We start from the raw sequence: 56,251 nt of genomic DNA, 5'->3' as shown, positions 1-56,251 counted from the left end.
GGTCCTCATGGCTCTGCAGCCATTCCTTCTGCGGCTCCGGTGAAACCGTCTTGAGCCAAGGCTCAATGGAACGGTGTTGGGCGTAGAAGTTGTTGAGGTCCGGCACAAGGTCCTTCACCACCGGCATGTGCGGCAGCGGGTAGACCTTGATGGCGCCCTTGATGTCGTCCATACCCTTGGTGCATGCCAGCGTATTCGCGCCGTCGATATTCATAGCGCAGGAACCGCAAATGCCTTCACGGCATGAACGGCGCAGCGTCAGCGTCGGATCGATCTTGTTCTTGATATAGAGCAAGCCGTCCAGAACCATCGGGCCGCAATCATCGCGGTCGACATAATAGGTGTCGATGCTCGGATTGGCGTCGTCGTCAGGAGACCAGCGATAGATACGGAATTCGGTGACCCGCTTCGCACCATCGGGACGCGGCCAGGTCTTGCCCTCTTGCGGGCGCGAATTCTTGGGAAGTGCGAGTTCAACCATTGCTCTTTCCCTTGATTAGTAAACGCGCTTCTTCGGCGCAATCTTGGCGAGGCTGATGCCGCCTTCCTCTTCCGTCGTCAACGGATCAAGGTGGACGGGGCGATAGTCAAGCTTGACCTTCCCATCCGGCGACAGCCAGGACAGGGTATGCTTGCGCCACTCGGCATCGTTGCGATCCGGGAAGTCCTCATGCGCGTGGGCGCCACGGCTTTCCTGACGCGCTTCGGCGGAAACAACCGTCGTCAGCGCGTTGGCCATGAGGTTTTCCAGCTCGAGTGTTTCGACAAGATCAGAGTTCCAAACCATCGAACGGTCGGTAACCTTGATGTCCGGCAGCTCTTTCCAGAGCTTTTCCATGCGCTCGACGCCCTGCTTGAGCGATTCCGACGTACGGAACACAGCGGCATCTTCCTGCATCGTGCGCTGCATCTTTTCGCGCAGTTCTGCGGTCGGCTGTGAGCCATTGGCAAAACGCAGACGATCGAAGCGTTCCATGATCTTGTCGCAAGCATCGAGATTGAGGTCAGGGATCTTCGACTTGCGGTCAATGACCTGACCGGCGCGGATTGCAGCCGCGCGACCGAACACCACGAGATCGATCAGCGAGTTGGAACCAAGACGGTTTGCACCGTGCACAGAAGCACAGCCTGCTTCGCCAACGGCCATCAGGCCCGGCTGTACGCGGTCGGGATCGGCTTCGGTAGGGTTCAGCACTTCGCCCCAGTAATTGGTCGGAATACCGCCCATATTGTAGTGAACGGTCGGCAGAACCGGAATCGGTTCCTTGGTCACGTCGACGCCTGCGAAAATCTTGGCCGACTCGGAAATACCCGGCAGGCGTTCATGCAGAACAGCCGGATCGAGATGGTCGAGATGCAGGAAGATGTGGTCCTTGTTCTTGCCGACGCCACGGCCCGCACGGATTTCCATCGTCATGCAGCGCGAAACAACGTCACGCGAGGCAAGGTCCTTGGCCGAAGGGGCATAACGCTCCATGAAACGCTCACCTTCGGAATTGACCAGATAACCACCTTCGCCGCGAGCACCCTCGGTGATCAGGCAGCCCGCACCATAGATGCCGGTCGGATGGAACTGTACGAATTCCATGTCCTGTAGCGGCAGACCGGCACGAGCAACCATGCCGCCGCCGTCGCCGGTGCAGGTATGGGCAGAAGTTGCCGAGAAATAGGCGCGGCCATAGCCGCCCGTCGCCAGAACCACCATCTTGGCGGAGAAACGATGGATCGTGCCATCATCGAGGTTCCACGCCACGACGCCGGTGCACACGCCATCCGTCATGATGAGATCAAGCGCGAAATATTCGATAAAGAACTGCGCGTTGTTTTTCAGCGACTGGCCATAGAGCGTATGCAGGATCGCGTGACCGGTACGGTCAGCGGCAGCGCATGTGCGCTGAACCGGAGGACCGTCGCCGAAATTCTGCATGTGGCCCCCGAACGGGCGCTGATAAATCTTGCCTTCTTCCGTACGCGAGAAAGGCACACCATAGTGTTCCAGTTCGTAGACGGCGGCAGGCGCTTCACGCGCCAGATATTCCATCGCATCGGTGTCGCCAAGCCAGTCCGATCCCTTGACGGTATCGTACATATGCCACTGCCAGCTATCCGGGCCCATGTTCTTGAGCGAGGCGGCGATACCGCCCTGTGCGGCAACCGTGTGCGAACGGGTTGGGAAAACCTTGGTGATGCAGGCCGTCTTCAGACCCTGCTCAGCCATGCCGAGTGTTGCACGTAAGCCCGCGCCACCGGCGCCGACCACCACCACATCGAACTTATGATCAACATAAGTGTATTTGCTTGCCACAGCGGCATTGGCCGCATTGTTTACTGCACTAGCCATCGGGCTATCAACCTCCGAAGCTCAGCTTGAGGATCGCAAAGATGCAGGCAAAGCCGACCACCGCCGTAAAGAAGGTGTTCAGCATCACCAGCACGACCTTCATGCCTTCGCTATGCGCATAATCTTCAATAATGACCTGCATACCAAGACGCATGTGATAAACGCCGGTCAGAATGAACAGCGCCATCACGATTGCTGTAAAGGGATGCGACAGGGCAGCCCGGACTTCCGCATAGCTTGCGCCATTGAGCGAAATGACAAGGCCGATGAAAAACATAACCAGCGGCACAAGAGCGACGGCGCTCAGGCGCTGATACCAGAAATGACCGGTACCTTCCTTGGCCGATCCCAGACCGCGAACCTTGCCGAGTGGGGTACGCATATCATTGTTCATACTGTTCATGAAACCAGCTCCCTTAGCGCACCGAATAGGCAACAACCCAGACGAGGATCGTGGCGATAACGGAGAAAACGACAGTCGCCCAGGCAATCTTGGAAGCCGTGTGCTTCTCAAGTCCAGCGCCCGTATCCCAGATCAGGTGGCGAACACCACCGGCCAGATGGTGCAGGAGTGCCCAAGTATAGCCGAACAGGATCAGGCGACCGATCCAGGACGAGAAAAATGTGTTGACGAAATTGAAGCACTCTTCGCTGACCGCAGCCGAGATCAGCCAGGCCGCCAGCAAAAGGGTACCGAAATAAAGGGCGCCGCCCGTAATTCGATGGACGATGGACATCGTCATCGTAATGACCGGCTTGTAGATGGACAGGTGCGGCGACAAAGGACGCTGGCGCGTTACAGTCGGTTGTGTCATGGCTCTGTAGGCTTCCCTGACGTTTCTCTCCGGCCACACCCCGCAGACGAAGATCAGCGAAGCAGCCAGATGACGGATTCTCTCGAACCCCAGTTCGACGTCGACCAAAGCACAGAGAACCGGACTTTACGATTCCGCGCCGGTGCGACCCAACAAATATGGCTGGGCCGTGGCGTACGGCCCTATGTGGCGCTTTCTACTGCGCTTTTACCATCACGTCAAAGAAGCTTTTTCACGAAAAGACTAACAATTGGTCGCACCTGCACGACACATTCGCGTGATTGCGGCATTCAAACGATTGAAGACCGCAATCGGCAAAAACATGTGTAATTTCATCTACTTTTGAGAAATCGATTAATTGCCGAATCGAATCACATAGCTCGACCAGTCGGCAGCCGTGGCAATCTGTTCGTAGAGCTTGCGCCCGTCTTCCGGCACGCGCGGTGCGTTGAGCACCAGCTTGGACCAGCTGCGCTCTTCAGCCTTATCGGCCAGCACGTCGATCAGCGCCTTGGCTATGCCCTTTCCGCGATGATCGTGATGTACATAGATATGGTCCACTTGTCCTGCACGCAGGCCCGTCACAGGTTCGGGCAGATCGTAGAAGATCACGAAGCCGACCAGATTTCCATCGACCCTGGCCCCCAAAGTTTCCGCGGCACGATCCTGAAGCAGGTGCTCGGCATAAAAATCATCAGGGCGGCGTGGAGCACCACGCTTCAGCGCCTGCGCATAGCTTGCCAGCAGCGGCGCGAATTCGTGGGCATCGCGCAGATGGAGGAGCGCAATATCGACGGCATGATCTTTGGTCATTGGACGTTCCTTGGCGTTTCCAGCTCCTCCGCACGCGCCCTGCGAAGCAGTAGTGCACGGGAAGACCGGTTCGATTTTAGCCAGCACCGGTGACAAAGGTAAAGAAAGAGTTAAACTCATCCTCATTCTCTTTGGAATCATGCACGACGGAGTTCGATCAACGATGGCAAAACGCGAACGAAAGATGCTTGGCCTGATTGTCGTCAGTGCTCTTGCGCTGACCGGTCCCGCGCTTGCCGAAGGAGCGATGCGCTCTATCGATGCATCAGGAAATCTCGTTATCCAGATGCCGGATAACGGCGCCAAGATCATCCTTGTCGGCCAGGCGCAGAAGACCGTTTCGTCCCTGCCGCAGCGCATCAGGGTCATTTCTGCTCCACGCGCTAATGCCGTCGCCTATATCGTCGCCAAGCCCAACAGCACCTGCGAAAGCGCAGTCGTGCTGCGAGGACGCTCTTTCGTGTATGGGATCGACCGAGGACAAACGCCGGTTCTCGACCACGCAGGATGCAGCTATCGATAAGATCGGTTCAACGCCCGGCCTTTGAACGGAATTCAACCACGTTTTCGTCCATCAGTATCGGCAGAGCGCTGCGGACACAGTTGCGTCCACCTTTCTTCGCTTCATAAAGCGCCCCGTCGGCCCGCTTGTATAGATCGGAAAACACATCGTCGAATTCCATTTCCGCGATACCGAAGCTCGCAGTGAATTCAATCGCGCCATTCATGCCGGGAATATGGATGTCGCGGCAGACAAGGCGGGTCTTGTCCGCAAATCGCCATGCGGACTGGATCGTGTTGCCCGGCAGGATGATCGCGAATTCCTCGCCGCCTATACGCGCGGCAATGCCCCCCTTTGCAGTCGCCGCCTTGTGCAACTCAGCAGAGAAAGCAGCGATGACACGATCTCCCAGCGCATGTCCATGCGTGTCATTAATTGCCTTGAAGTGATCAATGTCGCACAGAACAAGCGACAGCGCTTGCCGCATGCGTTTCGATTTTTCGATAGCAGCTTCGGCGCGAAACTCGAACCCGCGACGGTTGAGCAGCGCCGATAGCTGGTCAGTTTCGGAGCGGATCAACATATTGGCGATCAGTTCGCGCATGAGGCTCAAGAGCAAAAGCAGCCCACCCGCAACGGAAAGAGCGGCACCAATAGACTGCGAGAACATTGCATAGGTCGTATCGATATAGTCTCCGGGTTCAGCCCCTGTCCCTCCCGACAGAACGGCGATGGCGGGTTTGAACAGAAAATGGACCGCACTAAAGCCGAAAAGCACCGCCATTAGCGTGTCGATGCCGTTGCGATCCACCCGCAGGATCAGCCGCACCGCGAGCAGCAGCACAAGAAAATAGGGTGCCTGATAAAGCACCATGCCGATCATCCGGCTGCGGGCAATGTCATATATGCCGTAGACGACTGGAAGCGACATAATCGTCAGTAGACCGAGCGCGATCCATGGTACCGGCTGAACATACATTCGCGCGAGACCGACGACCAGACAGGACAATGTCAGGTAATACGCCGAAAAGGCGAGCATGTAGCCGAGACGGGGGTGGGGAATGGTGGGCATGGCAAGCTCTGTCAGGAAATAGAGCATTGCGAAAATGAAGCCGATGGCGAAGACAGGCGCTGCCGCATTATCCCGCGCATAAACGGCAATACCGAGAAATGCGAAAGCAAACAGACCGGAAACGGTCATGTTGATCAGGAGTATAAAATCCGCTCCATTCATCGACGCTCTTCCCCACGCTGGCTGTCAAAGGCTTCCGGACACTAGAGCCCCGCGCGCCCTAAGGACGCACAAAGGACGTTCTAAACCCTTGAATCTACGCATCGTGCTTTCTGAAAATCCGTTCCGATTGTCAGGCCGATGCTGTGGCCACCCATTCCTCCTTACAATCAAAGCGTGAAGAAGCCGCTAATGTACATCCAAAGAAAAACCGCCGGGATGAACCGGCGGTTTAATCTTTTGAAAGCACTTCAATAGCGCTTTATCTGGCATGAAGCCTTAGTTCCATTCGCGAATGTCGACGAAATGTCCGGCAATAGCAGCGGCGGCAGCCATGGCTGGCGACACAAGATGCGTGCGGCCCTTGAAACCCTGACGACCCTCGAAATTGCGGTTCGAGGTGGAAGCGCAACGTTCACCCGGCTTCAGGCGGTCATCATTCATGGCGAGGCACATGGAGCAGCCCGGCTCGCGCCAGTCGAAACCGGCTTCGATGAAAATCTTGTCAAGACCTTCGGCTTCCGCCTGCTCCTTCACCAGACCGGATCCCGGCACGATCATGGCGTTTACACCAGCAGAAACTTTCTTGCCTTCCGCCATGCGCGCGGCATCGCGCAGATCTTCGATACGGCCGTTGGTACAGGAGCCGATGAAGACGCGGTCGATCTTGATGTCAGTCATTTTGGTGCCAGGCTTCAGGCCCATATAATCGAGCGCACGCCACTTGGATGCACGTTTGGTCTCGTCTTTGATCTCATCCGGGTTCGGAACAACATCGGTAACGAAAACCACGTCTTCCGGCGATGAGCCCCAGGAAACGACCGGCGAAATCTTGGCAGCGTCGAGCTCAACGATTTTGTCGAAATGCGCGCCTTCATCCGAATGCAAGGTCTTCCAGTAGGAAATCGCCTGTTCCAGCGCTTCGCCCTTCGGTGCCCGCGGCTTTCCCTGCACATAGGCGAAAGTCGTTTCGTCCGGTGCGATCAGGCCTGCGCGAGCGCCGCCTTCAATCGACATGTTGCAGACCGTCATGCGGCCTTCCATCGACAGGGAGCGAATGGCATCGCCCGCATATTCGATCACATAGCCGGTGCCGCCGGCCGTACCGATTTCGCCGATGATAGCGAGCGTGATGTCCTTGGCGGTGACGCCGGGAGCCAGCTTGCCATTCACACGCACCAGCATGTTCTTGGCCTTTTTCTGGATCAGCGTCTGCGTTGCCAGAACATGTTCCACCTCGGAGGTTCCGATACCATGCGCCAGCGAACCGAATGCGCCGTGCGTGGAGGTGTGGCTGTCGCCGCATACGATAGTCATGCCCGGTAGGGTGAAGCCCTGTTCCGGCCCGACGATGTGCACGACGCCCTGACGCTTATCGCGCTCGGAATAATACTCAACGCCGAAATCAGCGGCATTCTTGGCCAGAGCCTCAACCTGAATGCGGCTTTCCTCGTTCTTGATTCCGTTGATGCGATCCGGCGAGGTCGGTACATTATGATCGACAACAGCCAGCGTACGCTCTGGATGGCGCACCTTGCGGCCAGCCATGCGCAGGCCTTCAAAAGCCTGCGGGCTTGTCACTTCGTGCACAAGATGGCGATCAATATAAAGGAGGCAGGTTCCGTCTTCCTGCTGATCCACTACATGGTCGTCCCAGATCTTGTCGTAAAGTGTACGCGGCGCGCTCATTGCGAGAGGTCCTTTGAATAGTTCTTAACTTTGGCTGTCATATGCACCCGCCGTCACATTTCGTCAAGAAACTGAAACCGCAACAGGGTGTCGCAGTAACAATCTTACAAAATATCGGCAGAATTATGCCACATGTTACGCAGCCAGTAGCGTTTGGCAAATAAAAAAGGCGACCCAAGGCCGCCTTTTTCAAACAAAACACTGTGAAACTTATTCCGCAGCAGCCTTGGCAGCTTCAGCCTTGGCAGCGGCAGCCTTGTCGGCTTCGCGCTCGGCCTTGGTACGGTTGTCTTTCTTTTCAGCGATACGTGCAGCCTTACCGGTAAGCCCACGAAGGTAGTAAAGCTTCGCACGACGAACCTTACCGCGACGGACGAGTTCAACGCCTTCAACGATCGGCGAGTAGACCGGGAATACGCGCTCTACGCCTTCGCCGTAAGAAATCTTGCGAACGGTGAAGTTTTCGTTGAGGCCAGCGCCGGAACGGGCAATGCAGACGCCTTCGTATGCCTGCACGCGGGTGCGCGTGCCTTCGGTAACGCGAACCTGAACGCGAACCGTGTCACCCGGCTGGAAATCTGGAAGCTTGCGCTTTTCTTCGATCTTTGCTGCCTGTTCGGCTTCAAGCTGACGAATGATATCGGTCATCGTCTGACTCCTTCTGTATTCTTCTCAAACGGTCAGAGCGCTCTGCACTTGCCGCCAAGCAATCCTTGGCCCTGCGGCTATGCCTTCAATTTCAGGCAGGAGCGGTACACCATTTATTGGTTTACGGACGTCTCGGGCTTTGCCCGAACGAGTTGTTGCACGCCGAGTTTTCTCGAGCTGGCAGGCAAATACAGCATCGAAGAGGATTTGTCACGCCCTGTCAGAAATTTTCGTAGCCAGAGACAAAGGACTGTGCCACAGTAATCATCAACAATAAAATCTAAAATCGTAAACAACTTTTAAAGTTGTCACTAAAATGGGGACGCTATGACAATAAAAAATCCATCACCCTCATTGTATAATGAGGATTTGGCACCCGCTGAAGAGCGCAAATGGGGCGCCTTCAGTATTTTCAATGTATGGACATCGGATGTTCATAGCCTCTGGGGCTATTATCTTGCCGCAAGCCTGTTTCTTCTATGCGGAAGCTTCCTGAACTTTATTATAGCGATCGGTGCGGGATCACTGGTCATCTTTTTTCTGATGAGTTTGGTGGGAAATGCTGGCGTACGAACAGGAGTGCCGTTCCCGGTACTGGCGCGAGCATCGTTCGGCACGTTCGGCGCCAATTTTCCGGCGCTCGTGCGCGGTGTCGTCGCCTGCTTCTGGTATGGCGCGCAGACGGCAGCGGCCTCCGGTGCACTGGTCGCGCTGCTTATCCGCAATGAAGACATACTGTCCTTCCATCAGAACAGCCATCTTCTCGGCCACTCTACCCTGGAAGTCATCTGCTATGTTCTGGTCTGGGCGGCGCAGCTTCTCATCATCCAGCGCGGCATGGAAACCGTGCGCAAGTTTCAGGATTGGGCAGGTCCGGCCGTGTGGATCATGATGCTTATCCTCGCTGTTTATCTGGTCATCAAAGCCGGCACCTTCTCCTTTGGTAGCGAAATCCCGCGCGACGTGCTTCTTGAGAAAACCAAAGATGCCGGCGTCATGGGAGAGCCGGGTTCTTTTGCAGCACTTGCTGCCGTCGCGGCCACCTGGATCACCTATTTCGCAGCGCTTTATCTGAATTTCTGCGACTTCTCGCGCTATGCCAAGGATGAAGCATCCTTGCGGCGTGGTAACCTTTGGGGCCTGCCAGTCAACCTTCTCGCCTTCTGCCTTGTCGCGGGCGTCACAACCACCGCCGCCTTCACCGTCTATGGCGAAGTCCTGCTTCATCCAGACCAGATTTCGGCAAAGTTCGATAGCTGGTTCCTTGCGCTCCTTGCCGCACTGACGTTCACCGTCGCAACGCTCGGCATCAACGTGGTTGCAAATTTCGTTTCCGCGGCCTTCGACTTCTCCAACACATTCCCGCAGAAAGTCTCGTTCAAGCGGGGTGGTTTCATTGCAGCGCTGATCGCATTGATCCTCTATCCGTTCGCGCCATGGGAAACCGGGGCAGCGCATTTCGTCAACTTCCTCGGCTCAACCATGGGGCCAATCTTCGGAATCATGATGGTCGACTATTATCTGCTGCGTCGCGGGCAGTTGAATGTGGCTGATCTTTATCAGGAGAACGGTGAGTTCCGGTTCCAGAACGGTTGGCACATCAAGGCCTTCATCGCTTTTGCTATCGGTGCCTTGTTCTCATCCGTCCTGCCGATGGCCACCAATATTCTGCCCGCATGGTGGGCAACCTATGGCTGGTTCTTCGGCGTAGGTATCGGCGGCAGCGTCTATTATGTACTGCGCAGATCGCAGACAGAGCTTCGCGAACCCGCACATCAGCACTCTGCCTGATATACGAAACGAAAATGCCCGGCATAGACCGGGCATTTTTTCATCTACCGGCCAATCCGGCCAAGATGCGTGTCCTGAAAACCTGATCCATATTTAAGACCAAAGCCCAGAGCGCGATCAACGCCGATATGCACGGCCCAGATCAGCGCCATAGGGATACAGACCTGCCAGTTCATCGCCCAGCCCAGCACTGCCAGAAGTACAACGCCAATCCAGCTATGAGCAATATTATAGACGACTGCACCAGTGCGCGGTCCTTTTAAATAGCCGAAGAACGACAGATCGGGCGCCAGTATAAGTATTGCGAAAAGCCACCAACTGGCGCCACTGATCCAATACGCACCAAGCGCCAGAAGCGCCAGGGAAAGACTTTCGATCCGCTGGATCAGGTTCATTTTCGTTTACCCTTGCTATAAGCTTCCCAAAGATCGGAGCGCCGTTCCTTCGTGATTCTTTCTGCCTGCTCATGCCGCCATTTGTCGATGGCCCCATGATTGCCGGAAGTCAGAATTTCGGGAATAGGTCGATCTTCCCACACCTGTGGACGGGTATAATGCGGATGCTCAAGCAAACCGGTTTCGAAACTTTCGGTCTCGCCGGATTCGCGATTGCCCATCACGCCAGGCAAAAGCCGCACGATTGCATCGAGCAGAACGATTGCAGCCGTTTCACCACCTGACAGGATGTAGTCGCCGATCGAGACTTCTTCGAGATTGCGTGCCTCGATGACGCGCTCGTCCACACCTTCAAAACGGCCGCAGAGAATGATCGCGCCCGGCCCGTCAGCCAGTTCGCGCACGCGCTTCTGCGTCAGCGGCTTTCCCCGCGGGCTCATCAGCAGCATGGGACGGCGATCATCAGCAACCGAATCGAGCGCACGCGCCACCACATCGGGCTTCATCACCATGCCAGCACCACCGCCGGAGGGCGTATCGTCAACCATGCGATGCTTGCCTTCAGCGAAGTCACGAATCTGGATTGTATCAAGCGACCAGATGTTTTCGGCAAGCGCCTTGCCGGCAAGTGAAATGCCAAGGGGGCCAGGAAACATTTCGGGATAAAGCGTCAGCACCGATGCATGAAAGCAACCGGCCTCATCATCAACCTTCGCAACTTCGGTCATGACTTCTTCGGCTTTTTCTTTTCATTCTGTGGACGTTCGTCATCATCGTCGGCGATCAATCCGGCAGCATAGGGCTCGACCAGCAACGTACCCTTGTCCAGATCGATTTCCGGTACGGCTGCTTCCGTGAAAGGAATAAGCATCGGACGCTTGCCCTTTTCACTAAGCTCGATGAGATCACCGCCACCGAAGTCGAACAGGGCGCTCACCACGCCATAGGTATTGCCTTCGGCATCCACCGCCAGCAACCCGATCAGGTCTGCCTGGAAGAACTCGTCTTCATCAAGTTCATCGTCAGGCAGTTGCGAACGATCGATGAAAAGTTCGATGCCATTCAGCGCCTCTGCGGCATTGCGGTCATTGATGCCCTTGAAACGCACGACCACGACAGTCTTTGCAGGACGAGCTTCCAGAACCTCGTAGCTCTTGCCCTGTTCGTCATAGAGCAGGCCGTATTCCGTGATCGCCAGCGGATCGCCGGTAAAAGTCTTCACGCGCACTTCGCCGCGCGTGCCATGGGCGGCACCGATGACGGCGAGCTGGATCGGGTTTTCTGGACGCGGCATTGCCAACCTTGTTTCTTCTGTTGGGATAGAACTATTTTTCGTTCAATAGCCCTTTCGTCAGCTCAATTCACCTCAATTCTTGAGAATAGTACTTTTCACCTCGCGAACAACCAGCCAGTAACCTATCGCTGGCAGACTGTGTTTCCATCCAGAGTGTACAACCGGCTAGATTATGACGACGAACAGTGAATTTCTGATCCCTGCCCGCGCCGACCTTGCAGCCGCACGTGAAGAATGGCTAAAGACGCTGAAAGATGCGCGTCGTCTGTCAGAAAATACGCTTGAAGCCTATGAGCGCGATACGCGCCAGTTCCTCAATTTTCTGACTGGCCACCTGGGAGAGCCACCGTCGCTCAAAGATGTCGGCAATCTGCGGATTGCCGATCTGCGCTCTTTTCTGGCCAGCCGTCGCAATGAAGGCGTTGGTGCTCGCACGCTGGGGCGCGGCCTTGCCGGTGTGCGTTCGTTGTTGCGCCACCTGGAAAAGCGCGGTCTTGCCAATGCTGCGGGCGCAAGCGCCATGCGTGCGCCGCGCCAGCCGAAGTCATTGCCGAAGCCGTTGACAGCAGAAGACGCCCGGCGCGTGGTTGCGGCCGACGGCCAGATGGCAGAGGAACCGTGGATCGCGGCGCGCAATGCAGCCGTACTGACCTTGCTCTATGGTTGCGGCCTGCGCATATCGGAAGCGCTCGGGCTGATGGGTAATGCACTGTCCGACGGGACGGCTCTTTCAATTACCATCACGGGCAAAGGCAACAAGGCGCGTCTTGTGCCGTTGCTGCCCATCGTGCACCGCGCCGTTTCGCAATATAGAGCGCTTTGTCCGTTTGATCTTTCTGCCGACAAGCCACTTTTCCGCGGCGCCAAGGGTGGCGTGCTGCATGCTGCGATCATCCAGCGCGAAATGCAAAAACTGCGTGCCGGTCTCGGCCTGCCCAACAGCGCGACCCCGCATGCGCTGCGCCATTCCTTTGCCACTCACCTTCTGGGGCGAGGTGGCGATCTTCGGACTATCCAAGAGCTGCTTGGCCATGCAAGCCTCTCGACCACGCAAGTCTATACCGGCGTGGACACGGAGCGGCTGCTTGAGGTCTATGATAAAGCTCATCCACGGGCCTGAAGAGGCTGGCCCCGACAAAAACCGACCTTATAATTACCCTTATGAAAAAGCTGCTTCTCGTTCTTCTCTTTGCCTGCTTGGCAGGCACCGGCTCCGTGCGCGCCGATGATGCGCCTGCTACTTGTGCCGTGCATGGCGTCAATCTCATCGACGGGCTGGAAACTAGGGATCCGGCAAGCTGGCAAGAATTGCAGCGCGAAGCTGATGCTGTTCCCAATCGCAGAGGACTTCTCTGGAAAGTCGACAAAGACGGCGTCGCGCCTTCCTATCTCTTCGGCACGATCCATCTTTCCGATCCGCGTGTTTTGACACTATCGAGGGCGGCCATTGATGCCTATCGGTCGGCGAGCACAGTCGTCATCGAAACGACAGATGTTCTAGACCCAAAGACCTTCCTGCGCCTCAAACTCGAACAGCCCGACCTGCTGCTTTTCACTGATGGCAGCACCCTGAAATCCCATATTCCGCCCGAGCGACGTGCGGAGATCGAACAGAAACTTGCCGAGCGCGGTATCGTTCTCGATGCGGTTGCAAAGATGAAGCCGTGGGTACTGACCAGCCTGCTGGCACTTCCAGAATGCGAGAGGGAGCGCAAAAGCGAGGGCGAGAAATCGCTTGACGAACGGCTGGCGCTCGACGCGCAGACGGAGGGCCGTAGCGTTTTGGGGCTGGAAAGTGCGGCGGAACAACTGGAAGCGATGAATCGCATGCCGCTCGACTTCCATCTCCGCAATCTCGTGGCCACCGTCGACTATGGCGACAAGATTGAGGACGCCCTGGAAACCACGACTGCACTCTACCTCAAGGGCGAGATTGGCATGATCATGCCGTCACTCCGAAAAATTGTTCCCGACAGCCTCTCCGAAGAAGACTACGAGCTATTTCTAAAGTATCTCATTTCAGACCGTAATCACGTCATGGCGGATCGTGCCGTTCCGATCATCGACAAAGGCAATGCCTTTATCGCTGTCGGTGCACTGCATCTACCGGGCAAGGAAGGTATAATAGAATTGCTGCGTGCAAAAGGCTATCGGGTGACCCCGCTATAGAAATCTATATGCTTGAATAGTTCTAACCGGCTTTCAGATCGGTAATGCTGTTCTCTATAGCCGTAATATTGAGTTCAAGTTCAGCAATCTGTCTCAATATGGATTTTCCCGGAAGCGCTTCTTCGCTGGCCGCTTCATCCAGAAGCTTGAACTGTTCATCCCGCAACAGTGATGAAAGCTTTTCAAAACGTTCAATGGTTTTCAGGTTCTCTTTCGACGGCATTATGTCGTTCCTTAAATTTCGGCGTCGTATCTGATCGCTTGCAACGATCCGCTCTACCCGTGCTTTACAGTGATAAGGCCCGAATAGCCAGTTGATCGACCATATATTCGATTACAAGACCGCTTACACGATTGAATATACATAGCGATTCCCAGTTTCGACCGGGTTAACGACGTCTTCTCCCGTCACCTTCGCACAGCGATTAGCGCTTATTCCTTCTGATATTATCGATCTGGGAACTACACGCCTTTTTTTGCATTAGTATACACTGGGTTTGTTATCGCAATGCAGGGCAACACACATGGAGGTGGTCTGAGCACAGGTTAGCTCAGGAATGACTGTAGAAGCCCGGCAATTATCGCTACCCAACTATCATCTTGATGATGGAAAGAGACACTGGAGGAACCCGTTATGGTTGATCCCCTTGATCCGCGAAACAATGATCCCCGCACGACGAACGATCCGCGCCAGCCCGACTCATCCGGCCAATCCGGCCAATCTGGGATGCCGCCACCTCCGCCCCCACGTGGGGGAAGCGGCTATCTGCTCGGGGCCGTGCTTCTGGCGGCGATAATCATCCTAGCTTACTTTTTCTACCGAAATGGCAGTGAAACGAATACAGCGGCTCCACCCCCACCGGCAACACAGAGCGAGCCTGCGACGCCGACTCCTACCCAACCGGCGCAAAACTGAACGGCAAAAAGGCCCGAACAAGCGGGCCTTTTTCAATCAAACCGTAAAAACCGATTACATATGGATCGGCTTTGTGAAGGTCGCCAAGGCGGATTCCCGCACGGCTTCCGACATGGTCGGATGGGCGTGGCAGGTGCGGGCCAGATCTTCGGACGAGCCGCCGAACTCCATCAGAACTGCCAATTCGTGGATCATTTCACCGGCATTGTAGCCGAGGATATGAGCGCCAAGAACGCGGTCCGTCGCCTTGTCGGCGAGGATCTTTACGAAACCATCGGTGTGCAGCATGGCGCGTGCACGGCCATTGGCAGTGAACGGGAACTTACCGATCTTGTATTCGATACCGGCGGCCTTCAGCTCTTCTTCGGTCTTGCCTACCGAAGCGACTTCCGGCTGCGTATAGACGACACTCGGAATAACATCGAAATTCACGTGACCGGCCTGACCGGCAATGATTTCGGCAACCGCAATGCCTTCATCTTCGGCCTTGTGCGCCAGCATCGGTCCCTGCACTACGTCGCCGATGGCATAAATGCCTTCGACATTGGTGCGCCAGTGACCATCAATAGCGACGCGGCCGCGGTCATCGAGATTCACACCGGCTTCCTGCAGGCCGAGACCGTCCGTGTATGGACGGCGACCGGTCGCGATCAGAACTGCATCAGCTTCAAGCGTTTCAGCTGCGCCGCCCTTCACCGGTTCAAAGGTCACTTTCGCACCCTTGCCTGCCTTCTCCACGCCGGTCACCTTGGCGCCGAGCTTGAACGCGATGCCCTGCTTTTCGAGCAGGCGCTGGAACTGCTTCGACACTTCGCCATCCATCGGGCCAAGCACCTTGTCAAGATACTCGACAACCGTGACCTTCGCACCGAGACGCGCCCAGACGGAACCAAGTTCCAGACCGATCACGCCGCCGCCGACAACGATCAGGCTGCCGGGGACCTTGTCGAAAGAAAGCGCGCCGGTTGAGGAAACGATGACCTTCTCATCGAGATCAACCTTTACGCCCGGAATGCCTGCAACATCGGAACCAGTGGCAATGATGATGTTCTTTGCTTCGATTTCCTCAACCTTGCCGTCTTCGGCGGTCACGGAAACCTTGCCCTTGCCGACGATCTTGCCGGTGCCGATGAAAGCCGTGATCTTGTTCTTCTTGAACAGGAATTCGACACCCGTGACATTGGCCTTTACTGTCGTGTCCTTGTGCGCCAGCATCTTTCCCAGATTGAGTTTCGGCGTCACTTCCACGCCGAGTGTATCGAAGGAGTGACCGGCTTCGGCGAAAACCTCCGATGCATGCAGAAGTGCTTTGGAGGGAATGCAACCGATATTCAGGCAGGTGCCACCGAAGGTCTTGCGCTTCTCCACAACAGCAACGGAAAGACCAAGCTGTGCAGCCTTGATCGCGGCGACATAACCGCCGGGGCCTGTACCGATGACAACCACATCGTATGACATTGAACTATCCTTCTTCAGTCTGTCCTGAACGTTTTCTGAACGCCCCGGCCATCCGGGCGCGTTCCTTCATTTGAAATTATTCACATGCAACCGGCACTCTTTACGACATCCGGTCATTCCTTGTCGGGCGAGCATCCCTGAAAGCGGAATGCTTCCCACTGAAGCGGCTTTTCAGGCTTTGCCGCCCCAAAATCATAACCATCGAGTGCCGTCACCAGATCGGGCAGCAGGATCGCCTGCGCTGCCGGTTCGTCAGCCTTGGGCAGGACGTCAGCTTCCGCACCTTCCTTCAGCGCGTAGATGACACTCTGCCATATGCTGCAATCGTCGAGATCTTCCGGATTGGAACCATCACCCTTGCAGTTGAAGGTTAGCAACGCATAGGGACGCGCCACGCCTTCTTCCGGCCAGATCACCATTCCATTCAGCTTGAACTCCGGCTTGTCATTAGCCGTGATGGTGAATTCATTCGTTGGCGCCGGGGACATTTTCAGGTCATTCGGCTGCTCCGGGCGAAAGGTCAGGGTATATGCGTCGTCACGATCGCGATAGATCGCCCGGTTCTGTGTGCAAGCTGCCTGAACGGCAGTCGAGAACACGGTGAGGGCGAGAACCGAAACGGCCGCGGTCCTGAAAAGCTTATCTGCAGCATGCATCCGTCGGTACTCCCTGAATTTTCCGGTTGAGTGTTTCCGGCAGCGAATCGAGATCAGTGAAACCGAACCCGTTGCTTCTTACATAGCCTTTTCAGTGGCAAGTTTAAGCCCCAGCGCGATGAAGACAACGCCGCTGGTCCGATCAATCCATTTAGAAGCGCGCGAGAAAGCCGTGCGCATTGTCGGCGTGGTCATGAAGAGGCTGACACCGACGAACCAGGAGATCAGCGCAGTCGCCATCACGACGCCGTAGCCAAGTTTCACGTCGGTCGGCGTATGGGCATCAACGACCGTCGAGAAAATCGACAGAAAGAAGAACACAGCCTTTGGATTGAGCGCATTTGCAGCAAAGCCGAGGCCGAACGCCTTGGCGAAACTTTGCTGCCTGCGCGGTTCCTTCGGCGCCGCTTCAACGTCGATCCTTGTGGTTCCGGCCATCAGCGCCTTGATGCCGATATAGACCAGATAAGCCACGCCGCACCACTTGACGATATTGAACAGATAGATCGACTTGGAAATGATGAGCCCGAGTCCCAACACGGTATAAGTAACATGCATCATCAGCGCAGCGCCGATGCCAAAGCTGGTGATGATCGCCTCGCGGCGGCCATGCAGCAGCGATTGCCGAATGACCATGGCGAGGTCGGCGCCGGGGGAAACGATGGCAAAGACGAAAATGGCCATCAGGGATGCAAGTTCGAACAGATAGGGATGCATCGTTTTTCCTTCGTTGCGCGTGTCTTACGCACGGGCTGTCATGAAAAAATCAGCGCCAGAAGCATAACCCCGAGCCCCACCAGACTAATGAGCCAGACGAAGGAACGGAAATAGGGAATGCCCGCCAGATAAAGCGGGATATAGACGATGCGGCTGAAAAACCAGAGCCAAGCCCCGAGGATGCCCCATCCTGAGGGGTCGCCTTTCAGCACGAGCGCCAGCGCCAGACCGATGAAAGCCGGATAGGTCTCACGGAAATTGGCGGAGGCCCGTTCCGCGCGCCCGGCAAATTTACCGGAGGGTTTCAACCCCTCGTCGCGCGGACCGGCATTCCATTGCGAGCCGAGCTCCTTCGTCGCCGCAAAACCCTGCAGGAGGATATGAACCACCAGCAGGACAACGCTCAGGCCAACCAGCGGCAAAAACGGCGATGCGGAGAAGACGACCGGCTCCATCGTTCGTCCTTAGAGATCGAGAACCAGACGTTCTGGATCTTCCAGGCTTTCCTTGACGCGCACGAGGAATGTCACGGCTTCCTTGCCGTCTACGATGCGGTGATCGTAGGACAGAGCAAGATACATCATCGGACGGATGACGATCTGACCGCCGACGACAACCGGACGTTCCTGGATTTTGTGCATGCCGAGAATACCGGACTGCGGAGCGTTCAGAATCGGCGAGGACATCAGCGAACCGTACACACCGCCATTGGTAATGGTGAATGTACCGCCCTGCATGTCGGCAACCGAAAGCGTCCCGTCGCGCGCTGCCTTGGCAAGACGTCCCAGTTCCTTTTCAACGCCTGCGATCGAAAGCTGGTCGGCATCGCGAATGACAGGAACCACAAGGCCCTTGTCCGTGCCGACGGCCATGCCAACATGGGCGAAGTTCTTGTAGATGATGTCCGTACCATCGATTTCGGCATTAACGGCAGGGATTTCCTTCAGCGCGTGGGTCACGGCCTTGGTAAAGAAGCCCATGAAGCCGAGCTTCACGCCATGCTTCTTCTCGAATACATCCTTGTACTTGGTGCGCAGTTCCATCACCGCAGACATGTCGACTTCGTTATAGGTCGTCAGCATGGCGGCTGTGTTCTGGGCATCCTTCAGACGCTTGGCGATGGTCTGGCGCAGGCGGGTCATCTTCACGCGTTCTTCACGCGATGCGTCGTCAGCCGGGGAAGCCGGACGGGCAGCAGCCGCAGCGACCGGAGCCGGAGCAACCGAAACACCCTTGGCGATGGCGTCGAGAACGTCACCCTTGAGAACCTGACCGCGCTTGCCCGAACCTTCCACCTGATCAGCGGAGAGGTTGTTTTCTGAAAGCAGTTTCGAAGCAGCAGGCGCGGGCTGCATGACCGGGCCTGACGAAGACGAAGCGGCAGCAGACGCAGCCGGCGCAGCGGCAGCAGGTTTGGCTTCTTCCTTCTTAGCAGATGGAGCCGCAGCGGTGGCAGAGCCGTCGGTGGAAATCTGGCCGAGAAGCGCGTTGACCTCGACCGTGTCGCCTTCCTTGGCCGTGATTTCAGCCAGCACGCCAGCAGCAGCCGCCGGAACTTCGACTGTCACCTTGTCGGTTTCCAGTTCCACCAGCGGTTCGTCAATGGCGATGGCGTCGCCAACCTTCTTGAACCATTTTCCGATGGTTGCCTCAGTAACGGACTCCCCAAGCGTGGGAACGCGAATTTCGGTGGCCATGGTTTCTTCTTCCGTTGATCTTCAAACTTTGGATTTTGTGTTCAATTCAGGTTGGAGCAGTTCTTAGGAACTGCTCCAAAACTCTAACCCGGATCAGTTACCGAGCGCATCCTCAAGGAAAGCGGCGAGCTGCGCAAGATGCTTCGACATCAGACCTGTTGCTGGCGATGCTGCAGCCGGACGGCCCGCATAGCGTACGCGCTGATGCTTGGCATCGATATGAGCCAGAACCCACTCGAGATACGGGTCGATGAACGACCATGCACCCATGTTCTTCGGCTCTTCCTGGCACCAGACCATCTCCGCCTGACGGAACCGCGACAGCTCGTTGATGAGCGCCTTGGCCGGGAACGGATAGAGCTGTTCGACGCGCAGCAGGTAGACATCGTCGATACCGCGTTTTTCGCGCTCCTCGTAAAGGTCGTAATAGACCTTGCCCGAGCAGAGAACGACGCGACGGATCTTTGCGTCCTTCTGGAGCTTGATGCCTTCGTCCTTGTTGTACTGCGCATCGTCCCACAGCAGGCGGTGGAACGAGGATTCGCCTGACATTTCGGCAAGCGTCGAAACAGCGCGCTTGTGACGGAGCAGTGACTTCGGCGTCATCATGATGAGCGGCTTGCGGAAGTCACGCTTCATCTGGCGGCGCAGAATATGGAAGTAGTTGGCCGGCGTCGTGACGTTCGCAACCTGCATATTATCTTCGGCGCAGAGCTGGAGATAACGTTCCAGACGGGCCGAGGAGTGTTCCGGTCCCTGACCTTCATAGCCGTGCGGCAGAAGGCAGACGAGACCGGACATACGCAACCACTTGCGTTCGCCCGACGAGATGAACTGGTCGAACACGACCTGTGCACCGTTGGCGAAATCGCCAAACTGGGCTTCCCACAGAACCAGCGCACGCGGATCGGACAGCGAATAGCCGTATTCGTAGCCTAGGACCGCTTCTTCCGAGAGCATCGAATTGATAGCCTCGTAGATCGCCTGCCCCTTCTGGATATTGTTGAGCGGGATGTAGCGGTTCTGGGTTTCCTGATCGTAGAGAACCGTATGACGCTGCGAGAAGGTGCCACGCTCGACATCCTGACCGGACAGACGGATCGGGCTACCTTCGGCAACCAGCGATCCGAACGCAAGCGATTCAGCCGTTGCCCAATCAATCCCCTCACCCGTTTCCATCATCTTGGCACGGTTATCGAGGAAGCGCTGGATTGTGCGATGGACATGGAAGTCCTTCGGCACTTCAACAAGCTTCTTGCCTATTTCCTTGAGCGTCTTCATCGGCACGGCGGTCTTGCCGCGACGCTGTTCGTCGGCATTGTCAGCCGTGCGCAAGCCAGCCCACGCGCCGTCCAGCCAGTCGGCCTTGTTTGGCTTGTAGCTCTGTCCAGCCTCAAATTCAGTTTCCAGATTTTCGCGCCACTGCGCTTTCATCTGGTCGATTTCTTCCTGCTTGATCAGGCCTTCAGCGATCAGCTTGTCGCTGTAGAGCTGAACCGTGGTCTTGTGCGCACGGATCGCCTTATACATCAGCGGCTGGGTGAAGGACGGCTCGTCGCCTTCGTTGTGACCGAAGCGGCGATAGCAGAACATGTCGATGACCACCGGCTTGTGGAAGGTCATGCGGAATTCGGTCGCCACCTTGGCCGCAAAGACAACGGCTTCCGGATCATCGCCGTTGACATGGAAGATCGGCGCTTCGATCATCTTCGCCACATCCGACGGATAAGGCGACGAACGCGAGAAAGCCGGATTGGTGGTGAAGCCGATCTGGTTATTGATGATGAAGTGAACCGTACCGGCAACGCGGTGCCCCTTCAGGCCCGAAAGACCGAGGCATTCGGCCACAACTCCCTGACCGGCAAAGGCTGCATCGCCATGCAGGAGCAGCGGCAGAACCTTGGCGCGCGTTGCGAGCGGAACCATGTCGTCGCGGGTGCGACCGGCCAGCAGATCCTGCTTGGCACGAGCCTTTCCCATCACGACCGGGTTGACGATTTCAAGGTGCGACGGGTTGGCTGTCAGCGACAGGTGGACCTTGTTGCCGTCGAATTCACGGTCAGACGAGGCACCCAAATGGTACTTCACATCGCCCGAGCCTTCCACATCATCCGGCGCATAGGAGCCGCCCTTGAACTCGTGGAAGATGGCGCGATGCGGCTTGCCCATGACTTGGCTGAGCACGTTCAGACGGCCACGGTGGGCCATGCCAAAGATGACTTCCTTAACGCCCATGGCACCGCCGCGCTTGACGATCTGCTCAAGGGCCGGGATCAGCGATTCACCACCGTCGAGGCCGAAACGCTTGGTGCCCTTGTATTTGACGTCAATGAACTGCTCGAAGCCTTCCGCTTCGATCAGCTTCGACAGGATGGCCTTCTTGCCTTCTGGCGTGAAAGCAACCTTTTTGTCCGGACCTTCGATACGTTCCTGAATCCACGCCTTTTCAGCCGGATCGGAGATATGCATGAATTCGACGCCGATCGTGCCGCAATAGGTACGCTTCAAGATGTCGAGCATTTCCGGCACGGTCGCGTATTCGAGGCCGAGCACGTTGTCGATGAAAATCTTGCGGTTGTAGTCGGCAGGCGTGAAACCGTAATTTTCCGGTTCCAGCTCGTTGTAGTCGTTCGGCTTTTCAGAGAGACCGAGCGGATCGAGATTAGCGTGCAGGTGGCCGCGCATGCGATAGGCACGGATCATCATAATGGCGCGAACGCTGTCGCGTGCAGCCTGCGTGATCTCTTCGCTGGTAAGGGCGGCGCCGGTTGCACCCTTCGCTTCGCCCTTTGCAGCCTTGCCTTTCAGCTTGTCGGTGACATGCTTTTCAACTTCGGCCCAGTTTCCGTCGAGTGCAGAAACGAGTTCGCCATTGGCGGCAATCGGCCAGTTCTTTCTAGCCCAGCTTGCGCCTTGCGCATTCTTCTTCACATCATCGGCATTATCGCCCAGCTTCGCGAAGAAATCGCGCCACTGCGGATCGACCGAATTCGGATCGTCCTCATATTTGGCGTACAGCTCCTCGATATAGTCGGCGTTGCCACCATAGAGGAACGAGGTGAGGGCGAAAACGTCGTTGGCTTGTTCCTGCCTTGCCATAGCCTACCCGGAGCCTAGCTCCGTCTCCTTGTCAGCGGTTCATTTTGCGCGGGCCGGAAGCTTTTGACCTTCATCCCTCACGCCGCCGGGGAGGAACCGCTACAGACCCCGGCATAACTAAACTCTACGCGTCGGAACGGTCGTATCCGTTCCCTTGTCGCCGGAATGGCCCGGCTTTCATGCCAAACCCGGCAGCGGCTTTCGCCGCAGCCGGGATATTCAGACCAATACGCGATCTTAGCCCTTGAGAACTTCGACCAGCGTCTTGCCAAGCTGCGCCGGCGAAGGAGACACGCGAATGCCGGCCGATTCCATGGCGGCAATCTTGTCTTCCGCGCCACCCTTGCCGCCCGAAATCACGGCGCCAGCATGGCCCATGGTGCGTCCGGCAGGAGCCGTGCGGCCAGCGATGAAGCCGACCATCGGCTTCTTGCGGCCACGCTTGGCTTCGTCCTTGAGGAACTGAGCCGCATCTTCTTCAGCCGAACCGCCGATTTCACCGATCATGACGATCGACTTGGTTTCGTCGTCCGCCAGGAACATTTCCAGCACATCAATGAACTCGGTGCCTTTGACCGGATCGCCGCCGATACCCACAGCGGTGGTCTGGCCGAGACCTTCGTTCGAGGTCTGGAACACTGCTTCATAGGTAAGTGTGCCGGAGCGGGAAACAACACCCACCGAACCCTTCTTGAAGATATTGCCCGGCATGATGCCGATCTTGCATTCTTCAGGGGTCAGGATGCCGGGGCAGTTTGGTCCGAGCAGGCGCGACTTCGAGCGTTCCAGACGCTCCTTGACGCGAACCATATCCATAACCGGAATGCCTTCGGTGATGCAGACGATGAAGCTGACTTCCGCTTCGATCGCTTCGATGATCGCATCCGCAGCGCCTGCTGGCGGAACGTAGATTACCGATGCGTCTGCACCTGTGCGTTCCTTGGCTTCGGCAACAGTTGCGAAGATCGGAAGCTTTTCGCCCTTGGAACCTTCCCAGGTTTCTCCACCTTTTTTCGGGTGAATACCGCCAACCATCTGCGTGCCATAATAGGCAAGCGCCTGTTCGGTATGGAAAGTGCCGGTCTTGCCGGTCAGGCCCTGTACGAGAACCTTGGTGTCCTTGTTAACGAGAATGGACATGCCTTAATTCCCCTTCACTGCAGCGACGATTTTCTGCGCCGCATCGTCGAGATCGTCAGCCGAAATGACGTTCAGGCCGCTCTCGTTGATGATCTTCTTGCCAAGCTCGACATTGGTGCCTTCAAGACGGACAACCAATGGAACCTTGAGGCCGACTTCCTTGACCGCAGCGATAACGCCTTCAGCGATCACGTCGCACTTCATGATGCCACCGAAGATGTTGACCAGAATGCCCTGGACAGCCGGATCAGCGGTGATGATCTTGAACGCAGCCGTCACCTTCTCCTTGGAAGCGCCGCCACCAACGTCGAGGAAGTTGGCAGGTTCTGCACCGTAGAGCTTGATGATGTCCATCGTTGCCATGGCAAGGCCTGCGCCGTTGACCATGCAGCCAATGTTGCCGTCGAGAGCGACGTAAGCGAGGTCGTACTTGGACGCTTCGATCTCTTTTTCGTCTTCTTCCGACAGATCGCGCAGTTCCTGAATGTCAGGATGACGGAACAGCGCATTGCCGTCGAACGACACCTTGGCATCAAGAACACGCACGCGACCATCGGTCATGACGATCAGCGGATTGATCTCGAGAAGGCTCATGTCCTTTTCGGTGAACGCCTTGTAGAGGATCGGGAACAGCTTGAGGCCGTCTTCACGAGCCTGACCTTCAAGCTTCAGCGCGTCGGCGAGCTTGTTGGCGTCGGCGTCGGTCACGCCCTTGGCCGGATCGATGGCGACAGTCACGATCTTTTCAGGGGTTTCTTCGGCAACGGCTTCGATGTCCATGCCGCCTTCGGTCGAAACGACGAAAGCCGGACGGCCAACAGTGCGGTCGATCAGGATCGAGAGGTAGAGCTCGCGATCAATGTCAGCGCCGTCTTCGATGTAAAGACGATTGACCTGCTTGCCCGCAGGGCCGGTCTGCTTGGTGACGAGCGTGTTGCCCAGCATTTCCTTCGCATTGGCAACCACTTCCTCAACCGACTTGGCGAGGCGCACGCCGCCCTTGGCGTCCGGGCCGAGTTCCTTGAACTTGCCCTTGCCGCGACCGCCAGCATGGATCTGGCTCTTGACGACATAAAGCGGGCCGGGAAGCGTCTTTGCCCATTCTTCCGCCTGTTCGACGGAATAGACAGCCACACCGTTGGCGATCGGCGCGCCATAGGTGTGAAGCAGGCGCTTGGCCTGGTATTCGTGAATATTCATCTGGTTGTCCTCTGCGGATTCCCGGCCCGTTTCGCAACGAAACCGGTACGGCCCAAATCTTCGACCAATAATTGACAGCCGGAAAAGGCCGGAGCCGCCCGCAGGCGACCATCCGGCCTTGTCTGGGATTTTACTTCAGTGACGGAGCGATACCGATGCAGGCTTCGCAAAGACCGGCGACGGATGCCACCGACTTGTCGAACTGCGCCTTCTCGTCCTTGTCGAGATCGATTTCGATGATGCGCTCAACGCCATTGGCGCCGATAACAGTCGGCACGCCGACATACATGTCCTTCACGCCGTACTGACCCGAAAGCTGGGCAGCGACGGGCAGGACGCGCTTCTTGTCCTTGAGATAGGATTCAGCCATCTGGATGGCCGATGCAGCCGGAGCGTAGAAAGCCGAACCGGTCTTGAGCAGACCGACGATTTCCGCGCCGCCGTCACGGGTGCGCTGGATGATCTTGTCGAGCTTGTCCTGGCTGGTCCAGCCCATCTTGACGAGGTCAGGGAGCGGGATGCCGGCAACAGTCGAATAACGGGCCAGCGGAACCATGCTGTCGCCGTGGCCGCCCAGCACGAATGCCGTGACGTCTTCAACCGAAACGTTGAACTCTTCCGAGAGGAAATAGCGGAAGCGGGCACTGTCGAGAACGCCAGCCATGCCGACAACCTTGTGCGCAGGAAGACCGGAGAACTTCTGCAGCGCCCAGACCATGGCGTCCAGCGGGTTGGTGATGCAGATCACGAAAGCTTCAGGCGCGTATTTCGCAATCCCTGCGCCTACCTGTTCCATCACCTTGAGGTTGATGCCCAGAAGGTCGTCGCGGCTCATGCCCGGCTTGCGCGGCACGCCTGCGGTCACGATGACAACGTCTGCGCCTTCGATTGCTGCATAGTCGTTGGCACCGGTGTATTTCGCATCAAAACCGTCAACCGGAGAAGATTCAGCGATATCCAGTCCCTTACCCTGCGGGATGCCTTCCGCAATGTCGAAAAGGACGACGTCGCCGAGTTCCTTCAGACCAGCCAGATGGGCGAGCGTGCCGCCGATCATGCCGGAGCCGATGAGGGCAATCTTGTTGCGTGCCATGATTGTTTCTTTCCTCACTTTTGATCCAGAAACGCATCAAGCCATCCGGAATCCTCGCCGGAAACGCTCAAGCGTTGGAACTGCGAGATAGGACTCTTTGGCGATAAACTCAACTCATTATTTTGCGACTAATGTTTTCAATCGGTTAGAATTAATGGTTCTTACGTAAACGTAAGATAATTTGTCAATATCAAGGCAAAACCACCCTCCCCTACCGTCGCGAACCATCCCGGCGGGGCGGTGACGGAGCGACTGGCAAGCTGCAAATTCCATCAACGTTTTGCACCCGTTCAAAACCGGCCCGATTTAAAACTGATGCCGTATCAGAAGTCCGGCACAAACTGCCGCGCCTTCCGCATGAATTGCGTGAGCAACATAACCCACCAGGCTTATAAGTCCAGTCTGTGGCAGTCTGATGATGGTGCGCCGATGATGACAGGCGTGGAAACGGTGACTTAGCCGGCCTTGCCAGGCGGTTCGGCCAGATAGTCCGCACTCTGCATCTCAAAGAGACGGGAAGCAGTGCGGTCAAATTCAAAGGCTTCCGTGCCCTTGTTGGCAAGATAGAGCTTCTCCGGTTGCGCTTCTGCAGAAATGAACACCCGTGCATGGTGATCATAGAGTACGTCGACCAGCAGAATGAAGCGCTTGGCTTCATTGCGGCGCGAATAGTCCAGCACCGGAACGTCATCGATGAACAAGGTCGGATAGTGTTTCACGATGGCGATATAGTCCGAGGCACCGAGCGGCCTGGAACAGAGTGCGTCGAAAGTGAAGCGCGCCGCACCGCACACTGCACGGGCAACCTCGATGTCGCGTCCCTTGATGCGGATGACATCCGGCTTTTCATGCGCGCCATCCTTTTGCGCCGCCCAGGCCGCATCCATGCGCTTGGTGGTCTCAGACCCCAGCGGCGACAGATAGACCGGCTGGCGGTCGAGCTTTTCGAGGCGATAATCAGTGCGTGAATCGAGGTCGATCACATCGACATGCTGTTTGAGAATGCCGATGAAGGGCAGGAAAAGCTGCCGGTTCAGACCGTCGCGATAAAGATTGTCCGGCGCAACGTTGGATGTCGCAACCAGCACGACCCCACGCGCGAACAAGGCGCTGAACAGGCGCGACAGGATCATCGCATCGGCAATATCTGTCACGGTGAATTCGTCGAAACACAGAACCCAGGCCTGCTGGCTCAAGGCATCGGCGACTGGCGGGATCGGATCGTCCTGCTTGGTCTCGCCGCGCTTATGCGCTTGACGGTGCGCATAGATGCGCTCATGCACGTCGGCCATGAAATCGTTGAAATGGGCGCGGCGCTTGCGTTCCACCGGGAGAAGCGAAAAGAACATGTCCATCAACATGGTCTTGCCACGCCCGACCTCGCCGTGCACATAAAGCCCCTTGATGATGCTCGTTGCCTCCTTGCGCTTGCCGAACAGCCAGCCGAGCGCGCTCGACTTGCGTGACAGGCGTTTGGTGCAGATTTCCTCGATCAGCCGGTCGTAACGTATGGTGAGTTCGAGTTGAGCAGGATCGGATTCTACGTCCCCCGCCACGACCATCGCATCGTAATGCTCGCGAACGGAGGGGAAGGCTTTCAGATTACCGTCGAAAGACATGATTGCTTCCGTTCAACCTTTCAATTGCAAAAACGGCGGACCATCTCACGATGATCCGCCTGTCTTTAAGCGAAAGAATGTCTTAGCGCGAAAGCGACACGGCCTGCCCGCCGGAAGTCTGTCCGTCGAAGCGGCCTTGTCCCGAAGAATAGAGAGAAGCGACGGTGCCGCCATTCGCATCATAAAGGACGAGTTGCTTCCCATTGACGGCCCAAGAGGCAAGATTACCGAGTTCACCCGGGCAACGCAGCGGGCCGGCGCGGTAGCCCTGACCATATTTGGTCTGCGGCGTCGCGATCTTGCAGCTCTGGCCGCCAAGCGATGCGTTCCAGACACCGGCAACAGAGCCTGGCGTCAAATCGGGCGCGGATGCTGGCGGCAGGCTTGCAACCTGTGTGCCGGGCTGCGCATTCGGGTTTGTGGTCGGAGCCGTCGGAAACTGCGAAGCATTAGGAGAAGAAAGATTACCCTTCTGCACAGTGCCTGCCGGAGCCGCTCTGACGGGCGGTGGCGGCGGTGGCGGCGAAACCGTGTCGAGATTGCCGAACCGGGAGCTCTGGCACCCGGCCAGGACAATGCCAGCCGCCGCGAGGCTGAGCAGACTTGCTTTCGAAATTCCCATCTGGTTCTCCATTTCCGCATTTTCATCAGGGGTGGGGATGCCCCGGACTTCCTACCGAAGTCCTGCAATGTGACAATAGTGGACCGATAAAATGGCCATATGGTTAAAAAAGCAACACCGGTACCGGTCATTTTTGGCGTCCAAACTCTTCAAGAACGCTTGAAACCGTTTAATAATCTTGAAACTGGGACCAGAAGGCCACAGTTTCTCTGATATTGGCGCCTGTTCTACAGGTTCCTCGGGCTGCAACTTTTCGCAATCTGATGCGGGTACTGGCAATTTGCGGGCTTTTCCGCCATATAGACGCTAATTGTCCCATAGGCTTTTGTCGATCAAAGCCACAGGAAAAACGGAACCACGATAGTTATGGCCACCAAGGCAGCCTTCGCCAAGATGAACGGGCTCGGCAATCAGATCATCGTTGCCGACATGCGCGGCCGTGCGGACCGAATTACGCCTGAAGCCGCGATCCGTCTTGCAGGCGACAGCGAAACCGCCTTCGATCAGATCATGGCGATCCACGATCCCCGCACGGCGGGGACCGATAACTATATTGCGATCATCAATTGCGACGGCTCGGAAGCGCAGGCTTGCGGCAATGGCACACGTTGTGTCGTGCAGGCACTGGCCGCGGAAACCGGCAGGCACGATTTCACCTTTGAGACCCGCGCCGGAATTCTGACCGCAACCGAACACGACGATGGCCTTATTTCAGTCGATATGGGCAAGCCGCGCTTCGACTGGCAGGACATTCCGCTCGCCGAAGAGTTTCGTGATACGCGCATGATCGAGCTGCAAGTTGGCCCAATCGACGCGCCGGTGCTGCATTCGCCATCGGTCGCATCGATGGGCAATCCGCATGCAATCTTCTGGGTCGACCGCGACGTCTGGTCCTACGAGCTGGAAAAATTTGGACCGCTTCTGGAGCATCATCCGATCTTTCCAGAGCGTGCCAATATATCCATCGCTCATGTCACCTCACCGGAGACAATCGATTTGCGCACATGGGAACGCGGTGCGGGTCTTACTCGCGCCTGTGGTTCCGCCGCCTGCGCCGCTGCTGTATCGGCAGTACGCACGCGACGCACCGGGCGCACGGTCACCGTCAATGTTCCCGGCGGCCCACTCAGGATCGAATGGCGCGACGACGATCATGTCATGATGACGGGCCCCGCCGAGTGGGAATTCTCAGGCACTTTCGATCCCGCAACCGGTGAATGGAACCGCGACGCCCAAAATGACGAGGGCGCAGCCTGATGTCGGTGGAAGTCGTAACATTTGGATGCCGTCTCAACACCTATGAATCAGAGGTGATGAAACGCGAAGCCGATGCCGCTGGGCTTGGCGAACTGAAGGACGGCGCGATTATCTTCAACACATGCGCCGTGACGGCGGAAGCCGTGCGCCAGGCACGCCAGGCGATCCGCAAGGCGCGCCGCGAGAACCCGGAAGCGCGCATTATCGTCACCGGTTGCGCAGCGCAGACCGAGGCGGACAATTTTGCCGCCATGGACGAAGTCGACCTCATCCTCGGCAATGAGGAAAAACTGAAATCAAACTCCTACCGGATGCTGCCGGATTTCGGCGTCAACCAGTTCGAGAAGGTGCGCGTCAACGACATCATGGAAGTGCGCGAAACCGCGAGCCACATGGTCGACGCTATCGAAGGGCGCGCGCGTGCATTCGTGCAGGTGCAGAATGGTTGCGATCATCGCTGCACCTTCTGCATCATTCCCTATGGTCGCGGCAATTCCCGCTCGGTTCCGATGGGTGCTGTGGTGGACCAGGTCAAGCGTCTCGTCGGCAATGGCTATGCCGAAGTGGTGCTGACCGGCGTGGACATGACCTCCTACGGTCCCGATCTTCCCGGCAATCTGCGCCTCGGCAAATTGGTGAAGACTGTTCTCAATCAAGTGCCGGACCTGCAGCGCCTGCGTCTTTCCTCCATCGATTCCATCGAGGCCGATGACGATCTGATGGATGCGATTGCCAATGAAAAGCGCCTGATGCCGCATCTGCATCTGTCATTGCAGGCGGGAGACGACATGATCCTGAAGCGCATGAAGCGCCGCCATCTGCGCGACGATTCGATCCGCTTCTGCGAAACGGTGCGCGGGCTTCGTCCCGATATCGTCTTCGGCGCGGATATCATCGCCGGTTTTCCGACCGAAACCGAAGAAATGTTCCAGAATTCGCTGAAGATCGTCGAGGAATGCGGGCTGTCGCATCTGCATGTCTTCCCATACAGTGCGCGTGAAGGCACGCCCGCCGCCCGCATGCCGCAGGTGCGGCGCGAAGTCGTCAAGGAGCGCGCTGCCCGCCTGCGGGCGGAAGGCGACCGCGCTTATGAAAAACATCTCGGCGCGCTGAATGGCACCATGCAGCGCCTTCTTGTCGAAAAGGAAGGCATTGCGCGCACGGAAGGCTTTACGCTGGCATCGGTTGACGGCGGCGCACCGGGCGAAATCATCGAACGTATCGTGACAGGCCATGACGGTGAAAAACTCCTCACCCGTCAGGCAGAGCCGCAAGCGGCATAAAGCTTAAGGGCATCAGATTTCATGGCAATGGGTTTCATCAAGAAAATGTTCTCCTTCGGCAAGAAGGAGGTCGAAGAAAAGCCGGTCGAACAACCAGCTCCCGATGCTGTGGAAACGGCTTTAGAAACGCAGCGAACCGAAATCGCCGAAGCGCCCAAGGAAACTGAAAACACCCTCGTTGAAGTGGTCATTCCCGAACCGGAAGCCCCCGTGATCGTCAGCGAGCCTGAGGTAATTGAAGAGTCTCCGCCAGAAACGGTTAAGGAAGAAAAGGCAGAACCTGAGCATCCGGTTGCCGAGATTGAAATCCCGATTGAACAGCCTCCGGTGATGGAGCCAATCGCGGTCGAAGCGCCTGCGCCAGAGACTGTTGTCGAGCCCGAGCCGAAACCTGCTGCTGAACCCGAACAGCCCGAGGTCGCCAAAGCTCCTGATGTACCTGTAGTCGAGGAGGCGGTCGAACCCGCGCCACAGCCGGAGCCGGTTAAGCCCAAAAAGGTGAAAGTCGCCAAGGCGGTCGAGGAACAAAAGGAAGACGCGCCGGTTGAGACAGCACCTGAGCCAAAGCTGTCCTGGTTCGAGCGGCTGCGTCGCGGCCTGCTCCGTTCATCGAATTCATTGAGCGAATCCATCGGCGGTATTTTCACCAAGCGCAAGCTCGATGACGACACGTTGCAGGATCTCGAAGACGTACTCATTCAGGCCGATCTCGGACTCGAAACAGCCATGCGCGTGACCGATGCGCTCGCCTCGGGTCGCTACGGCAAGGATGTAACAGGCGAGGAAGTGCGCACCATCATGGGCGCGGAAATCGAAAAGGTCCTCGGCCCGGTGGCAAAGCCGCTGGAACTCGATCTATCGCACAAGCCGCATGTCATCCTCGTCGTCGGTGTCAACGGCACCGGCAAGACAACGACTATCGGCAAGCTTGCCGCAAAGCTTACCGCAGGCGGTCTCAAGGTCATGCTTGCGGCTGGCGATACGTTCCGTGCCGCAGCCATTGAGCAACTTCATATCTGGGGTGAACGCACCGGTTCGCCGGTCGTCTCCTCCAAGCTCGGTGCCGACGCAGCAGGGCTTGCCTATGATGCTTGGGAAAAGGCCAAGGAAGCAGGCAGTGACGTTCTCATCATTGACACGGCAGGTCGTCTCCAGAACAAGGCCGAACTGATGGACGAGCTGGCAAAGATCGTGCGAGTACTCGGTAAGCACGATCCCGAGGCTCCGCATACGGTCCTGCAGACACTCGATGCCACCACCGGCCAGAATGCCCTCAATCAGGTCGAAATCTTCAAGAATATTGCCGGTGTCAACGGTCTGGTCATGACCAAGCTTGACGGCACGGCACGGGGCGGCATTCTGGTGGCGATTTCGGCCAAGCATAAACTGCCGATCTATTTCATTGGCGTCGGCGAAGGTGTCGACGATCTGGAACCTTTTGCGGCCAAGGATTTTGCCCGCGCCATAGCAGGAGTTGCCTGATGGAGCATCCCGTTTTCGAACGCGATCCGGCACAGAAAAGCGAAGCCGAACGCCGGGAAGTGCCGCCGCTGCTCAAGCTGGCGCTGGAACTGGGCCCGCTTCTTGTCTTCTTCTTTGCCAATGCACGCGGCGAAATGCTGATCGAGCGTTTTCCGGTGCTTGCTTCCATCGGCGCACCGATCTTTCTGGCAACGGCCCTGTTCATGGCCGCAACTGTGATCGCGCTCGCCATTTCGTGGTCAATGACACGCACCCTGCCTATCATGCCGCTTGTCTCCGGTATTGTCGTGCTGGTGTTCGGCGCGCTGACACTCTGGTTGCACAACGACACCTTCATCAAGATGAAGCCCACCATCGTCAATACGCTGTTCGGCGCGATCCTGCTCGGCGGCCTCTTCTTCGGCAAGTCGCTGCTCGGTTATGTATTCGATTCGGCCTTCCGTCTCGATGCCGAAGGCTGGCGAAAACTGACGCTGCGCTGGGGCCTGTTCTTCATTTTCCTCGCAGTGGTCAACGAGGTTGTCTGGCGAAACTTCTCAACCGATGCCTGGGTGTCGTTCAAGGTATGGGGCATCATGCCCATCACCATTGTCTTCACGCTTTTACAAATGCCGCTTATTCAGAAGCATTCACTGACGGAAGACAACAGGTCCGCATCGTAATCGAGCATTTCCAGCAAAAGTGTGAAACGGTTTTGCGTCGGATAATGCGACACACTTTAGGAGGAAGGACGCCATGAACGAGATCGCACCACGGCTTGAAATCGAACAATTCATCTGCCGCAGCGATAATTACGGCGTCCTCATCCACGATCCGCAAAGTGCGCTGACCGCATCCATCGATGCGCCCGATGCAGCCGCTGTCGAAGCGGCGCTCAAGCGACGCGGCTGGACACTGGATTTTATCTTCACCACGCACCATCATCTCGACCATGTTGAGGGCAATCAAGCGCTGAAGGCAAAGTATGGGGTCAGCATCATCGGCCCCAAGGCGGAAGAAACAAAGATTCCCGGCATCGACCGAACGGTGAAAGATGGCGACGAATTCACCTTCGGCCTCTTCGGCGTCAAGACAATAGCAACGCCGGGACATACGGCGGGCGAAGTATCCTATTATCTTCCCGATGCGAAAGCCGTCTTCACGGGCGATACGCTGTTCGCGCTCGGCTGCGGTCGGCTTTTCGAGGGAACGCCGCTGACCATGTTCCAGTCGTTGCAGAAACTGGTTGCGCTTCCCGGCGATACGGCGGTTTATTGTGGCCATGAATATACCGAAAGCAACGCTCGCTTTGCGCTCACCATCGATCCGGCCAATTCCGCACTCAAGGAGCGCGCAAGCGAGATCGCTCGGCTTCGCGCCGCTGATCGCATGACATTGCCGTCCAGTATTGCACTTGAAATGGCGACAAATCCCTTCCTGCGCTGGCATGATGCAGGCATTCGCAGCCGCCTCGGCCTGCAGGATGCGCCTGACGAAGCCGTATTTGCCGAAATCCGCAAGCGCAAGGACATGTTCTGACATATGCTATGTTAGCCGACGAATCGTTCGTGCTCTCTACAGTTTCGAGGATAGATGAATGACGGTGTTATCCCGTTTCAAGATTGCAGGCTGCGCCGTTTTCCTTGGCCTTTCACTTGCTGCCATGCCCGTTTCCGCCAATGTCGCCTTCGCCGATGACCTACTGCTGGACGTTGCGCCGAAACAGACGCCCGCCGAAATCAACAATTTCAAGCTGAGCGAAGATTTCCTGTCGCGGATGGAAAAGATTCAGGAAAAGCTGAGCGCTATGGACATCAGCGCAACGGAAGAGGAAGGACAGGATGCCACGCCTTCCTTCGATAAGATGGTGAAAAGCATCGAATCCCGGCCGCAGGTGGTGGAAGTACTCAAAGCCCAGAACATTACGCCCAGCGATTATATTTTCGGCTATTTTGCCCTGATGAGCAGCCTTGCGGCGGCTGATGCGGAAGGCGAAGCGCAATTGGTGGACGAATTGAAGGACATCAATCCCGAGCACCTCGCCTTCGGCAAGCAGTATAGCGAGCGTATCCGCGTTCTGATCGGCGAGTAACGCATCTCGAAGGATGAGAAGAACCGGCGAAATCGCCGGTTCTTTTGCTTTATCGCACTGGCTGCCTCAAAAGGCGCAAAGCGTTGAGCGTCACGAGAACGGTTGCGCCTGTATCGGCCAGAATCGCGGGCCACAAGCCGGTGATACCGAGTATGGTGGTTACCAAAAAGACGGCTTTCAATCCAAGCGCCATGGCAATGTTCTGATGGATATTGCGCATGGTCCGTTTGGAAAGGTCGACCATTTCCGCGACATCGCCAACCCGGCCATGCAGAATTGCAGCATCCGCCGTTTCCAGCGCCACGTCGGTGCCGCCACCCATGGCGATGCCGACATCGGCAGCAGCAAGTGCTGGTGCATCGTTGATGCCGTCGCCAATTTTGGCAACAACCATCCCGCCTTTACGCAACTCGCCAACGATGCGCTGCTTGTCTTCCGGCAGAAGCTCCGCCCGCACTTCGATCCCGAGATCGCGCCCGATGGCTTCCGCCGTGCGACGATTATCCCCGGTCAGCATGACCGTGCGAATATTGGCGATTTTCAGTTCCTGCAAACCGGCGATGGCATCAGCACGCGGTTCGTCACGCATGGCGATTGCACCGGCGATCTTGCCATTGGCGACAAGGACAGAAACAGTCTTGCCTTCATCGTTGCAGGCAGCAATGCGGCTCGCCAGCGCATCCGGGATTGCCGCAATATCATTGGCGGCACGGCGCGACCCCAGAAACAGCTCCATTTCATCGATCGTTCCTGAGACGCCCTTGCCGCCATGGGCCTTGCCCTGCGTGATAGCAGACAGTTTCAGGCTGCGCTGCTCGGCGGCGCCAACAATCGCCAGAGCCAGCGGATGGCTTGAGCCGGCGTCCAGAGAGGCAGCGAGACGCAACACTTCGTCCTCTGAAAGGTCGCCTGCGAGAATATCCGTCACCTTCGGCTTGCCTTCGGTCAGCGTGCCGGTCTTGTCGAAGCAGGCCGCAGTGATCTTGCCGATGGTTTCCAGCACTGCGCCGCCCTTCATCAGAAGGCCGCGTCGTGCGCCCGACGACAGAGCCGCTGCAATTGCAGCAGGCGTGGATATGACCAGCGCACAGGGGCAGCCGATCAGAAGGATCGCAAGACCCTTGTAGACCCATTCATTCCAGTCCCCCCCCGCAACAAGCGGCGGCAGAATGGCGACGAGCGCGGCCACGACCACAACGCCCGGTGTGTAATAGGTCGAGAAGCGATTGATGAAACGTTCCGTCGGTGCCTTGGCTTCCTGCGCTTCCTCTACCAGCCGCACAACGCGGGCAATGGTGTTGTCCTGCGCCGCAGCCGTAACCCGGACCCGCAACACGCCGTCGCCGTTGATCGTACCCGCAAAAACCGTATCGCCTTCAGCCTTCCCGACCGGCGTGCTTTCACCGGTGACCGGCGCTTCATCGACAGCGCTTTCGCCCGTCAGGATTTCGCCGTCCGCAGGCATACGGTCGCCCGGACGCACGGAAATCACATCGCCAACCGCCAGACTATCGGCGGCGACTTCAGTGGTCGCTCCGTTTTTCTCAAGAAAGGCTGTCTTCGGCACCAGCATGGTCAGGGACTGAATGCTGGCGCGCGCTTTTCCGGCGGCAACGCCTTCCAGAAGCTCACCGACCAGAAAGAGAAACACGACGGCTGCCGCTTCCTCCGTCGCACCGATGAAGATCGCCCCCGCGGCGGCAATCGTCATCAACATCTCGATGGAAAACGGCGTACCGTTGATAGCCGCCATATAGGCACGCTTGGCGATCGGCACGAGACCGATCAGCATCGCAGCCGTGAAGGCCCAGAGCGCGATGGACGGATACAAATGTCCGACAATATAGGCCGCGACCAGTCCGCCCCCGCAAGCCAGCATCATCAGGCCCTTTTTCGAACGCCACCAAGGCAGCGGCTTTGTTGGCGCGGTCGCCTTTGGTGCAGAACCGGTACCGGGGGCGGCGGTTTCGGCAAGCGCGGTCTTGTAGCCCAGCGCCGTCACCTTTCCGGCAATTTCGTCGCTCTTTGCCGTTCCGTCATGACTGACGGTCATCGCACCATTGGTCACCGAGACGGACACATCCGTCACGCCCGAAAGGCGCCGCACGGCAGTATCGATCTTGGCCGCGCAGGATGCGCAATCCATACCATCAACCTGAAAGCGGAAACTGTTGGCCGTTACAGCAATAACCTTGTCATGGTTTTCGTGGTCATCATCGTGATGGTCATGATGACCACCGCACGCACTATGGTCGTGGTCGTGGTCGTGGTCGTGGTCGTGGTGAGAATGATCGCGCGAATGCTCATGCATCGCCAGAGTTTCTTGCTCTTTGCGCGTCTCCGGGGCAATTGGCTCAACGCCATAACCGAGGCTGCGCACCTTGCTTGCAACCTTGTCGAGATCGCCGGTGCCATCATGTCTGACGATCATCGTGCCCGCCGTGACCGAGACGGACACATCCTCAATACCGCGCACGCGCCGCACGGCAGTATCGATCTTGGCTGCGCAGGATGCGCAATCCATACCGTCGATGCGAAAGCGAATCTGGTTCAATGTTTCATTCATGATCTGCTCTTTTCAGGATCGCTCTTGAATTGTCTTGAGCAAGGTCTACATCCTCTAGTGACTAGAGGAGCAAGCAGAAAATGACCACGAATATATCGATCGGCGAAGCATCGAAAGCGAGCGGCGTCAAGGTTCCGACGATTCGCTATTACGAGCAGATCGGTCTGCTGCCCTCACCGCCACGCAGCGACGGCAATCGCCGCCTCTATGACGGACAGGATGTTCAGCGGTTGCTTTTCATTCGCCATGCACGCGATCTGGGTTTCGAGGTCGATGCCATCCGCACCCTACTCGACCTTCAGGATAATCCCGACCAATCCTGTGTGGCAGCCGACGCCATTGCACGCGCGCGCTTGACCGATGTCGAACACCGCATCGCAAAACTGCTATCGCTTAAAGCGGAATTGCAGCGCATGCTTGAATGTACCGCCCATGGCCGCATCGACCAGTGCCGCGTGATCGAAATCCTCGGCAACCATGATGAGTGTGTGCATCCCAAGCATTAAGCTGTACGGTCCGGTCAATTCACCTTGGAAAAGCGGGTGGCCTGGATTTTTAGCGTGCCGATCCGTGTGCCGATTCGTGCCACCACGGGCGCATAGATGCCGGAATTGCCGAGCGATGCGAAGGAGATGGTCATTCGACTGCGATTGCTCAGATAATCAATGGCTTTCTTGCCTTTCTGATAACCGGAAATCGGAATGAACTTAGCAGAGCAGATGACTGATTCGCCGGTGAAGCCATCAGTCGTGAAGGATTCAGTGCCATTGAAGGAAAGCTTGATCTCCGCCCGCGTCTGCCCGTCAAACACACTCAGCGAACGGTCGCAGACTGCGCGACCGTTCTTTGCAGGGATCATGAGCGCACTCAGCGGATCGCTGACGTTGAGAAGATCCGGCGGCGTAGTTTCCACCCATGGATCGCGCTTCTTTACCGGAGGCTGGTTTTCCGCCGAGATGACATTGCCATTGGCGAAGCGGATTGTGGTGCTCTTGTTTTTGCGGCCATGCTTATAGACGAGGTCGAAGCTCTTCGGCACAACCTTGCCGCTGATGGCGCTGCCGGTAACGTGTACGGTGCCGTCCGTATCGTCGAACACCCGTGCCAGACCGGAAGTTAGAAAACGGCCATTAAGGTTATAGTTCGCACCATTAACCGTGGTTTCTATGGCAGACCGCGCGATAGAAATCCCGAAAATGGAGATATCATATTCCGTCCGGTAAAGATCGTCGGCCCGCGCCGGTCCGCTCGCAAATGTCACGCCCGCCAAAGCCAGTCCCGCCACTGTCGCCAAGCAATAATGCGCAAGCCGGCGCTGGACGGGCTTCAACATATGCGAAGATTCGATCATACTCGGCATTCCTTTCGCCAGCTTTTCCAATGAAGGTTTTCAACCACATCGAACCGCCAGAAAGTTGCGTGGGATTCTTCGATACCGTATCTGTGTAAGCCAAGCAAAATCGGCGAAGTTATGATCGCAAGCTTTCGTAAAGACTGTGCGAAAGCCAGAAAACCGCGTCTTTGCGCGATGGATACGGAATCTCACTTGACTGCAACGGCTGCTGTCACTATAGAAACGCGACTTTCCCAATAGGCCGCCTGTCCGAGATCGCGCGCCAGCAGCATCAAACTGCGTTGATTGCTTGAATTCGGACATTCGGGTCGGGGCCTGAAGAACGTAATTGAAGGTGAGACCAAAATGTCCCGCGCTTGTGAATTGACCGGCAAGTCGGTCCAGTACGGCAACAATGTCAGCCACGCGAACAACAAGACGCGTCGCCGCTTTCTGCCGAACCTCTGCAATGTTACGCTGATCTCCGAAACGCTCGGCCAGAGCTATCGTCTGCGCATTTCCGCCAACGCCCTGCGTTCGGTTGAACATCGCGGCGGTCTCGATGCGTTCCTCGTCAAGTCTGATGACAAGGAACTCTCGCAGCGCGCTCGCCTGCTGAAGCGTCAGATCGCAAAGAAGCAGGCTGAAGCAGTCGCTGCCTAAGCTTCCGGTCAAAAGTTTTGACAAAAAAGCCGGCTTCTGTCGGCTTTTTTTCTGGTTCCATCACCCAGGATAAAAAAATGTCAATCGAGACACCCTCTTTCTCCAGGCTCATGCCTGCGATACTGGCCATGTGCGTGGCGGTTGCTGCGTCCAACATTCTTGTCCAATATCCATTCCAGCATTTTGGTCTCGGTGAAGTGCTGACCTACGGTGCCTTTACCTACCCCATCGCGTTTCTGGTCAATGATCTGACGAATCGCCGCTTCGGCCCTGCCGCCGCGCGCAAAGTCGTTTATGCCGGTTTCGTTCTTGGCGTCATCATGTCGATCTGGCTCGCCACACCGCGTATCGCTATTGCCTCGGGCTCTGCTTTCCTTCTCGCACAGATGATGGACATTACTGTCTTCGACCGCTTGCGTCGCAAGACGTGGTGGAAGGCTCCATTTGCCGCCGCCATGTTCGGTTCGGTGCTTGATACGATCCTGTTCTTCTCGATTGCCTTCGCAGCCGGTTTCGCCTGGATCGACAAATTGACCGGCATGCCCGATTCCTCACTTGCCGAGCCGTCCTCCTTTCTGGGCCTGGGCGTGCCGCTCTGGGGATCGCTGGCCTTTGGTGACTTTTTCGTGAAGGTCATCATGGGAACACTGATGCTGATCCCCTACGGCGCTATCCTCGCCGTCTTCGCTCCAACGCTTTACGCACCAAACCGCACAAAAGCTGGCTGATGCACTTTCCAGAATCACGATCCGTTGATCCCAATGGAAACGTGTTTTCTCAATAAAAATCTCCTGTATGAACCGAACTTCGATAGACCGCAGGTTTTTCTTGCGGTCTTTCTTTATTGGACCAGATTTCTATATTACGTACGGAAATCAAAAGACGCTTGAATACACTCAAGATCCAGCTTTTTGGTTTCCGCATGATTACGTTTATATTTAGATAAGGATTGATTAGGTGTCTTTTAATAAAGAAAAACTTCCACTCGTCATCGTAACTGGTGCAAGTTCTGGCATTGGTCTTGCTACCGCTAAACTGCTTGCGCAACGTGGTCATCCGCTGCTGCTTCTGGCGCGCCGACTGGACGCGATGGAAAAGCTCAATCTCCCGAACACGCTCTGCAAATCGGTTGACGTTACCGACCGCAAGGCGCTTGTAGCCGCCGTTCAGGAAGCCGAAGCAAAGTTTGGCCCTGCCGACGCTATCGTCAACAATGCAGGTGTCATGTTGCTGGGTGAAGTGACGAAGCAAAGCCCGGATGAGTGGGACAGGATGCTGGAAGTGAATGTCAAGGGCCTCCTGAATGGCATTCATGCCGTATCGGCGGGCATGGTCGCGCGCAAGCACGGAACCATCATCAACATCAGCTCGGTGGCTGGCCGCAAAACCTTCGCCAACCATGTAGCTTATGTCGGCACAAAGTTCGCCGTGCATGGCATGTCGGAGAATCTGCGTGAGGAGCTTTCCCCGCACAATGTCCGTGTCGTGACGATTGCGCCCGGTGCTGTGGAAACGGAACTTCTGAGCCATACCAGCGACGCTGGCATCAAGGCCGGTTACGAAGAATGGAAAAAGGAAATGGGCGCGCCTGTTCTTTCGGCCGACGATGTGGCTCGCGCCATTCTCTATGCCTATGAACAGCCACAGGGCGTGTGCATACGCGAAATCGTTCTGGCTGCGACGAAACAGCAGGCATGAAAAAGGGCGCTTCAAGCGCCCTTTTTATCCCTAAGTTCATCGTCTGCCGGCTCGGCGTTTGCCTTTGCCGGATGCTGCAGCACCTTGCTCCTCGAACAATGAGGCAAGCTGCTCGGTCATGGCGCCAGCCAGCTCTTCCGCATCTACGATGGTGACGGCACGCTGATAATAGCGCGTGACATCATGACCGATACCGATTGCAATCAGCTCCACCGGCGAACGCGTTTCAATTTCCTCGATCACGGCGCGCAGGTGGCGCTCGAGATAGTTTCCTGGATTGACGGAAAGCGTCGAGTCATCGACGGGAGCGCCATCCGAAATCATCATCAGAATCTTGCGCTGTTCAGGACGCGCCAGCAACCGCTGATGCGCCCAGATCAGCGCCTCGCCATCAATGTTCTCCTTGAGAAGACCTTCGCGCATCATCAGACCGAGATTGCGCCGCGCACGCCGCCACGGCGCATCCGCGCTTTTGTAGACGATATGGCGCAGATCATTGAGTCGGCCCGGATTGGCAGGCTTGCCGCGTCCGAGCCACGCTTCGCGCGACTGGCCACCCTTCCACGCCTTGGTGGTGAAGCCCAGAATCTCGACCTTCACGCCACAGCGCTCCAGTGTGCGTGCCAGAATATCCGCGCAGGTCGCGGCGACCGTGATCGGCCGTCCGCGCATGGAGCCCGAATTGTCCAGCACCAGCGTCACGACCGTATCGCGGAAATCCGTATCGCGCTCCTGCTTGTAGGAAAGCGGCTGCGTCGGATCAATGACAATGCGCACCAGACGAGCCGAATCGAGATACCCCTCTTCCAGATCGAAGTCCCAGGAGCGGTTCTGCTGCGCCATCAGGCGGCGCTGCAAACGGTTGGCGAGACGCCCGACCACTCCCTGCAGATTGGCAAGCTGCTTGTCGAGGAAGCCGCGCAGACGGTCCAGTTCCGCCTCTTCGCAAAGATCAGTCGCCTCGACCTCTTCGTCAAACTCACGCGTAAAAACCTTGTAGTCGACATGCTCGGCAAAATTGGCGAAAGGCTGGTTCGGACGGCGCGTATCGCCCGGCGTTTCCGCGTCAATATCGTCGCTGTCGTCCATGTCGTCAGCGGAAGCATCGGCGGCATCCATTTCGCCCTGCTCGCCTTCATCGCTCGAACTGTCGGATTCCTCGCTTTCAGCGGAATCGGAACCTTCCTGGCTCTCGTCGCCACCTTCCTCGTTCTCGTCGGAATCGGGCGTCTGTTCGTCGTTCTGCTCTTCCTCGTCACTTGGTTCTTCCTGCGACAACTCTTCCGCCATATCCATGGAGGCGAGCATGTCACGCACCGTACGCGCAAAAGCCTGCTGGTCTTCGAGATTGTCGCCGAGACGCGCAATGTCGGCTGCGGCCTTCTGCTCAATCCAGTCGCGCCATAGTTCGAGCACCTGTCCGGCTTCGGCAGGCGCAGGCTGTCCGGTCAGTTTTTCACGCAGCAGAAGCGACACGGCTTCCTCCAGCGGTGCGTCTTCCTTGGTCGTGACGGCTGAGAAATTGGCTTTCGAATATTTATCCGCAAGCATGGTGGACAGGTTATCCGCCATGCCAGCCATGGCGCGGGCGCCGATGGCTTCCACACGCGCCTGCTCTACAGCGTCATAAATCGCACGCGCCTGCTTGCCTTCCGGCGCTAGGCTCGCATGAATGCGCGGATTGTGACGCGCCTGACGGAGCGCCATAGAATCGCCGAGGCCGCGTGTGACGGCGATATCGTGCGCCGTGGGGCGCTTCGACAGATCGGGAAGACGGGCGCGATTGGCGCTCAAGGCCGGACGATCGTTGGTAAACGCGACTTCCAGCTCATGCTCGCCGGAAACGGCGCGGATGCAAGCCGTTAGGGCGCGCTTGAACGGTTCGGAATCCGCCGGTCCCGATTTACGCTCGCGCGAATTATCGCCTATTCCTGACTTCTGGGCCGACATATGCCTATCCTGACTTCGCTTTCAAGCAAGGGCGAAGCTTACTACCCCCGCATCAGACAGTGCGCTGCCGCCGGATATGATCAGGCGGCAGGCTTCTTCCACATCAAGCGAGAACGATATTGGCTGCCGATTCCGGCAGTTCAACGCCGAAAGCACGCTGATAGAACTCGGCCACGATCGGGCGTTCCAGTTCGTCGCACTTGTTGAGGAAGGTCAGGCGGAAGGCAAAGCCGACATCGTTGAAGATCGCGGCATTTTCGGACCATGTGATAACCGTACGCGGGCTCATGACGGTCGAAAGATCGCCATTGATAAATGCCTGACGGGTCATGTCGGCCACGCGCACCATCTTGTTCACGATCTCGCGGCCTTCGGCGTTCTGATAGTGCTTTGCCTTGGCGAGAACGATGTTCACTTCATTGTCGTGCGGCAGATAGTTCAACGTCGTCACGATGGACCAGCGGTCCATTTGCGCTTGGTTAATCTGCTGGGTGCCGTGATAGAGGCCGGTTGTATCGCCGAGGCCAACAGTGTTGGCGGTTGCGAACAGGCGGAAAGCCGGATGCGGACGGATGACGCGGCTCTGATCAAGAAGCGTCAGGCGACCGGACGATTCCAGAACGCGCTGAATGACGAACATCACGTCCGGGCGACCGGCATCATATTCGTCGAATACCAGCGCCACATTGTGCTGATAGGCCCAAGGAAGGATGCCGTCCTTGAATTCGGTAACCTGAACGCCATCCTTGACCACAATGGCATCCTTGCCGACGAGATCGATACGGCTGACGTGGCTATCGAGATTGACGCGGACGCAGGGCCAGTTGAGGCGGGCGGCGACCTGCTCGATATGGGTCGACTTACCGGTACCGTGATAGCCGGAAACCATCACGCGACGATTATACGCAAAGCCCGCAAGGATCGCGAGCGTCGTCTGACGGTCGAAAAGATAATCCGGATCAAGCTCCGGCACATAGGAATCGCCTGCCGCGTAGGCTGGCACCGTCATGTCGGAATCGATTCCGAACACTTCGCGCACCGAAACCGTCGTATCCGGCAAATTGGCTATATCCCGCTCAACCTTGTTCATCATGCCTCCAGAGCGGCAGACACCCGCCCGCCGCGACATTCAACTTTCATCCGTGGGCGTGTTTTTCCGGCAAGCCGGACGGTATGCCCCTTCCGTAATTCGTTGCGGGCATCCGTGCTTGCGTCCACATAATCGCGTGGCAGAAGAATGTCCGTCGGAACCATCGGCGACAGCTCCTATAACCGGCCTGTCAGACCCAAACAGGGTTTAGCAAAAACCTGCCTGCTTGAGCAATTGATAAGCCTGAATTACATCGCGAAATCTTTCCTCCGATCCGCGATCACCACCATTTGCATCCGGGTGGTGCTGTTTTACCAGTTCTTTATAGCGCGCCTTGATCTTATCGCCAGTCGAATTTGGTTCAAGACCGAGTGTCGCCAGCGCCTTTATCTCAAGCGTACGCGGCTTGCGCTGCCCCTTCTGGCCCGGCGCATGTCCCTTGGCTTCCTTGAAAAGGTTGAAGGGATCGCGGATACGATTGTGATAGGAAGCCGAGCCGGAACGCATCTTCGCCATATCCGGCGACGTGCGCGGCTTGGCGGTAGAGTTCGCCGTCGTCGACCAGGTCGGGCGATGACCCGTGATTGCATCCTTCTGGAACTTCGCGATGTCACCGTCCGAAAGCCCAGAGAAGTAATTGAAATTCTTGTTATATTCCCGCACGTGATCAACACAGAAGCGGAAATACTCGCCTTCGCGCATGCGTCCGACAGGCGCGCGATGCGTGCCTGGCTTGTCACACCCGTCCCACTGGCAGCAAGGCCCCGAAGCCTTCGCTTCCGCGGTCTTCTTGGGCTTGATGCGGATACTGTCGAAAAATTTTGAGTTCGTTGTCATCGAATCGGATTATGCGGATTATGAGTTGCTGAACAAGAATTGACATTTCGTCCGATCTGGCTTTTGGCCATTTCAACGGGGCGAAATTTTGAAGCAGGTTGCTTTCCTGTGCGGATTTGCCCCACCTTTTGCTGCCGAAGCAACGTTATATGAGGCACAGCGTCTATATGGGGAGAAGTGGTCCAAATGTCCATTCACAATAGCAAACAAAGCGCGATGGAAGCGAAACTGACCACGGCTTTCGCTCCCGAACGGCTCGAGGTCATCAATGAAAGCCACCTCCACGCCGGGCATCACCACGAGGAGCGCGGTCATCATGAAGTCTATGACGGCACCGGCGAAACGCATTTCCGTATCCGCATCGTTGCCGACGCTTTCGCCAAAATGAGTCGCATCGAGCGCCATCGCGCCATCAATGCACTTTTGAAGGAAGAACTGGACAGCGGCGTCCATGCGCTGGCGCTTGAGCCTTCCGCTCCGGGTGAGGCCACGCGGCGCTGAGAAGTTTCAGATCATGCTTCTACGATAACCGGATGCCTGACACAGGAAAGCGTAAAGCAGTATTGACACGCTGGCAGGCGGGAATGACCTGAATGCGTGCAAGACGCCCTCGCGGACGCCTTGCACGGTGAGTCGAACTTTGCGGAGAAAAGAAATGTGTAGGCAGAAGTCAGTGTAAGTATCGATGAATAAAGTCTGTATTTATTTTCAGTAAAACAAGTTTTATGCGGATCATCTCCGTAGTTTTCGTACCAGAATATAAGCTTACAGAATGGTGACGCCCATATGCTTTATACATCCCCTCGATTGCAAAAACACTGATATAAGAACCAATATTATTCAGAATATCAAGGAAAAATTTGATTTAACACTGCTGGTTGAACGGAGATTCATTAGAATTTATTAATGCGCAACTTTATAATACTCTTAATTACTTAAATAATTGGTATTTGAATAGATTTGGAAAATTTGAAATCACAAAGCCAAAAAGTCCGAAGCTACGGGCTAAAGCGCCACCTACCAGAAACAAAAATATTTAAAAACAAAATGTTAGGTAAACCTTGCTTTTGAAATTCCGTCAGCGGGGCAGTGCCGCAACGATGGGCGTCGGCTTGCCATCAGCATCAAGCGGTACGATTCGCAACCGCGTCAGGCGGTTCTTTTCCTTCTTCAAGACAGAAAAACGTTTCCCGTAAAAGGTGAAAGCCTGCTTCACTTCCGGAATCGTCTGGGTCTCGTGAATGACGAGACCTGCAATCGTGGTCGCCTCCTCATCGGGCAAGGACCAGTCAAGCGCACGGTTGATGTCGCGAATCGGCAGCGAGCCGTCAACGATAACTGAACCGTCCGGCTGCAGCCGGACGCCCTGCATGTCCACGTCGTGCTCGTCGGCAATATCACCGACAATTTCTTCCAGAATATCCTCCAGCGTCACCAGTCCCTGCACGTCGCCATATTCATCAACGACGATGGCGATATGCGCCTTGCGACGGAGAAAAGCGTCGAGTTGATCCTGCAGCGTGGTCGTGTCGGGCACAAACCACGGCTTGCGCGCAACCTTCATGATGTCGATGCGCTTGAAATCATTGTCGACGTCATAAAGCGCGCGCAGCAGGTCCTTGGTGTGAATGATGCCGACAATATTGTCGATATCATCGCGCCAAAGCGGCATGCGCGTATGCGGGCTGGCCAGAATATCGCGCACGATCTGATCCGCCGGAGCATCGGCATTGACGGTGCCCATCGAAGTCCGGTGCACCATCACGTCGCTTACTTCCAGTTCCTTGAGGTCGAGCAGCCCGCCCAGCTGGTCGCGATCTTCCTTGATAAGCGACTTGTCGCGATGCAGCACCTCGACCGCACCGCGCAGCTCATCCTGCGGGCTAAGCATGGAGTGCCCTGCGGCGAGATTGATGCCGCACATCTTCAGGATCACCCGCACGATCCAGTTCACAGCGCTCGAAACCGGACCGAGGATCAGCACCACAATCGACACGCCGCGCACGACGGCCAGCGAAAACCGGTCTGGACCAGAAATCGCCCAGGACTTTGGCAGAACCTCCGCGAAAATGACCAGAATGATCGTCATGGCCAGCGTTGCGTAGGCCACACCCGCATCACCGAACAAATTCAGGAAAATACTGGTGGCGATCGAAGACGCGAGAATATTGGCGAGGTTGTTGCCGATCAGAAGCGCACCGATCAAGCGGTCCCGGCGACCGATAAGACGCTGGACCAGCCCGGCGCGCTCGTCACCATTCTGTTCGAGCGTAAGCATGCGCGCACGCGACGCCGCCGTCAGCGCCGTTTCGGAACCGGAAAAGAATGCCGAGAGAACGACACAGAGCAGGATGATGCCGCACATAACCCAGAACTCGAAAGCCATTCGCCTTGTCCTTTTATTTCGTTTCCAGACGTTCTTTCAGAAACTCCAGCACAGCCGTCGGCGGCACATCCTTGGCAATAAAAGACTGCCCGATGCCGCGCGTCAGGATGAATGTAAGCGCGCCACGCGCCACTTTCTTGTCCTGGGCAATATAATCCATCAACTTTTCCGCCGATGGCAAGCCGCCAGGCACATCCGACAGCCGATATGGCAGTCCGACCGCCTTCAGGTGCGCCTCGACACGCTCTGCATCCTCGACGCTACACAAGTTCATCTTGACTGAAAAACGATGGGCCAGTGCCATGCCGATAGCCACCCCTTCGCCGTGCACGAGACGGCTTGAATCGTAGCCGGTCGCCGTTTCCAGCGCATGCCCGAAGGTATGGCCGAGATTGAGGAGTGCGCGGTCACCGGTTTCGCGCTCGTCACGCGCAACGACTGCCGCCTTGCAACGGCAGGCTTCAGCGATAGCTTCCGTCCGTGCCGCTCCGCCGGAGAAGACCTCCTGCCAGTTCTGCTCCAGCCACGCAAAAAAGTCTGGGCGGTCGATCAAGCCATATTTCGCAACTTCAGCATAACCAGCCCGGAACTCCCGCGTGCTCAACGTATCGAGAACTTCCGTGTCGGCCAGAACCAGCTGCGGCTGATAGAAGACCCCGACGAGATTCTTGCCATGGGCGGTATTGATACCGGTCTTGCCGCCGACAGACGAATCGACCTGCGACAGGAGAGAAGTCGGCATCTGTACAAAATTCATGCCGCGCCGCACGATACCGGCAACAAAGCCGGAAAGATCGCCAACCACACCGCCTCCGAACGCCACGACCGCGTCGCCGCGCTCCAGCCGGGCCGCCAGAACTGCATTGGTGACGGTTTCAAGCGTGCCAAAGGATTTGGACTTTTCGCCGGGCGCAACAATTACCGGCGTCACATCGATACCAACCCCGGCAAAGCTTGCTGTCAGGCGCTCCAGATGAGCCTTGGCGACATTTTCGTCCGTCACCACCGCCACGCGCACGCCTTTCAGACGTTTTGCCAGTTCCTCGCCCGCACGATCGACGAGCCCCTTGCCGATCAGAATATCGTAGGATCGGTCGCCAAGCGACACGGGAACGGTGATAACACCTGGAGCGATGGAAGGGGCATTCATGGTAGTCTCCAATAGATGCGGCGAGAAATTAAGCCGTTCGTCTTACCGAGCGGATTGAGCCGCTGAACTCTCGAGATGATCGGCCAGAACATCGAGCAGTTCGGCGGCAATCACTTCCTTCTTGTCATCACGGGTCATCAGTTGGAGATCGGCCAGCGCATAGACCGGATAACGTTCGTTCATCAGGCGCAGCATGACGCCACGCGGATCGCTGTTTTTCAGCAACGGGCGGTTCTGGCGGCGTGATACGCGCTCCATCAGAATATCAATTTCCGCATTGAGCCAGATGGAAACGCCTGCCCGACCAATTGCCGCGCGTGTTTCGGCATTCATATACGCTCCGCCCCCGGTTGCCAGAACCATCGGCCCGTCTTCGAGCAGTCGCATGATGACACGACGTTCAAGGTCACGGAACTCGACCTCGCCATAGGCTTCGAACAAGTCGGGAATAGTCATGCGCGAAACCGTTTCGATTTCCGTATCGGCATCGCGAAACGGCAGGCCAAGCATGGCTGCCACCTTGCGTCCGACAGTCGATTTTCCCGCTCCCATCAGCCCCACAAGCACCACGACTTTCGAACCGAGCAGATCGCGGATCAGTTCCGCTTTCTCATGTAGATTGTTTTGTTTTGTCGTACTGCTCATTGACCTCGTCCATTTGCTCCGGTTCCACATGAAAAACGGGGCGACGTCAATTGCTTTGATTGGTTTTCAGGGCGCGCCAGACCGGAAGTGGGGCATTTTTATATAATTGCGCACGCACTCTTTGATTTGGCCTCCCTGCTTTTGTCTCCCGTCCTTGCTTTCGTCTCAATGCCACAGCATAAAAGATGGATGCCTACGCTGACGCGCCTCGTTCTCTTTGTCGCTCTTATTGCTGCCGTCGTTTATGGCGCGATGTATGCACTTGCCAACTTCGTTGAACCAGACAAGCGCGAGATAACTGTCCATATTCCGGCTTCGAAGCTAAAGCCGGTCACGATTGCTCCTCCGCCAGCCCCAGCAGCCGAGCCTGAGGCCGCCGATACGGCGCGCCAGTTGCCGCAGTCCCCGCAGGAGTGACAATGCGCGCATCGCTGGCGATCGAGAACTTTCTGGAAATGATGAGCGCCGAACGGGGTGCTGCTCACAACACGCTTGAATCCTACCGACGCGATCTTGAGGCTGTGGCAGAGGCACTGTCAGCCCGAGGCGTCAATCTTGCAGAAGCCGGACCCGACGATATTCGCAGTGCCATCGATGCCATGGCAACGGAAGGTTTTGCCGCAACATCACAGGCCCGGCGCCTGTCGGCGCTACGCCAGTTCTTCCGTTTTCTCTATTCAGAGGGGTATCGGCAAGACGACCCGACCGGCACTGTCGATGCGCCCAAAAAGCAAAAGCCGCTACCGAAGATCATGAGTGTCGAAAACGTCACGCGGCTTCTCGACCGCGCGGTGCTCGAAACCAATGAAGCAGCCGAACCCGCTGATCATATCAAAGCCCTGCGTCTTCATGCGCTTCTTGAAACACTTTATGCGACCGGGTTGCGCGTCTCGGAACTTGTTGGCCTGCCCGTCACTGTCGCGCGCACCGATCACCGTTTTCTTCTGGTCCGTGGCAAGGGCTCCAAAGAACGCATGGTTCCACTTTCACCCAAGGCACGCGAAGCTCTGCAGCGCTTTCTTGTTTCACGGGATTCCCAGCCCGACAGCGATGACAATCCATGGCTGTTTCCCGCCTTTTCGGAGCGAGGTCATCTGGCGCGCCAGGTTTTTGCACGCGAATTGAAAGCGCTTGCCGCACGGGCAGGATTGTCGGCTACCGCCATTTCACCGCACGTGCTGCGCCATGCCTTTGCCAGCCATCTGCTACAGAACGGCGCGGATCTGCGCACCGTGCAGCAATTGCTCGGCCATGCCGATATTTCCACGACCCAAATCTACACGCATGTGCTGGAGGAAAGACTGCATAAGCTTGTCAGCGAGCATCATCCGCTTGCCGATCAGCCTCTGTCCGGTTATGAGAAAACCTAAAATTTGCAAGATGAGCCCGCAGTGAATATGTAAGGCGCCGTAAAACAGCCTTTTTCAGGCTCGCAATAGCGCTAATCCCCTTGGAAAACGCACGAACAGTCAGGCCCTATGTACAACTATCTCGATTTTGAAAAACCCGTCGCCGATCTTGAAGGCCAGATTCTTGAGCTGAAAAAGCTCGCGCAGGAACAGGGCAGCGTCGAGATGAGCGACGAGATTCGTCGCCTCGAGAAGCGTTCGGCCGATGCGCTGAAAGACATCTATCGCAAGCTGACACCATGGCAGAAGGCGCAGATCGCCCGCCACCCAGACCGTCCGCATTGTCTGGAATATATCGACCGGCTGTTCACCGAATTCACCCCGCTTGCCGGTGACCGCAAATTCGCCAATGACGAAGCCATACAAGCCGGTTTCGGTCGCTTCAATGGTCAGGCCGTCGCTATCATCGGACAGGAAAAAGGCTCAGACACCAAGACGCGCCTCAGGCACAATTTTGGTTCGGCCCGACCTGAAGGCTACCGCAAAGCCGTCCGCATCATGGAGATGGCCGACCGCTTCCAATTGCCGCTCATCACCTTTGTCGATACAGCAGGCGCCTATCCGGGCGTCAGCGCCGAGGAACGCGGCCAGGCCGAAGCGATTGCCCGCTCGACAGCGGAATGCCTCAAACTGCGCGTTCCGGTCATATCGATCATCATCGGTGAAGGCGGCTCCGGTGGCGCCATCGCCATCGCCGTTGCAAATCGTGTCTACATGCTTGAGCACTCGATCTATTCGGTAATCTCGCCCGAGGGCGCAGCCTCCATCCTTTGGCACGATTCGACCCGCGCCAAGGACGCCGCCTCCAACATGCGCATCACCGCACAGGACCTGTTCGACCTCAAGGTCATCGACGGTATCATTCCCGAACCCATGGGTGGCGCGCATCGCGGCAAGGAAGCTGTGATCGACGCTACCGGCGACATTATCACCGCGTCGCTACGTTCGATGAAGGATATTGACGGCGAAACGCTGAAGCAGGAACGCCGCCAGAAGTTCCTCGAAATCGGCCGCAACATCTGATTATCGTCCAAAATTGAATGCTAGGGTCAGTACCTAGATCGTCCGGGAGGCCTCGCGCCTCCCGGATTTGCATCATGCTGCAAATTCGGCCATATTGCCGACGCGCTGGATTTTAGCTATTTGAGCAAGGATTTATAAACGATACCGTAAGGTTTCTTTTATAGGATCTAACCTTCAGGAAATCGACTTTTGCTCATAAAGTCTCTGGCGTAGCTCTAACAGACTTGATGCGACATGAAGATCAGAACCGCAATTCTAGGCTCCTTACTGGCAACCACGCTTCTCGCGGGCTGCCAGGGTTCATCTGTATCCGATCTCAGTCTGCGGGCCGAAAAGCCGCTTCCCGCAAAGGTCGTTGCCAAGATGAAGGCGAAGGGCATGACCCGCACCTCGCCGATCATGGTACGCATTTTCAAGGAAGAAGGCGTTCTCGAGGTCTGGAAGCAGAAGAACAACGGTAAATACGACCAGATCGCTTCCTACGAAATATGCAAATGGTCGGGCAAGCTCGGCCCGAAATATATCGAGGGTGACCGTCAGGCGCCGGAAGGTTTCTATACCGTCCGTCCGTCGCAGATGAACCCCAATTCCAGCTATTATCTCTCGTTCAATATCGGCTTCCCCAACGCCTATGACCGCGCCAACGGCCGTACCGGCCAGCATCTCATGGTGCACGGCGCATGTTCTTCGTCGGGTTGCTACTCGATGACCGACGAACAGGTTGCGGAGATTTATGCCTTCGGTCGCGATGCATTCAAAGGCGGCCAGCGTGATTTTCAGATTCAGGCATTTCCGTTCCGCATGACCGCCGCCAACATGGCGCGCTACAAGAGCGATCCGAATTATCCTTTCTGGAAGATGCTGAAGCAAGGTTACGACGCTTTCGAGGTTACCAAAGTCCCGCCGAAGGTCGACGTCTGCGAAAAGCGCTATGTGTTCAACGTTGCGGCGTCCGACGGGCAGCCGCTGTCTCCAACGGGTGCCTGCCCGCCTTCGGTTGGGGGCGAAGCCATGTCCTATGCGTCTTATGAAAAGACCTACCAGTCAGCATTCAGCGCCAGCCAGAAGGCACCGGCGCCCTCCATTCAGGGCATTACTGAAGCCAAGCTGGTCTCCGCCTGGAGCGCTGCACGCGCACGCGGTGAAAAGGTAACACGGGAACCGCCATCACTTACGCCTTCTTCCGCTGAAAAGGCGGGGGCACCAGACATCCGCCCAGAATCGCCGACCGCGATTGCCGCAACGGCGCAATCCGCTCCTATTCCAGCCCAGCCGGCGACACAGACCGCAGTCATACCTGCACCGCGACCAAACCCGGTTGCAGCGCAGGCTGTATCGCCCCAGGAAGTCTCTCCAGTGACGACCGCCAGCACGGTGGCGCAGAATTTCGAGCAACCGGCACCTGCTACAGCCCCCGAACCGAAAAAGCCATGGTGGAAGATCATCGGGAACTGATGGCTTTGCAGGATGACATTCCTGTCTACGACCTGAGGGGGCTTAAATGCCCCCTTCCGGTTTTGAAAACCAGCAATCGTCTGGAAAAAATGCCGAGCAAAGCGCTTCTCTGGGTGGAAGCGACCGATCCGCTGTCAGACATCGACGTCCCGCATTTCTGTACGCAGGAAGGTCACGTCCTCGTCGCACAGGAGCGTCAGGGAACATTGTATCGCTTCCTCATTCGCAGGAAGTGAAGTCAGTTCCGGGGCGAAAAACCCGGAATGGCCAGCGGGTTTTCCGTCAGCGCAGCGCGATCGGGCCGGTCGAGGCCCGGACGTCCGAGAAACGCATCGAAAAGCTCACGCACATAGGTTTCCGGCAGATCCTTCACGATCATCACCAGAAGCGTCTCTTGCTTGCCCTGCGGCCACTGTGGCAGGCGTGCAGGCGGATGGAAAATCTTCTGTACCCCATGGATGACGACCGGGCGATCCGGGTCTTCGGCAATCTGCACAATGCCCTTCACGCGCAGAAGCTTCTCGCCATGCGTCGAGCGCAGGAGATCGAGGAACATGTCGAAGGTCGATAGCGGGATCGGCTCATCGTGACGAAGCGAAAAGGACCGGATCGCATCGTCATGGTGATGATGATGCGCGTGGCCGTGATGGTGGTGGTCATGGTCGCAATCCGGTCCGCATAGATGGTCATGCCCATGATGCGAGTGGTCATGATGGGAGTCGTCATGATGACCGGCCTCATAGGCTTCGGCCTTGAGCCATCGCTGCACGTCTGCCGATTTCGTTTCTGGATTATAGAGACCGCATTCGAAGAGCGCCGCATAACCCGTGCGCTCTTCTGCGGCCTCCAGAATGTCCGCACCGGGATTGAGCGCATGAAGACGCGCCTTGAGTGCCGCCAGTCCTGCCTGCGCTTCTGGCAGGTCGATTTTGGTGAGTACGATACGATCAGCCATCGCAGCCTGCTTGACGGCTTCCTCGTGGTTGTCGAGCGTCACCATGCCATTGACGGCATCAACGGTCGCCAGAACCCCATCGAGACGGAAAGCCTGCATCAGTACCGGATGCCCCATGATCGAATGCAGCACTGGCGCTGGATCGGCAAGTCCGGTGGTTTCGATGATGACGCGCTTCAGAGCCTTGATGCGCCCGGTCTGGTGCCGGTCAATCAGATCGGCCAGCGTATCCACCAGTTCGCCCCGCACCGTACAGCACAGGCAGCCGTCGGAAAGCTCGATTACACCCTCGCTCGCCTGCTCGACCAGCAAATGATCGATGCCAACCTCGCCGAACTCGTTGATGATAACCGCCGTATCACTCAGCGCCGGATCTTTCAGGAGCCGGTTGAGAAGCGTGGTCTTGCCTGAACCGAGAAAGCCGGTCAGCACAGAAACGGGAATGGGATTCGGCATGTCAGTTGATCGCGGTGGTTTTGGCACCGGCGGAACGCTGCGGACGCGGCATCGGCACCGGAATCTGCGAAATGTCAAGCTGGCTCGGTCGGGTCGTCGGACCCGGTTCGGAAACCAGACCAACCTTCACCGCCACCGGATCATGATCCATGGCATGGATATAGGGTGAATTGATTTTCAGCTTACCCTCGACATCGCGCCCGTCCCAGCGGTCGGCCATGGCCTGCTGGTTGCAGATCGCCTTGCGCATGTCGACGGCCTGGTTCAGATTGCCGCCCGCCGTCGGACGCAAGGTCGCCAGCGTCGCTCCACCGCTCGAACTTGCGCGGAAAGCATCCGTCATAAGCTGCGCAGCTTTGACCGCGCGTGTTTCCTGACGATCCGCACCGAGAACAATCGCGAGCACGGTCCGGCCGTTGCGTGTAGCTGAGCTTGCAAGATTGAAACCGGATGCGCAGACGAAACCGGTTTTCATCCCGTCTGCACCATCATAGCGGCCAAGCAGGATGTTGTAGTTGGCTTGCACTTTCTTGCCCGCGCCCGGATCGATGGCTTCGGTCGCGAAATAATGCGCATATTGCGGAAATTCGCGGCGCAACTGCACAGCCAGAACCGCAAGATCGCGTGCCGTGGTGTAATTATTGGGATTATGCAGGCCGTTCGGATTGGCGAAATGCGACCCGACCATGCCGAGACGCTGCGCTTCGGCATTCATGCGCTGCACGAAGGCGGATTCCGTTCCGCCCACGGCTTCGGCAACAGCAACCGCGATATCATTGGCCGACTTCACCAGCATAATCTTCAACGCCGTATCAAGCGTCATGACCGATCCCGGCTTGTAGCCCATCTTGCTTGGCGGCTCCTTGGCGGCGTTGACCGTCATGCGCACCGGAGAATCCAGCGTCATCTGGCCTGACTGAAGTGCGCGGAATGTCACATAGGCCGTCATCATCTTGGTCAGGGAAGCAGGATACCAGCGTTGAAAAGCTTCCTGCTGCTGGTAGACCTTACCGGTTGCGACATCCACTGCAATGGAGGGATTAGCTGCAGCGGACGCCAGCGCAGTAACGGACAGGCCAGCAGCAGCAAACCAGATTTTCAATGACTTCGACATCATTCCGTAGTTCCAATCGAAATAGCCTGCAACTTCTGCGGGTTCGAATTGCGCTCTAGAGCATTTCCAGCAAGCTGCGAAGCGGTCTTGCTTTGGATAAAGCTTTAAAGACAAAGAGATAGAGCCGTCCCGATGACTCCGTGTCAACTGGAGCCGCTCTAATGGAAGGTTAACGCTTTCTTTATCTATGCCATGTGGCGATGAAAAGGCAAACGGGGATTGCCCGCTTTCACCGAAACGTCATATTCTGATTCCTTCAAATCATGCCCAATCCGGGGAGCCCTCAGAAAATGCCAGTGTTGAATCGTGCCGCTGAAACGCAAGCGGAAATTGCCGCATGGCGGCGAAAGCTGCACCAGAATCCTGAACTGCTTTATGACGTGCACGAAACTGCAAAATTTGTCGAAGACAAGCTGAAATCCTTCGGTTGCGATCTTGTGGAAACCGGCGTCGGACGCACCGGCGTGGTCGGCATCATCAAGGGGCGTCATGGCGATGGCCCGGCCATCGGCTTGCGCGCCGACATGGACGCCCTTCCCATCACCGAAACAAGCGGCGTTGAGTGGGCCTCGCAGAATCCCGGCAAGGCGCATTCCTGTGGCCATGACGGTCACACATCCATGCTGCTTGGCGCAGCGCAATATCTCGCAGAAACGCGCAATTTCCGCGGCTCAGTCGCGCTTCTGTTCCAGCCAGCCGAAGAAGGCGGCGCCGGTGGCCTCGCCATGGTCGAGGACGGCGTTATGGATCGCTTCAACATTTCGGAAGTCTACGGCGTCCACAACATGCCTGGCCTGCCGGTCGGGCAGTTCGCGATGCGAAAAGGCCCGATCATGGCCGCAACCGACGAATTCGACCTCTTCATTACCGGACGTGGCGGTCATGCAGCGCAGCCACATCGCACCATCGATCCAATCCTTGCCGGTTCCCAGTTGATGATTGCCCTTCAGGGCATTGTTTCGCGCAATAGCGATCCACTCGATTCGCTTGTGATTTCAGTAACGAAGTTCATTGCGGGAGAGGCTTATAATGTGATCCCGGAAAAGGCGACGCTGTCGGGCACCGTCCGCACGCTCAAGAAAGAAACCCGCGCCTTTGCCGAACGCCGTATCCGTGAAGCTGCAGCCGGTATCGCAGCCGCGACCGGCGCGGAAATCACCGTGCGCTACAAGAACAATTATCCGGTCACCTTCAACCACGATGCGCAGACGGAGTTTGCCGCCCGCATCGCCAGCGCCGTAGCGGGTGAAAGCAAAGTGGATCGGAATGTTGAACCGATGATGGCGGCGGAAGATTTTTCCTACATGCTGGAAGCACGCCCCGGCGCCTATATTTTCCTCGGAAATGGCGACACACCCGGCCTGCACCACCCGGCCTATGACTTCAATGACGATGCCATCCCCTATGGCGTCAGCTATTTTGCATCGCTAGTGGAAACGGCGCTTGCGGCCTGAAACGGAATAAATCCGCCTGCCCCGCTTTTTGCGGGGTTGGCGACCGGCATGAAAAACAGTATGTGTCTG

At 56.8% G+C, this 56,251-nt stretch carries 56 protein-coding genes (1 of these 56 only partly in view); 21 read left to right on the top strand and 35 right to left on the bottom strand.

The features are described from left to right. The 5 genes from FJQ48_RS08810 to FJQ48_RS08790 all read right to left on the bottom strand — a co-directional run. Positions 1–481, bottom strand: the 5' portion of a protein-coding gene (locus FJQ48_RS08810) for a succinate dehydrogenase iron-sulfur subunit (protein ID WP_104755034.1). Its footprint begins 299 nt before the window's first position; the window shows 481 of its 780 coding nt (coding positions 1–481); its start codon is at positions 479–481; the stop codon falls past the left edge of the window. A 15-nt stretch (positions 482–496) separates the two neighbouring features. Continuing rightward, entirely contained in the window at positions 497–2,341 is a 1,845-nt protein-coding gene (gene sdhA, locus FJQ48_RS08805) for a succinate dehydrogenase flavoprotein subunit (protein WP_139974802.1), read from the bottom strand. A gap of 7 nt (positions 2,342–2,348) precedes the next feature. Further along, a complete protein-coding gene (gene sdhD / locus FJQ48_RS08800; RefSeq protein WP_139974801.1) occupies positions 2,349–2,744 on the bottom strand; it encodes a succinate dehydrogenase, hydrophobic membrane anchor protein in 396 nt (131 codons plus the stop codon). A 13-nt stretch (positions 2,745–2,757) separates the two neighbouring features. After that, positions 2,758–3,156, bottom strand: coding sequence for a succinate dehydrogenase, cytochrome b556 subunit (sdhC, locus tag FJQ48_RS08795; protein ID WP_139974800.1), 399 nt, complete (start codon positions 3,154–3,156; stop codon positions 2,758–2,760). Positions 3,157–3,510: 354 nt separating this feature from the next. Beyond that, entirely contained in the window at positions 3,511–3,969 is a 459-nt protein-coding gene (locus FJQ48_RS08790) for a GNAT family N-acetyltransferase (protein WP_006470954.1), read from the bottom strand. Positions 3,970–4,132: 163 nt separating this feature from the next. Here FJQ48_RS08790 and FJQ48_RS08785 point away from each other — a divergent pair, with 163 nt between their 5' ends. Continuing rightward, positions 4,133–4,492: a hypothetical protein gene (locus FJQ48_RS08785; protein WP_180350161.1), complete on the top strand. Its 360-nt coding sequence runs from the start codon at positions 4,133–4,135 to the stop codon at positions 4,490–4,492. Positions 4,493–4,499: 7 nt separating this feature from the next. On the opposite strand, the gene FJQ48_RS08780 is transcribed toward FJQ48_RS08785, so the two are convergent. The 3 genes from FJQ48_RS08780 to rplS all read right to left on the bottom strand — a co-directional run bounded on the left by FJQ48_RS08780 (position 4,500) and on the right by rplS (position 8,039). Continuing rightward, on the bottom strand, positions 4,500–5,705 hold the full coding sequence (locus FJQ48_RS08780; protein WP_139974799.1) for a GGDEF domain-containing protein: 1,206 nt from the start codon (positions 5,703–5,705) through the stop codon (positions 4,500–4,502). 276 nt (positions 5,706–5,981) lie between these two features. Beyond that, the gene (gene leuC, locus FJQ48_RS08775; protein ID WP_139974798.1) at positions 5,982–7,391 is read right to left on the bottom strand and encodes a 3-isopropylmalate dehydratase large subunit; all 1,410 of its coding nucleotides are present in this window, start codon (positions 7,389–7,391) and stop codon (positions 5,982–5,984) included. A 210-nt stretch (positions 7,392–7,601) separates the two neighbouring features. Further along, positions 7,602–8,039: a 50S ribosomal protein L19 gene (gene rplS, locus FJQ48_RS08765; protein ID WP_006467977.1), complete on the bottom strand. Its 438-nt coding sequence runs from the start codon at positions 8,037–8,039 to the stop codon at positions 7,602–7,604. A 327-nt stretch (positions 8,040–8,366) separates the two neighbouring features. Between rplS and FJQ48_RS08760 the strand changes: the two genes are divergently transcribed. Beyond that, positions 8,367–9,830 (top strand): NCS1 family nucleobase:cation symporter-1, encoded by a 1,464-nt coding sequence (locus FJQ48_RS08760; protein WP_139974797.1) that lies wholly within the window; start codon positions 8,367–8,369, stop codon positions 9,828–9,830. 44 nt (positions 9,831–9,874) lie between these two features. On the opposite strand, the gene FJQ48_RS08755 is transcribed toward FJQ48_RS08760, so the two are convergent. From FJQ48_RS08755 to rimM, 3 genes are read right to left on the bottom strand one after another with little or no spacing between them, the layout of a single operon-like run. Beyond that, positions 9,875–10,225: a DUF4260 domain-containing protein gene (locus FJQ48_RS08755; RefSeq protein ID WP_139974796.1), complete on the bottom strand. Its 351-nt coding sequence runs from the start codon at positions 10,223–10,225 to the stop codon at positions 9,875–9,877. Next, the gene (gene trmD / locus FJQ48_RS08750; RefSeq protein WP_139974795.1) at positions 10,222–10,953 is read right to left on the bottom strand and encodes a tRNA (guanosine(37)-N1)-methyltransferase TrmD; all 732 of its coding nucleotides are present in this window, start codon (positions 10,951–10,953) and stop codon (positions 10,222–10,224) included. Before trmD ends, FJQ48_RS08755 begins: the two co-directional genes overlap by 4 nt. Continuing rightward, entirely contained in the window at positions 10,950–11,519 is a 570-nt protein-coding gene (gene rimM, locus FJQ48_RS08745) for a ribosome maturation factor RimM (RefSeq protein ID WP_139974794.1), read from the bottom strand. The genes trmD and rimM overlap by 4 nt, the downstream gene beginning before the upstream one ends. 172 nt (positions 11,520–11,691) lie before the next feature. Between rimM and FJQ48_RS08740 the strand changes: the two genes are divergently transcribed. Further along, the gene (locus tag FJQ48_RS08740) at positions 11,692–12,639 is read left to right on the top strand and encodes a tyrosine recombinase XerC (protein WP_139974793.1); all 948 of its coding nucleotides are present in this window, start codon (positions 11,692–11,694) and stop codon (positions 12,637–12,639) included. A 41-nt stretch (positions 12,640–12,680) separates the two neighbouring features. Then, on the top strand, positions 12,681–13,688 hold the full coding sequence (locus FJQ48_RS08735; RefSeq protein ID WP_139974792.1) for a TraB/GumN family protein: 1,008 nt from the start codon (positions 12,681–12,683) through the stop codon (positions 13,686–13,688). A gap of 22 nt (positions 13,689–13,710) precedes the next feature. Here FJQ48_RS08735 and FJQ48_RS08730 read toward each other — a convergent pair whose 3' ends face one another. The 12 genes from FJQ48_RS08730 to FJQ48_RS08665 all read right to left on the bottom strand — a co-directional run bounded on the left by FJQ48_RS08730 (position 13,711) and on the right by FJQ48_RS08665 (position 27,905). Next, the gene (locus tag FJQ48_RS08730) at positions 13,711–13,911 is read right to left on the bottom strand and encodes a hypothetical protein (RefSeq protein WP_139974791.1); all 201 of its coding nucleotides are present in this window, start codon (positions 13,909–13,911) and stop codon (positions 13,711–13,713) included. Between the two features lie 747 nt (positions 13,912–14,658). Beyond that, a complete protein-coding gene (lpdA, locus tag FJQ48_RS08720; protein WP_139974789.1) occupies positions 14,659–16,062 on the bottom strand; it encodes a dihydrolipoyl dehydrogenase in 1,404 nt (467 codons plus the stop codon). 113 nt (positions 16,063–16,175) lie between these two features. Next, on the bottom strand, positions 16,176–16,718 hold the full coding sequence (locus tag FJQ48_RS08715; RefSeq protein WP_139974788.1) for a hypothetical protein: 543 nt from the start codon (positions 16,716–16,718) through the stop codon (positions 16,176–16,178). A 78-nt stretch (positions 16,719–16,796) separates the two neighbouring features. Next, positions 16,797–17,435 (bottom strand): LysE family translocator, encoded by a 639-nt coding sequence (locus tag FJQ48_RS08710; RefSeq protein ID WP_139974787.1) that lies wholly within the window; start codon positions 17,433–17,435, stop codon positions 16,797–16,799. A gap of 38 nt (positions 17,436–17,473) precedes the next feature. Continuing rightward, positions 17,474–17,890 (bottom strand): MAPEG family protein, encoded by a 417-nt coding sequence (locus FJQ48_RS08705; protein ID WP_139974786.1) that lies wholly within the window; start codon positions 17,888–17,890, stop codon positions 17,474–17,476. Positions 17,891–17,899: 9 nt separating this feature from the next. After that, entirely contained in the window at positions 17,900–19,132 is a 1,233-nt protein-coding gene (gene odhB, locus FJQ48_RS08700; protein WP_139974785.1) for a 2-oxoglutarate dehydrogenase complex dihydrolipoyllysine-residue succinyltransferase, read from the bottom strand. Between the two features lie 93 nt (positions 19,133–19,225). Further along, positions 19,226–22,231, bottom strand: a complete 3,006-nt coding sequence (locus tag FJQ48_RS08695) for a 2-oxoglutarate dehydrogenase E1 component (RefSeq protein WP_139974784.1) — start codon at positions 22,229–22,231, stop codon at positions 19,226–19,228. A gap of 237 nt (positions 22,232–22,468) precedes the next feature. Further along, positions 22,469–23,371, bottom strand: coding sequence for a succinate--CoA ligase subunit alpha (gene sucD / locus FJQ48_RS08685; protein ID WP_139974782.1), 903 nt, complete (start codon positions 23,369–23,371; stop codon positions 22,469–22,471). Between the two features lie 3 nt (positions 23,372–23,374). Further along, entirely contained in the window at positions 23,375–24,571 is a 1,197-nt protein-coding gene (gene sucC / locus FJQ48_RS08680) for an ADP-forming succinate--CoA ligase subunit beta (RefSeq protein ID WP_139974781.1), read from the bottom strand. A gap of 130 nt (positions 24,572–24,701) precedes the next feature. Further along, positions 24,702–25,664 carry a malate dehydrogenase gene (gene mdh, locus FJQ48_RS08675; protein ID WP_139974780.1) on the bottom strand — a complete coding sequence of 321 codons (963 nt, stop codon included), beginning with the start codon at positions 25,662–25,664 and terminating at the stop codon, positions 24,702–24,704. Between the two features lie 455 nt (positions 25,665–26,119). Beyond that, positions 26,120–27,283, bottom strand: a complete 1,164-nt coding sequence (gene zapE / locus FJQ48_RS08670; protein WP_139974779.1) for a cell division protein ZapE — start codon at positions 27,281–27,283, stop codon at positions 26,120–26,122. Positions 27,284–27,365: 82 nt separating this feature from the next. Continuing rightward, complete coding sequence (locus tag FJQ48_RS08665) at positions 27,366–27,905, bottom strand: protease inhibitor Inh/omp19 family protein (protein ID WP_139974778.1); 540 nt, start codon at positions 27,903–27,905, stop codon at positions 27,366–27,368. A gap of 366 nt (positions 27,906–28,271) precedes the next feature. Between FJQ48_RS08665 and dapF the strand changes: the two genes are divergently transcribed. The 6 genes from dapF (at position 28,272) to FJQ48_RS08635 (ending at position 33,998) form a co-directional block, all read left to right on the top strand. After that, positions 28,272–29,162: a diaminopimelate epimerase gene (dapF, locus tag FJQ48_RS08660; RefSeq protein WP_139974777.1), complete on the top strand. Its 891-nt coding sequence runs from the start codon at positions 28,272–28,274 to the stop codon at positions 29,160–29,162. Continuing rightward, positions 29,162–30,445 (top strand): tRNA (N(6)-L-threonylcarbamoyladenosine(37)-C(2))-methylthiotransferase MtaB, encoded by a 1,284-nt coding sequence (mtaB, locus tag FJQ48_RS08655; protein ID WP_139974776.1) that lies wholly within the window; start codon positions 29,162–29,164, stop codon positions 30,443–30,445. The genes dapF and mtaB overlap by 1 nt, the downstream gene beginning before the upstream one ends. 21 nt (positions 30,446–30,466) lie before the next feature. Then, positions 30,467–31,927, top strand: coding sequence for a signal recognition particle-docking protein FtsY (gene ftsY, locus FJQ48_RS08650; protein ID WP_139974775.1), 1,461 nt, complete (start codon positions 30,467–30,469; stop codon positions 31,925–31,927). Continuing rightward, positions 31,927–32,589 (top strand): septation protein A, encoded by a 663-nt coding sequence (locus FJQ48_RS08645; RefSeq protein ID WP_139974774.1) that lies wholly within the window; start codon positions 31,927–31,929, stop codon positions 32,587–32,589. Before ftsY ends, FJQ48_RS08645 begins: the two co-directional genes overlap by 1 nt. 73 nt (positions 32,590–32,662) lie before the next feature. Then, positions 32,663–33,445 (top strand): hydroxyacylglutathione hydrolase, encoded by a 783-nt coding sequence (gene gloB / locus FJQ48_RS08640; protein ID WP_139974773.1) that lies wholly within the window; start codon positions 32,663–32,665, stop codon positions 33,443–33,445. A gap of 58 nt (positions 33,446–33,503) precedes the next feature. Then, complete coding sequence (locus FJQ48_RS08635) at positions 33,504–33,998, top strand: hypothetical protein (RefSeq protein WP_139974772.1); 495 nt, start codon at positions 33,504–33,506, stop codon at positions 33,996–33,998. Between the two features lie 49 nt (positions 33,999–34,047). Here the strand turns inward: FJQ48_RS08635 and FJQ48_RS08630 are convergent, their stop codons facing one another. Beyond that, entirely contained in the window at positions 34,048–36,564 is a 2,517-nt protein-coding gene (locus tag FJQ48_RS08630) for a heavy metal translocating P-type ATPase (RefSeq protein WP_139974771.1), read from the bottom strand. Positions 36,565–36,644: 80 nt separating this feature from the next. Between FJQ48_RS08630 and FJQ48_RS08625 the strand changes: the two genes are divergently transcribed. Continuing rightward, positions 36,645–37,070, top strand: a complete 426-nt coding sequence (locus tag FJQ48_RS08625) for a helix-turn-helix domain-containing protein (protein ID WP_139974770.1) — start codon at positions 36,645–36,647, stop codon at positions 37,068–37,070. Between the two features lie 14 nt (positions 37,071–37,084). Here FJQ48_RS08625 and FJQ48_RS08620 read toward each other — a convergent pair whose 3' ends face one another. Further along, complete coding sequence (locus FJQ48_RS08620) at positions 37,085–37,897, bottom strand: DUF3108 domain-containing protein (RefSeq protein ID WP_247870337.1); 813 nt, start codon at positions 37,895–37,897, stop codon at positions 37,085–37,087. Positions 37,898–38,263: 366 nt separating this feature from the next. Here FJQ48_RS08620 and rpmB point away from each other — a divergent pair, with 366 nt between their 5' ends. From rpmB to FJQ48_RS08605, 3 genes are all read left to right on the top strand, one after another. Then, positions 38,264–38,560, top strand: coding sequence for a 50S ribosomal protein L28 (gene rpmB / locus FJQ48_RS08615; protein ID WP_139974768.1), 297 nt, complete (start codon positions 38,264–38,266; stop codon positions 38,558–38,560). Between the two features lie 77 nt (positions 38,561–38,637). Then, a complete protein-coding gene (locus FJQ48_RS08610; RefSeq protein WP_139974767.1) occupies positions 38,638–39,288 on the top strand; it encodes a VUT family protein in 651 nt (216 codons plus the stop codon). A 229-nt stretch (positions 39,289–39,517) separates the two neighbouring features. Then, a complete protein-coding gene (locus FJQ48_RS08605; RefSeq protein ID WP_139974766.1) occupies positions 39,518–40,258 on the top strand; it encodes an SDR family oxidoreductase in 741 nt (246 codons plus the stop codon). A gap of 36 nt (positions 40,259–40,294) precedes the next feature. Here the strand turns inward: FJQ48_RS08605 and cobT are convergent, their stop codons facing one another. The 5 genes from cobT to FJQ48_RS22895 all read right to left on the bottom strand — a co-directional run bounded on the left by cobT (position 40,295) and on the right by FJQ48_RS22895 (position 44,329). After that, positions 40,295–42,208, bottom strand: coding sequence for a cobaltochelatase subunit CobT (cobT, locus tag FJQ48_RS08600; RefSeq protein WP_139974765.1), 1,914 nt, complete (start codon positions 42,206–42,208; stop codon positions 40,295–40,297). Between the two features lie 103 nt (positions 42,209–42,311). Beyond that, on the bottom strand, positions 42,312–43,298 hold the full coding sequence (gene cobS, locus FJQ48_RS08595) for a cobaltochelatase subunit CobS (RefSeq protein ID WP_061344554.1): 987 nt from the start codon (positions 43,296–43,298) through the stop codon (positions 42,312–42,314). Then, positions 43,298–43,462, bottom strand: coding sequence for a hypothetical protein (locus FJQ48_RS22330; protein WP_180350160.1), 165 nt, complete (start codon positions 43,460–43,462; stop codon positions 43,298–43,300). Before FJQ48_RS22330 ends, cobS begins: the two co-directional genes overlap by 1 nt. Before the next feature lie 43 nt (positions 43,463–43,505). Then, entirely contained in the window at positions 43,506–44,135 is a 630-nt protein-coding gene (locus tag FJQ48_RS08590) for a J domain-containing protein (RefSeq protein WP_139974764.1), read from the bottom strand. Continuing rightward, positions 44,132–44,329, bottom strand: coding sequence for a hypothetical protein (locus FJQ48_RS22895; RefSeq protein WP_139974763.1), 198 nt, complete (start codon positions 44,327–44,329; stop codon positions 44,132–44,134). The genes FJQ48_RS08590 and FJQ48_RS22895 overlap by 4 nt, the downstream gene beginning before the upstream one ends. Between FJQ48_RS22895 and FJQ48_RS08580 the strand changes: the two genes are divergently transcribed. After that, entirely contained in the window at positions 44,322–44,636 is a 315-nt protein-coding gene (locus FJQ48_RS08580) for a BolA family protein (RefSeq protein ID WP_139974762.1), read from the top strand. The genes FJQ48_RS22895 and FJQ48_RS08580 overlap by 8 nt on opposite strands. Before the next feature lie 577 nt (positions 44,637–45,213). On the opposite strand, the gene FJQ48_RS08575 is transcribed toward FJQ48_RS08580, so the two are convergent. Genes FJQ48_RS08575 through FJQ48_RS08565 form a run of 3 tightly spaced genes read right to left on the bottom strand, consistent with a single transcriptional unit; the run spans position 45,214 to position 48,316 of the window. Continuing rightward, entirely contained in the window at positions 45,214–46,521 is a 1,308-nt protein-coding gene (locus FJQ48_RS08575; protein ID WP_139974761.1) for an HlyC/CorC family transporter, read from the bottom strand. Positions 46,522–46,534: 13 nt separating this feature from the next. Continuing rightward, positions 46,535–47,671 (bottom strand): 3-dehydroquinate synthase, encoded by a 1,137-nt coding sequence (aroB, locus tag FJQ48_RS08570; protein ID WP_139974760.1) that lies wholly within the window; start codon positions 47,669–47,671, stop codon positions 46,535–46,537. 42 nt (positions 47,672–47,713) lie between these two features. Next, positions 47,714–48,316, bottom strand: a complete 603-nt coding sequence (locus FJQ48_RS08565; RefSeq protein ID WP_139974759.1) for a shikimate kinase — start codon at positions 48,314–48,316, stop codon at positions 47,714–47,716. Between the two features lie 189 nt (positions 48,317–48,505). Between FJQ48_RS08565 and FJQ48_RS08560 the strand changes: the two genes are divergently transcribed. The 5 genes from FJQ48_RS08560 (at position 48,506) to FJQ48_RS08540 (ending at position 52,439) form a co-directional block, all read left to right on the top strand. Next, the gene (locus tag FJQ48_RS08560) at positions 48,506–48,733 is read left to right on the top strand and encodes a hypothetical protein (protein ID WP_139974758.1); all 228 of its coding nucleotides are present in this window, start codon (positions 48,506–48,508) and stop codon (positions 48,731–48,733) included. Positions 48,734–48,735: 2 nt separating this feature from the next. After that, positions 48,736–49,686 (top strand): site-specific tyrosine recombinase XerD, encoded by a 951-nt coding sequence (gene xerD / locus FJQ48_RS08555; RefSeq protein ID WP_139974757.1) that lies wholly within the window; start codon positions 48,736–48,738, stop codon positions 49,684–49,686. A gap of 108 nt (positions 49,687–49,794) precedes the next feature. Next, positions 49,795–50,748 (top strand): acetyl-CoA carboxylase carboxyltransferase subunit alpha, encoded by a 954-nt coding sequence (locus tag FJQ48_RS08550; protein ID WP_139974756.1) that lies wholly within the window; start codon positions 49,795–49,797, stop codon positions 50,746–50,748. Between the two features lie 234 nt (positions 50,749–50,982). Next, entirely contained in the window at positions 50,983–52,203 is a 1,221-nt protein-coding gene (locus FJQ48_RS08545; protein WP_139974755.1) for a murein L,D-transpeptidase family protein, read from the top strand. Further along, positions 52,182–52,439 carry a sulfurtransferase TusA family protein gene (locus FJQ48_RS08540; protein WP_139974893.1) on the top strand — a complete coding sequence of 86 codons (258 nt, stop codon included), beginning with the start codon at positions 52,182–52,184 and terminating at the stop codon, positions 52,437–52,439. The genes FJQ48_RS08545 and FJQ48_RS08540 overlap by 22 nt, the downstream gene beginning before the upstream one ends. A gap of 2 nt (positions 52,440–52,441) precedes the next feature. On the opposite strand, the gene FJQ48_RS08535 is transcribed toward FJQ48_RS08540, so the two are convergent. Both FJQ48_RS08535 and FJQ48_RS08530 read right to left on the bottom strand, forming a co-directional pair. Beyond that, positions 52,442–53,614: a GTP-binding protein gene (locus FJQ48_RS08535; RefSeq protein WP_139974754.1), complete on the bottom strand. Its 1,173-nt coding sequence runs from the start codon at positions 53,612–53,614 to the stop codon at positions 52,442–52,444. A 1-nt stretch (position 53,615) separates the two neighbouring features. Beyond that, positions 53,616–54,731, bottom strand: a complete 1,116-nt coding sequence (locus tag FJQ48_RS08530; protein WP_139974753.1) for a D-alanyl-D-alanine carboxypeptidase family protein — start codon at positions 54,729–54,731, stop codon at positions 53,616–53,618. A gap of 287 nt (positions 54,732–55,018) precedes the next feature. On the opposite strand from FJQ48_RS08530, the gene FJQ48_RS08525 reads away from it, so the two are divergent. Continuing rightward, on the top strand, positions 55,019–56,182 hold the full coding sequence (locus FJQ48_RS08525) for a M20 aminoacylase family protein (protein ID WP_139974752.1): 1,164 nt from the start codon (positions 55,019–55,021) through the stop codon (positions 56,180–56,182). Positions 56,183–56,251: the final 69 nt, after the last annotated feature.

The sequence above is a fragment of the Ochrobactrum sp. CGA5 genome (genome assembly GCF_006345815.1).
Taxonomy (GTDB): domain Bacteria; phylum Pseudomonadota; class Alphaproteobacteria; order Rhizobiales; family Rhizobiaceae; genus Brucella.
The sequence above is the reverse complement of the archived record's forward strand: the minus strand, read 5'-3'. Positions and strand labels throughout refer to the sequence as shown.

Bases quoted from the DNA above. Each gene is read 5' to 3' on its own strand.
- FJQ48_RS08695 (WP_139974784.1), bottom strand. From the start codon at position 22,231: ATGGCAAGGCAGGAACAAGCCAACGACGTTTTCGCCCTCACCTCGTTC.
- FJQ48_RS08525 (WP_139974752.1), top strand. From the start codon at position 55,019: ATGCCAGTGTTGAATCGTGCCGCTGAAACGCAAGCGGAAATTGCCGCA.
- FJQ48_RS08630 (WP_139974771.1), bottom strand. From the start codon at position 36,564: ATGAATGAAACATTGAACCAGATTCGCTTTCGCATCGACGGTATGGAT.
- FJQ48_RS08580 (WP_139974762.1), top strand. From the start codon at position 44,322: ATGTCCATTCACAATAGCAAACAAAGCGCGATGGAAGCGAAACTGACC.
- FJQ48_RS22330 (WP_180350160.1), bottom strand. From the start codon at position 43,462: ATGGTTCCGACGGACATTCTTCTGCCACGCGATTATGTGGACGCAAGC.
- FJQ48_RS08715 (WP_139974788.1), bottom strand. From the start codon at position 16,718: ATGCATGCTGCAGATAAGCTTTTCAGGACCGCGGCCGTTTCGGTTCTC.
- FJQ48_RS22895 (WP_139974763.1), bottom strand. From the start codon at position 44,329: ATGGACATTTGGACCACTTCTCCCCATATAGACGCTGTGCCTCATATA.
- gloB (WP_139974773.1), top strand. From the start codon at position 32,663: ATGAACGAGATCGCACCACGGCTTGAAATCGAACAATTCATCTGCCGC.
- FJQ48_RS08710 (WP_139974787.1), bottom strand. From the start codon at position 17,435: ATGCATCCCTATCTGTTCGAACTTGCATCCCTGATGGCCATTTTCGTC.
- leuC (WP_139974798.1), bottom strand. From the start codon at position 7,391: ATGAGCGCGCCGCGTACACTTTACGACAAGATCTGGGACGACCATGTA.
- trmD (WP_139974795.1), bottom strand. From the start codon at position 10,953: ATGACCGAAGTTGCGAAGGTTGATGATGAGGCCGGTTGCTTTCATGCA.
- FJQ48_RS08665 (WP_139974778.1), bottom strand. From the start codon at position 27,905: ATGGGAATTTCGAAAGCAAGTCTGCTCAGCCTCGCGGCGGCTGGCATT.
- FJQ48_RS08625 (WP_139974770.1), top strand. From the start codon at position 36,645: ATGACCACGAATATATCGATCGGCGAAGCATCGAAAGCGAGCGGCGTC.
- FJQ48_RS08730 (WP_139974791.1), bottom strand. From the start codon at position 13,911: ATGCCGTCGAAAGAGAACCTGAAAACCATTGAACGTTTTGAAAAGCTT.
- sucD (WP_139974782.1), bottom strand. From the start codon at position 23,371: ATGTCCATTCTCGTTAACAAGGACACCAAGGTTCTCGTACAGGGCCTG.
- FJQ48_RS08755 (WP_139974796.1), bottom strand. From the start codon at position 10,225: ATGAACCTGATCCAGCGGATCGAAAGTCTTTCCCTGGCGCTTCTGGCG.
- FJQ48_RS08610 (WP_139974767.1), top strand. From the start codon at position 38,638: ATGTCAATCGAGACACCCTCTTTCTCCAGGCTCATGCCTGCGATACTG.
- ftsY (WP_139974775.1), top strand. From the start codon at position 30,467: ATGGCAATGGGTTTCATCAAGAAAATGTTCTCCTTCGGCAAGAAGGAG.
- sdhC (WP_139974800.1), bottom strand. From the start codon at position 3,156: ATGACACAACCGACTGTAACGCGCCAGCGTCCTTTGTCGCCGCACCTG.
- dapF (WP_139974777.1), top strand. From the start codon at position 28,272: ATGGCCACCAAGGCAGCCTTCGCCAAGATGAACGGGCTCGGCAATCAG.
- xerD (WP_139974757.1), top strand. From the start codon at position 48,736: ATGCGCGCATCGCTGGCGATCGAGAACTTTCTGGAAATGATGAGCGCC.
- aroB (WP_139974760.1), bottom strand. From the start codon at position 47,671: ATGAATGCCCCTTCCATCGCTCCAGGTGTTATCACCGTTCCCGTGTCG.
- odhB (WP_139974785.1), bottom strand. From the start codon at position 19,132: ATGGCCACCGAAATTCGCGTTCCCACGCTTGGGGAGTCCGTTACTGAG.
- FJQ48_RS08575 (WP_139974761.1), bottom strand. From the start codon at position 46,521: ATGGCTTTCGAGTTCTGGGTTATGTGCGGCATCATCCTGCTCTGTGTC.
- FJQ48_RS08705 (WP_139974786.1), bottom strand. From the start codon at position 17,890: ATGGAGCCGGTCGTCTTCTCCGCATCGCCGTTTTTGCCGCTGGTTGGC.
- sdhD (WP_139974801.1), bottom strand. From the start codon at position 2,744: ATGAACAGTATGAACAATGATATGCGTACCCCACTCGGCAAGGTTCGC.
- FJQ48_RS08785 (WP_180350161.1), top strand. From the start codon at position 4,133: ATGGCAAAACGCGAACGAAAGATGCTTGGCCTGATTGTCGTCAGTGCT.
- lpdA (WP_139974789.1), bottom strand. From the start codon at position 16,062: ATGTCATACGATGTGGTTGTCATCGGTACAGGCCCCGGCGGTTATGTC.
- FJQ48_RS08535 (WP_139974754.1), bottom strand. From the start codon at position 53,614: ATGCCGAATCCCATTCCCGTTTCTGTGCTGACCGGCTTTCTCGGTTCA.
- rimM (WP_139974794.1), bottom strand. From the start codon at position 11,519: ATGCCGCGTCCAGAAAACCCGATCCAGCTCGCCGTCATCGGTGCCGCC.
- FJQ48_RS08545 (WP_139974755.1), top strand. From the start codon at position 50,983: ATGAAGATCAGAACCGCAATTCTAGGCTCCTTACTGGCAACCACGCTT.
- FJQ48_RS08645 (WP_139974774.1), top strand. From the start codon at position 31,927: ATGGAGCATCCCGTTTTCGAACGCGATCCGGCACAGAAAAGCGAAGCC.
- FJQ48_RS08635 (WP_139974772.1), top strand. From the start codon at position 33,504: ATGACGGTGTTATCCCGTTTCAAGATTGCAGGCTGCGCCGTTTTCCTT.
- FJQ48_RS08780 (WP_139974799.1), bottom strand. From the start codon at position 5,705: ATGAATGGAGCGGATTTTATACTCCTGATCAACATGACCGTTTCCGGT.
- FJQ48_RS08530 (WP_139974753.1), bottom strand. From the start codon at position 54,731: ATGATGTCGAAGTCATTGAAAATCTGGTTTGCTGCTGCTGGCCTGTCC.
- FJQ48_RS08565 (WP_139974759.1), bottom strand. From the start codon at position 48,316: ATGAGCAGTACGACAAAACAAAACAATCTACATGAGAAAGCGGAACTG.
- FJQ48_RS08560 (WP_139974758.1), top strand. From the start codon at position 48,506: ATGCCTACGCTGACGCGCCTCGTTCTCTTTGTCGCTCTTATTGCTGCC.
- mdh (WP_139974780.1), bottom strand. From the start codon at position 25,664: ATGGCACGCAACAAGATTGCCCTCATCGGCTCCGGCATGATCGGCGGC.
- sdhA (WP_139974802.1), bottom strand. From the start codon at position 2,341: ATGGCTAGTGCAGTAAACAATGCGGCCAATGCCGCTGTGGCAAGCAAA.
- FJQ48_RS08760 (WP_139974797.1), top strand. From the start codon at position 8,367: ATGACAATAAAAAATCCATCACCCTCATTGTATAATGAGGATTTGGCA.
- zapE (WP_139974779.1), bottom strand. From the start codon at position 27,283: ATGTCTTTCGACGGTAATCTGAAAGCCTTCCCCTCCGTTCGCGAGCAT.
- FJQ48_RS08790 (WP_006470954.1), bottom strand. From the start codon at position 3,969: ATGACCAAAGATCATGCCGTCGATATTGCGCTCCTCCATCTGCGCGAT.
- cobT (WP_139974765.1), bottom strand. From the start codon at position 42,208: ATGTCGGCCCAGAAGTCAGGAATAGGCGATAATTCGCGCGAGCGTAAA.
- FJQ48_RS08735 (WP_139974792.1), top strand. From the start codon at position 12,681: ATGAAAAAGCTGCTTCTCGTTCTTCTCTTTGCCTGCTTGGCAGGCACC.
- sucC (WP_139974781.1), bottom strand. From the start codon at position 24,571: ATGAATATTCACGAATACCAGGCCAAGCGCCTGCTTCACACCTATGGC.
- FJQ48_RS08620 (WP_247870337.1), bottom strand. From the start codon at position 37,897: ATGTTGAAGCCCGTCCAGCGCCGGCTTGCGCATTATTGCTTGGCGACA.
- FJQ48_RS08740 (WP_139974793.1), top strand. From the start codon at position 11,692: ATGACGACGAACAGTGAATTTCTGATCCCTGCCCGCGCCGACCTTGCA.
- cobS (WP_061344554.1), bottom strand. From the start codon at position 43,298: ATGAACAAGGTTGAGCGGGATATAGCCAATTTGCCGGATACGACGGTT.
- FJQ48_RS08550 (WP_139974756.1), top strand. From the start codon at position 49,795: ATGTACAACTATCTCGATTTTGAAAAACCCGTCGCCGATCTTGAAGGC.
- mtaB (WP_139974776.1), top strand. From the start codon at position 29,162: ATGTCGGTGGAAGTCGTAACATTTGGATGCCGTCTCAACACCTATGAA.
- FJQ48_RS08590 (WP_139974764.1), bottom strand. From the start codon at position 44,135: ATGACAACGAACTCAAAATTTTTCGACAGTATCCGCATCAAGCCCAAG.
- rpmB (WP_139974768.1), top strand. From the start codon at position 38,264: ATGTCCCGCGCTTGTGAATTGACCGGCAAGTCGGTCCAGTACGGCAAC.
- rplS (WP_006467977.1), bottom strand. From the start codon at position 8,039: ATGACCGATATCATTCGTCAGCTTGAAGCCGAACAGGCAGCAAAGATC.